General features: G+C 60.1%; 46 protein-coding genes (1 of these 46 cut by a window edge). 22 read left to right on the top strand and 24 right to left on the bottom strand.

What is annotated here, in order from left to right:
* Positions 1-89 precede the first annotated feature (89 nt).
* Positions 90-1,289, bottom strand: coding sequence for a tyrosine--tRNA ligase (tyrS, locus tag ACODSV_RS16100; RefSeq protein WP_024077686.1), 1,200 nt, complete (start codon positions 1,287-1,289; stop codon positions 90-92).
* A gap of 209 nt (positions 1,290-1,498) precedes the next feature.
* Here tyrS and ACODSV_RS16095 point away from each other — a divergent pair, with 209 nt between their 5' ends.
* Together ACODSV_RS16095 and ACODSV_RS16090 are read left to right on the top strand one after the other, a co-directional pair.
* Positions 1,499-2,917, top strand: coding sequence for a peptidoglycan DD-metalloendopeptidase family protein (locus ACODSV_RS16095; protein ID WP_024077687.1), 1,419 nt, complete (start codon positions 1,499-1,501; stop codon positions 2,915-2,917).
* A 3-nt stretch (positions 2,918-2,920) separates the two neighbouring features.
* Positions 2,921-4,012, top strand: a complete 1,092-nt coding sequence (locus ACODSV_RS16090) for an anhydro-N-acetylmuramic acid kinase (protein ID WP_150054584.1) — start codon at positions 2,921-2,923, stop codon at positions 4,010-4,012.
* Positions 4,013-4,090: 78 nt separating this feature from the next.
* Here the strand turns inward: ACODSV_RS16090 and erpA are convergent, their stop codons facing one another.
* Together erpA and argC are read right to left on the bottom strand one after the other, a co-directional pair.
* The gene (erpA, locus tag ACODSV_RS16085) at positions 4,091-4,441 is read right to left on the bottom strand and encodes an iron-sulfur cluster insertion protein ErpA (protein WP_003176443.1); all 351 of its coding nucleotides are present in this window, start codon (positions 4,439-4,441) and stop codon (positions 4,091-4,093) included.
* A gap of 165 nt (positions 4,442-4,606) precedes the next feature.
* Entirely contained in the window at positions 4,607-5,641 is a 1,035-nt protein-coding gene (argC, locus tag ACODSV_RS16080) for an N-acetyl-gamma-glutamyl-phosphate reductase (RefSeq protein ID WP_024077689.1), read from the bottom strand.
* 136 nt (positions 5,642-5,777) lie between these two features.
* Between argC and hemJ the strand changes: the two genes are divergently transcribed.
* The 6 genes from hemJ (at position 5,778) to coq7 (ending at position 10,230) form a co-directional block, all read left to right on the top strand.
* Positions 5,778-6,206, top strand: a complete 429-nt coding sequence (gene hemJ / locus ACODSV_RS16075; protein WP_024077690.1) for a protoporphyrinogen oxidase HemJ — start codon at positions 5,778-5,780, stop codon at positions 6,204-6,206.
* Between the two features lie 25 nt (positions 6,207-6,231).
* Positions 6,232-7,194: an NAD(P)H-dependent flavin oxidoreductase gene (locus ACODSV_RS16070; RefSeq protein ID WP_024077691.1), complete on the top strand. Its 963-nt coding sequence runs from the start codon at positions 6,232-6,234 to the stop codon at positions 7,192-7,194.
* A 71-nt stretch (positions 7,195-7,265) separates the two neighbouring features.
* On the top strand, positions 7,266-8,228 hold the full coding sequence (locus ACODSV_RS16065) for a DUF805 domain-containing protein (protein WP_024077692.1): 963 nt from the start codon (positions 7,266-7,268) through the stop codon (positions 8,226-8,228).
* Between the two features lie 63 nt (positions 8,229-8,291).
* Entirely contained in the window at positions 8,292-9,080 is a 789-nt protein-coding gene (locus tag ACODSV_RS16060; protein WP_024077693.1) for an SDR family NAD(P)-dependent oxidoreductase, read from the top strand.
* Positions 9,081-9,125: 45 nt separating this feature from the next.
* Complete coding sequence (locus tag ACODSV_RS16055) at positions 9,126-9,464, top strand: histidine triad nucleotide-binding protein (RefSeq protein WP_024077694.1); 339 nt, start codon at positions 9,126-9,128, stop codon at positions 9,462-9,464.
* A gap of 118 nt (positions 9,465-9,582) precedes the next feature.
* Positions 9,583-10,230 (top strand): 2-polyprenyl-3-methyl-6-methoxy-1,4-benzoquinone monooxygenase, encoded by a 648-nt coding sequence (gene coq7, locus ACODSV_RS16050; protein ID WP_024077695.1) that lies wholly within the window; start codon positions 9,583-9,585, stop codon positions 10,228-10,230.
* A 52-nt stretch (positions 10,231-10,282) separates the two neighbouring features.
* Here coq7 and ACODSV_RS16045 read toward each other — a convergent pair whose 3' ends face one another.
* On the bottom strand, positions 10,283-10,705 hold the full coding sequence (locus tag ACODSV_RS16045; RefSeq protein ID WP_005792019.1) for an OsmC family protein: 423 nt from the start codon (positions 10,703-10,705) through the stop codon (positions 10,283-10,285).
* 248 nt (positions 10,706-10,953) lie between these two features.
* Between ACODSV_RS16045 and crp the strand changes: the two genes are divergently transcribed.
* The gene (gene crp / locus ACODSV_RS16040) at positions 10,954-11,598 is read left to right on the top strand and encodes a cAMP-activated global transcriptional regulator CRP (protein ID WP_024077696.1); all 645 of its coding nucleotides are present in this window, start codon (positions 10,954-10,956) and stop codon (positions 11,596-11,598) included.
* Here the strand turns inward: crp and ACODSV_RS16035 are convergent.
* The 14 genes from ACODSV_RS16035 to ACODSV_RS15970 all read right to left on the bottom strand — a co-directional run bounded on the left by ACODSV_RS16035 (position 11,595) and on the right by ACODSV_RS15970 (position 26,651).
* The gene (locus tag ACODSV_RS16035) at positions 11,595-12,290 is read right to left on the bottom strand and encodes a lipoate--protein ligase family protein (protein ID WP_069077176.1); all 696 of its coding nucleotides are present in this window, start codon (positions 12,288-12,290) and stop codon (positions 11,595-11,597) included. The two genes, crp and ACODSV_RS16035, sit on opposite strands and share 4 nt — an antisense overlap.
* Positions 12,291-12,432: 142 nt before the next feature.
* Entirely contained in the window at positions 12,433-13,269 is an 837-nt protein-coding gene (gene trpC / locus ACODSV_RS16030) for an indole-3-glycerol phosphate synthase TrpC (RefSeq protein WP_024077698.1), read from the bottom strand.
* Complete coding sequence (gene trpD, locus ACODSV_RS16025) at positions 13,266-14,315, bottom strand: anthranilate phosphoribosyltransferase (RefSeq protein WP_069077175.1); 1,050 nt, start codon at positions 14,313-14,315, stop codon at positions 13,266-13,268. The genes trpC and trpD overlap by 4 nt, the downstream gene beginning before the upstream one ends.
* Positions 14,316-14,324: 9 nt before the next feature.
* Positions 14,325-14,918 carry an aminodeoxychorismate/anthranilate synthase component II gene (locus ACODSV_RS16020; protein WP_150054928.1) on the bottom strand — a complete coding sequence of 198 codons (594 nt, stop codon included), beginning with the start codon at positions 14,916-14,918 and terminating at the stop codon, positions 14,325-14,327.
* Positions 14,919-14,927: 9 nt separating this feature from the next.
* Positions 14,928-16,409 (bottom strand): anthranilate synthase component I, encoded by a 1,482-nt coding sequence (gene trpE / locus ACODSV_RS16015; RefSeq protein WP_024077701.1) that lies wholly within the window; start codon positions 16,407-16,409, stop codon positions 14,928-14,930.
* Positions 16,410-16,479: 70 nt separating this feature from the next.
* Positions 16,480-17,298: a phosphoglycolate phosphatase gene (locus tag ACODSV_RS16010; protein ID WP_150054929.1), complete on the bottom strand. Its 819-nt coding sequence runs from the start codon at positions 17,296-17,298 to the stop codon at positions 16,480-16,482.
* Complete coding sequence (gene rpe, locus ACODSV_RS16005) at positions 17,295-17,969, bottom strand: ribulose-phosphate 3-epimerase (protein ID WP_024077703.1); 675 nt, start codon at positions 17,967-17,969, stop codon at positions 17,295-17,297. The genes ACODSV_RS16010 and rpe overlap by 4 nt, the downstream gene beginning before the upstream one ends.
* 84 nt (positions 17,970-18,053) lie before the next feature.
* Positions 18,054-19,202 carry an iron-containing alcohol dehydrogenase gene (locus ACODSV_RS16000; RefSeq protein ID WP_150054930.1) on the bottom strand — a complete coding sequence of 383 codons (1,149 nt, stop codon included), beginning with the start codon at positions 19,200-19,202 and terminating at the stop codon, positions 18,054-18,056.
* A gap of 137 nt (positions 19,203-19,339) precedes the next feature.
* Positions 19,340-20,164: an ABC transporter permease gene (locus ACODSV_RS15995; RefSeq protein ID WP_024077705.1), complete on the bottom strand. Its 825-nt coding sequence runs from the start codon at positions 20,162-20,164 to the stop codon at positions 19,340-19,342.
* 12 nt (positions 20,165-20,176) lie between these two features.
* Positions 20,177-21,424 carry an ABC transporter permease gene (locus tag ACODSV_RS15990; RefSeq protein WP_024077706.1) on the bottom strand — a complete coding sequence of 416 codons (1,248 nt, stop codon included), beginning with the start codon at positions 21,422-21,424 and terminating at the stop codon, positions 20,177-20,179.
* A gap of 160 nt (positions 21,425-21,584) precedes the next feature.
* The gene (locus ACODSV_RS15985) at positions 21,585-22,625 is read right to left on the bottom strand and encodes an ABC transporter substrate-binding protein (RefSeq protein ID WP_024077707.1); all 1,041 of its coding nucleotides are present in this window, start codon (positions 22,623-22,625) and stop codon (positions 21,585-21,587) included.
* Between the two features lie 44 nt (positions 22,626-22,669).
* On the bottom strand, positions 22,670-23,782 hold the full coding sequence (locus tag ACODSV_RS15980) for an ABC transporter ATP-binding protein (RefSeq protein ID WP_024077708.1): 1,113 nt from the start codon (positions 23,780-23,782) through the stop codon (positions 22,670-22,672).
* A 226-nt stretch (positions 23,783-24,008) separates the two neighbouring features.
* Complete coding sequence (locus tag ACODSV_RS15975) at positions 24,009-24,638, bottom strand: response regulator (RefSeq protein ID WP_024077709.1); 630 nt, start codon at positions 24,636-24,638, stop codon at positions 24,009-24,011.
* A gap of 18 nt (positions 24,639-24,656) precedes the next feature.
* Positions 24,657-26,651 (bottom strand): sensor histidine kinase, encoded by a 1,995-nt coding sequence (locus ACODSV_RS15970; protein WP_150055211.1) that lies wholly within the window; start codon positions 26,649-26,651, stop codon positions 24,657-24,659.
* Between the two features lie 77 nt (positions 26,652-26,728).
* Between ACODSV_RS15970 and ACODSV_RS15965 the strand changes: the two genes are divergently transcribed.
* On the top strand, positions 26,729-27,703 hold the full coding sequence (locus ACODSV_RS15965; RefSeq protein WP_150055212.1) for an alpha/beta hydrolase family protein: 975 nt from the start codon (positions 26,729-26,731) through the stop codon (positions 27,701-27,703).
* Positions 27,704-27,845: 142 nt separating this feature from the next.
* Here ACODSV_RS15965 and ACODSV_RS15960 read toward each other — a convergent pair whose 3' ends face one another.
* Genes ACODSV_RS15960 through ACODSV_RS15950 form a run of 3 tightly spaced genes read right to left on the bottom strand, consistent with a single transcriptional unit; the run spans position 27,846 to position 30,311 of the window.
* On the bottom strand, positions 27,846-28,613 hold the full coding sequence (locus ACODSV_RS15960) for a TerB family tellurite resistance protein (RefSeq protein WP_024077712.1): 768 nt from the start codon (positions 28,611-28,613) through the stop codon (positions 27,846-27,848).
* 1 nt (position 28,614) lies between these two features.
* Positions 28,615-29,289, bottom strand: a complete 675-nt coding sequence (gene murU / locus ACODSV_RS15955) for an N-acetylmuramate alpha-1-phosphate uridylyltransferase MurU (protein ID WP_024077713.1) — start codon at positions 29,287-29,289, stop codon at positions 28,615-28,617.
* The gene (locus ACODSV_RS15950; protein WP_102623873.1) at positions 29,286-30,311 is read right to left on the bottom strand and encodes an aminoglycoside phosphotransferase family protein; all 1,026 of its coding nucleotides are present in this window, start codon (positions 30,309-30,311) and stop codon (positions 29,286-29,288) included. The genes murU and ACODSV_RS15950 overlap by 4 nt, the downstream gene beginning before the upstream one ends.
* Before the next feature lie 130 nt (positions 30,312-30,441).
* On the opposite strand from ACODSV_RS15950, the gene ACODSV_RS15945 reads away from it, so the two are divergent.
* The 11 genes from ACODSV_RS15945 to ACODSV_RS15895 all read left to right on the top strand — a co-directional run bounded on the left by ACODSV_RS15945 (position 30,442) and on the right by ACODSV_RS15895 (position 44,564).
* Positions 30,442-33,252: an LPS-assembly protein LptD gene (locus ACODSV_RS15945; RefSeq protein WP_102623874.1), complete on the top strand. Its 2,811-nt coding sequence runs from the start codon at positions 30,442-30,444 to the stop codon at positions 33,250-33,252.
* The gene (locus ACODSV_RS15940) at positions 33,227-34,567 is read left to right on the top strand and encodes a peptidylprolyl isomerase (protein WP_024077716.1); all 1,341 of its coding nucleotides are present in this window, start codon (positions 33,227-33,229) and stop codon (positions 34,565-34,567) included. Before ACODSV_RS15945 ends, ACODSV_RS15940 begins: the two co-directional genes overlap by 26 nt.
* Positions 34,564-35,553 (top strand): 4-hydroxythreonine-4-phosphate dehydrogenase PdxA, encoded by a 990-nt coding sequence (pdxA, locus tag ACODSV_RS15935; protein ID WP_069077165.1) that lies wholly within the window; start codon positions 34,564-34,566, stop codon positions 35,551-35,553. Before ACODSV_RS15940 ends, pdxA begins: the two co-directional genes overlap by 4 nt.
* On the top strand, positions 35,550-36,362 hold the full coding sequence (gene rsmA, locus ACODSV_RS15930) for a 16S rRNA (adenine(1518)-N(6)/adenine(1519)-N(6))-dimethyltransferase RsmA (RefSeq protein WP_024077718.1): 813 nt from the start codon (positions 35,550-35,552) through the stop codon (positions 36,360-36,362). The genes pdxA and rsmA overlap by 4 nt, the downstream gene beginning before the upstream one ends.
* 160 nt (positions 36,363-36,522) lie before the next feature.
* Positions 36,523-36,903: a Co2+/Mg2+ efflux protein ApaG gene (apaG, locus tag ACODSV_RS15925; RefSeq protein ID WP_024077719.1), complete on the top strand. Its 381-nt coding sequence runs from the start codon at positions 36,523-36,525 to the stop codon at positions 36,901-36,903.
* Positions 36,903-37,754 carry a symmetrical bis(5'-nucleosyl)-tetraphosphatase gene (locus ACODSV_RS15920; protein WP_069077163.1) on the top strand — a complete coding sequence of 284 codons (852 nt, stop codon included), beginning with the start codon at positions 36,903-36,905 and terminating at the stop codon, positions 37,752-37,754. The genes apaG and ACODSV_RS15920 overlap by 1 nt, the downstream gene beginning before the upstream one ends.
* 29 nt (positions 37,755-37,783) lie before the next feature.
* A complete protein-coding gene (glpE, locus tag ACODSV_RS15915) occupies positions 37,784-38,113 on the top strand; it encodes a thiosulfate sulfurtransferase GlpE (protein ID WP_024077721.1) in 330 nt (109 codons plus the stop codon).
* Between the two features lie 285 nt (positions 38,114-38,398).
* Complete coding sequence (locus tag ACODSV_RS15910) at positions 38,399-40,321, top strand: PrkA family serine protein kinase (RefSeq protein WP_024077722.1); 1,923 nt, start codon at positions 38,399-38,401, stop codon at positions 40,319-40,321.
* 113 nt (positions 40,322-40,434) lie between these two features.
* A complete protein-coding gene (locus tag ACODSV_RS15905) occupies positions 40,435-41,706 on the top strand; it encodes a YeaH/YhbH family protein (protein WP_024077723.1) in 1,272 nt (423 codons plus the stop codon).
* A complete protein-coding gene (locus ACODSV_RS15900) occupies positions 41,703-43,268 on the top strand; it encodes a SpoVR family protein (RefSeq protein ID WP_024077724.1) in 1,566 nt (521 codons plus the stop codon). The genes ACODSV_RS15905 and ACODSV_RS15900 overlap by 4 nt, the downstream gene beginning before the upstream one ends.
* 63 nt (positions 43,269-43,331) lie before the next feature.
* A complete protein-coding gene (locus ACODSV_RS15895; RefSeq protein ID WP_150054488.1) occupies positions 43,332-44,564 on the top strand; it encodes a multifunctional CCA addition/repair protein in 1,233 nt (410 codons plus the stop codon).
* Positions 44,565-44,636: 72 nt separating this feature from the next.
* On the opposite strand, the gene folK is transcribed toward ACODSV_RS15895, so the two are convergent.
* Together folK and folB are read right to left on the bottom strand one after the other, a co-directional pair.
* Positions 44,637-45,155 carry a 2-amino-4-hydroxy-6-hydroxymethyldihydropteridine diphosphokinase gene (gene folK / locus ACODSV_RS15890; RefSeq protein WP_069077161.1) on the bottom strand — a complete coding sequence of 173 codons (519 nt, stop codon included), beginning with the start codon at positions 45,153-45,155 and terminating at the stop codon, positions 44,637-44,639.
* A complete protein-coding gene (folB, locus tag ACODSV_RS15885; RefSeq protein WP_015886183.1) occupies positions 45,146-45,499 on the bottom strand; it encodes a dihydroneopterin aldolase in 354 nt (117 codons plus the stop codon). The genes folK and folB overlap by 10 nt, the downstream gene beginning before the upstream one ends.
* Before the next feature lie 72 nt (positions 45,500-45,571).
* On the opposite strand from folB, the gene plsY reads away from it, so the two are divergent.
* On the top strand, positions 45,572-46,141 hold the full coding sequence (plsY, locus tag ACODSV_RS15880; protein WP_024077727.1) for a glycerol-3-phosphate 1-O-acyltransferase PlsY: 570 nt from the start codon (positions 45,572-45,574) through the stop codon (positions 46,139-46,141).
* A 33-nt stretch (positions 46,142-46,174) separates the two neighbouring features.
* Here plsY and tsaD read toward each other — a convergent pair whose 3' ends face one another.
* On the bottom strand, positions 46,175-46,579 hold the end of the coding sequence (tsaD, locus tag ACODSV_RS15875) for a tRNA (adenosine(37)-N6)-threonylcarbamoyltransferase complex transferase subunit TsaD (RefSeq protein WP_024077728.1). Its footprint extends 621 nt past the window's final position; the window shows 405 of its 1,026 coding nt (coding positions 622-1,026); its start codon lies beyond the right edge, outside the window — the gene reads right to left on this strand; it ends in the stop codon at positions 46,175-46,177.

Here is a 46,579-nt window from a genome sequence, read left to right as displayed (position 1 = left end):
GTTTACCAAGGAGTTTTCCGTTTCGACTGCGCCGGAAGTGGGGCGAATTATAGACAGATATAAAACGCCGTCAACACTTAATTTCAGACTTATTCGGATTTAAGCGTAATACGCGCAAATGCCTTCTTCCCAGCCTGGCAAACATGGGTAGCACCCAGCTCATATATAAAGGTGCGATCAACCACCTCACCATCTATACGCACACCACCCGAACCCAGAAGGTCACGCGCAACCGCCGAGTTCTTCACCAGCCCCGCCTTATTAAGGACAGCCGCGATCGGCATCGCCTCTGCAGCTACCAACTCGATCTCCGGCAAATCATCCGGCAGCTCGCCATCTCTCATGCGATTGCCTGCCGCACGGTGAGCACTGGCGGCTGCCTCCTCACCATGGAAACGCGCAACGATCTCTTCGGCCAGCTTGATCTTCACGTCGCGCGGATTAGCCCCCGCCTCGACCTCAGCACGCAGCGCGTTGATTTCATCCATAGAACGAAAGCTCAACAACTCGAAGTAACGCCACATCAGCGCATCCGGGATAGAAACCAGCTTGCCATACATCACGCCTGGCGCCTCCTGGATACCCACATAGTTACCCAGCGACTTGGACATCTTCTTGACGCCATCCAAGCCTTCCAGCAACGGCATAGTCAGAATGCATTGGGCTTCCTGCCCATATGCACGCTGCAACTCGCGCCCCATCAACAGATTGAACTTCTGATCGGTACCACCCAACTCAACGTCGGCACGCAGAGCCACCGAGTCATACCCTTGCACCAACGGGTAGAGGAACTCATGAATCGCGATAGGCTGGTTGGTGGAGTAGCGCTTGTCGAAGTCATCTCGCTCAAGCATGCGCGCCACGGTGTATTGGGACGTAAGACGAATAAAGTCGGCCGGCCCCATCTGATCCATCCAGGTGGAGTTAAAGGCCACCTCGGTCTTGGCAGGATCGAGAATCTTGAACACCTGGGTCTTGTAGGTCTCGGCATTATCGAGAACCTGCTCACGAGTCAGTGGCGGACGCGTTGCGCTCTTGCCACTCGGATCGCCGATCATCCCGGTGAAGTCACCTATAAGGAAGATGACCTGATGCCCCAGTTCCTGGAACTGACGCAGCTTGTTTATAAGCACGGTATGCCCAAGGTGCAGATCCGGCGCCGTCGGATCAAAGCCGGCCTTGATACGCAGGGGCTGGCCGCGCTTGAGCTTTTCGATCAGCTCAGACTCGACCAACAGTTCTTCCGCACCACGTTTTATCAGCGCTAGCTGCTCTTCAACCGACTTCATAACAGACCCGCAAGGCTCAGATTCAAAAGGGAACCAACCATACAAGATCAGGGACTAATTACAAGTTTTGCCCTGCGCACGGACACCGTTCAGCAAGCACAGCGTTCGCGAGCTTGCACCACAGATGATTTGGTTATATTTTATACAGTTATTTCATCTTCATCATGTCATTCATCTTTTCCATTTCATCTTCAAAGTCAAAATTACCTATGACCACTGAACCGTCTAAAGCGCCGCCGCTTTACCCGAAGACCCACCTGCTCGCAGCAAGTGGTATCGCCGCCCTTCTCAGCCTGGCGCTCCTGGTATTCCCTTCCAGTGATGTAGAGGCCAAACGAACATCCCTGAGCCTTGACCTGGAAAGCCCGGTTGAGCAACTGACACAAGATCAAGACGCTTCCGACGCACAGCAAGCCACAACTACCGCTACTGAATCACCGTTCGCCCAGATAGAAAGCAGCCCCGAAGACACCCAGCAAGCAGCTAAACCAGCACCTGCCCCGGCAGCAGATGTCGCCAAGAATCCGCAACACCGCGAAGTCATCGTCGCAAAAGGCGATACGTTGTCGACCCTGTTCGAAAAGGTCGGCCTGCCCGCCGCCACGGTTAATGAAGTACTGGCCAGTGACAAACAGGCCAAGCAATTCACCCAACTCAAGCACGGGCAGAAGCTTGAGTTCGAACTGACCCCAGATGGCCAGTTGAATAACCTGCACAGCAACATCAGCGACCTCGAAAGCATCACCCTGACCAAGGGTGCCAAGGGCTTTGCCTTCAATCGTGTCACCACCAAGCCGGTGATGCGCTCTGCTTATGTACACGGCGTGATCAACAGCTCCTTGTCGCAGTCCGCTGCACGCGCCGGCCTGTCCCATAGCATGACCATGGACATGGCCAGCGTATTTGGATACGACATCGACTTCGCCCAGGACATCCGCCAAGGCGATGAATTCGACGTGATCTACGAGCAGAAGGTCGCCAACGGTAAAGTGGTCGGCACCGGCAATATTCTCTCCGCACGCTTCACCAACCGCGGCAAGACCTATACCGCAGTTCGCTACACCAACAAGCAAGGCAACAGCAGCTACTACACCGCCGATGGCAACAGCATGCGTAAGGCGTTTATCCGTACGCCTGTCGACTTCGCTCGTATTAGCTCGCGATTCTCCATGGGCCGCAAGCATCCAATTCTGAACAAAATCCGCGCCCACAAAGGCGTCGACTATGCCGCCCCTCGTGGTACGCCAATCAAGGCCGCCGGTGACGGCAAGGTGCTGCTGGCCGGTCGTCGCGGAGGCTACGGCAATACCGTGATCATCCAGCACGGCAACACCTACCGTACCCTTTATGGCCACATGCAAGGGTTCGCCAAGGGCGTGCAGACAGGCGGCACCGTGAAGCAAGGCCAGGTGATTGGTTATATCGGCACTACCGGCCTGTCTACCGGACCGCACTTGCATTATGAGTTCCAAGTCAATGGCGTACACGTCGATCCATTGGGCCAAAAGCTACCCATGGCCGACCCCATCGCCAAGGCCGAGCGTGCGCGCTTCATGCAACAGAGCCAGCCGCTGATGGCGCGCATGGATCAGGAGCGCTCCACCCTGCTGGCTTCGGCGAAGCGTTAAGACATGGCGCTCTATATAGGGGTGATGTCTGGCACCAGCCTCGACGGCCTGGATATAGCCTTGATCGAACAAAGCTCGGCGATCAAGCTGATCGCCACTCACTACATCCCCATGCCAGGCAGCCTGCGCGCCGAGCTGCTCAGCCTGTGCGCCAGCGGCCCAGATGAAATCGCTCGCTCGGCAATTGCCCAGCAGCATTGGGTGACAGTGGCTGCCCAAGGCATTCATGCCTTACTGGAGCAGCAAGCTCTCAAGCCTCAAGACATTCGCGCGATCGGTAGCCACGGGCAAACCATCCGCCATGAACCCACCCGAGGCTTTACCGTACAGATCGGTAACCCTGCCCTGCTCACAGAGCTGACAGGCATCACTGTAGTCAGCGACTTCCGCAGCCGCGACGTGGCTGCCGGTGGCCAGGGCGCGCCGTTGGTACCCGCCTTTCATGAAGCGTTGTTTGGCGAACGCAGCGGCAATCACGCCGTCCTGAATATCGGCGGTTTCAGCAACCTTAGCCTGATCGAGACCGGCAAGCCTGTAGCCGGCTTCGACTGCGGCCCGGGCAACGTTCTGCTGGACACCTGGATTCACCAGCAGCGCGGCGAGCACTTTGATCGTGACGGCCGGTGGGCGGCCGGCGGTAAAGTCGAATCGCAGTTACTCAACACCCTGCTCAGCGACCCCTTCTTTGTCACACAGGGCCCAAAAAGCACCGGACGCGAAGTGTTCAATCGCGAGTGGCTGCAACGACATCTGGCGGGTTTGCCAGCATTTGCTCCCCAGGACGTCCAAGCCACGCTGCTGGAGCTGACCGCCCTGACCATCGTCAAATCCCTGCAAACCGCACAACACCAGACCGAAACGCTGCTGGTCTGTGGCGGCGGCGCCCATAACGTTACGTTGATGAGTCGCCTGGCCGCGCTACTGCCGGCGACCCAAGTCAGCAGCACCGCCACCTACGGCGTAGATCCTGATTGGGTAGAAGCCATGGCCTTTGCCTGGCTGGCCCATTGCTGCCTGGAAGGCATTGCTGCCAACCGCCCCAGCGTCACCGGCGCACGCGGTCTTCGGGTACTGGGCGCGATCTACCCCGCCTGACAGCCCTCCAGGATCTGCAGACAGCAAAACGCCGCTTGGCCGATCAAAGCCAAGCGGCGTTTTTGTATCCGCCATCGATCAGATCGAGAACGAAGACCCGCAACCACAGGTGGTGGTGGCGTTAGGGTTCTTTATCACGAAACGCGACCCCTCGAGACCTTCCTGATAATCCACCTCGGCACCTGCCAGGTATTGGAAACTCATAGGGTCTACGACCAGGCTGACGCCCTCGCGCTCGACGATGGTATCGTCATCGGCCACATCTTCATCGAAGGTAAAACCGTACTGAAACCCTGAACAACCGCCGCCCGTAACGAATACGCGCAGCTTCAAGCGATCATTACCCTCTTCATCGACCAGGCTCTTCACCTTGTGCGCAGCACCGTGGGTGAATTGCAAAGCCGTGGGGGTGAAGGATTCAACGCTCATGCTGATAATCTCCCGGCGTAGCGCCGCCATATGCGTAATGGCCGGTATTATCCGCTTCTCCTAGAAAAGCGGTCAACTATTGTTACGGTATATCAATCTGCGTAGCCGCCATTAAAAACACAAAAGGCCCGATGATCGGGCCTTTTGCGCAATAACGGGGAAACCTTACGGCAGCATGCCCGCATGGGACAGGCCCAGCTTCTCATCCAGGCCGAACAGGATGTTCATGTTCTGTACAGCCTGGCCCGACGCACCTTTGACCAGATTATCGATCACGGACAGTACTACCACCAAGTCGCCATCCTGCGGACGATGCACCGCGATACGGCACACATTGGCGCCGCGCACGCTGCGAGTTTCCGGGTGACTGCCAGCCGGCATTACATCGACGAACGGCTCGTTGGCATAACGTTTTTCAAACAATGCCTGCAGATCCACCGAGCGATCGACGACAGTCGCGTACAGCGTGGAGTGAATACCACGGATCATCGGCGTCAAATGCGGAACGAAGGTCAAGCCCACCTCCTTGCCCGCGGCACGACGCAACCCCTGGCGGATCTCCGGCAAGTGGCGATGCCCCTTGACCGCATAGGCCTTCATGCTTTCCGACGTCTCGGAATACAGCGAACCTACCGCCGCACCCCGGCCTGCACCGCTGACACCTGACTTGCAGTCCGCGATCAGGCGCGAAGCATCGGCCAAGCCTGCTTCCAGCAATGGCAGGAAGCCCAGTTGGGTCGCAGTGGGATAGCAACCCGGCACGGCGATCAGGCGCGCCTGCTTGATCTGCTCGCGATTGACTTCCGGCAGGCCGTACACCGCCTCTTCCAACAGTTCTGGCGCACCGTGCGGCTGGCCGTACCACTTGGCCCACTCATCGGCGTCCTGCAGACGGAAATCCGCCGACAGGTCGATGACCTTGGTGCCCGCCGCCAGTAATTCACCAGCCAGGGCATGGGCGACACCGTGAGGTGTAGCAAAGAACACTACGTCACAGGCACCCAGGGTCTTGATGTCCGGCACGCTGAACGCCAGGCCGTCATAGTGGCCTCGCAGGTTGGGATACATATCGGCCACGGCCAGGCCGGCCTCGGATCGGGAAGTGATGACCACCACCTCTGCCTGCGGATGCTGAGCCAACAGACGCAGCAATTCGACACCGGTGTAACCCGTGCCGCCGACGATACCGACCTTGACCATAAACCTGCCCTCAACGAACCCACTGGAAAGCCGTCGATAATAGGGGCCGCATCGTTCTGCGACAACCGCCAAGGTGACGTAAGGACGCATGAGCCACTACTATCTTCAGCTACCGTGAACCTGGGAATAACTAAAAATGCTTTATCTATGGGTCAAAGCCTTCCATATCGTCGCCATCGTGTGCTGGTTTGCCGGGCTGTTCTACCTGCCGCGCCTGTTCGTCTACCACGCGCAAAGCGAGGATACGGTCAGCAAGGAACGCTTCAGTGTCATGGAGCGCAAGCTGTATCGCGGCATCATGGGGCCCGCGATGGTCGCCACCCTTGTGTTCGGCATTTGGCTGATCGCGCTCAACCCCGCCATCTTCCAGATGGGTGCCTGGATCCATGCCAAGCTGACCCTGGTCGTGCTCCTTATCGGCTATCACCATATGTGCGGCGCGCAGGTAAAGCGCTTTGCCCGTGGCGAAAACACCCGCAGCCATGTCTTTTATCGCTGGTTCAATGAAGTCCCGGTTCTGATATTGCTGGCTATCGTAATTTTGGTCGTGGTCAAACCGTTCTAACTTCTAATGACTCGGGGTACCTCCAATGTCGCTGCCCGCTCTGCTTGAACAACGTCTTCGCCTGCCCGTGGTGGCTGCGCCGATGTTCCTGATTTCCAACCCGCAACTGGTCCTGGCGTGCTGTCGCAACGGAGTGGTCGGGAGTTTCCCGGCGCTCAACCAGCGTGAAAGCAGTGGTTTCAAGGCCTGGCTGGAGGAAATCGAAGCGGGCCTGGCTCCGTTGGACAACCCCGCGCCCTACGCCGTGAACCTTATCGTGCACAACAGCAACCCACGGTTGCAGGCTGACTTGGCGATCTGCGTAGAACACAAGGTCCCGATCGTGATCACCAGCCTGGGCGCCGTGAAGGAACTGGTGGATGCCGTGCACAGCTACGGCGGCCTGGTCTTTCACGATGTCACCACACGGCGCCATGCGGAGAAAGCCGCGGAGGCCGGTGTCGATGGTTTGATCGCAGTCGCTGCGGGCGCCGGGGGCCATGCCGGGACCTGGAGCCCGTTCGCCCTGATCGCCGAAATCCGCCAGTTCTTCGATAAAACCCTGTTGCTGGCAGGTTGCCTCAACCACGGGCACGAAATTCTTGCCGCCCAGGTGCTGGGGGCCGACCTGGCCTATTTCGGCACACGCTTTATCGGCACGACCGAAAGCCACGCCCCGGATGCTTATAAAGAGATGCTGCTCACAGCGCGCGCCGCCGACATCGTGCACACTCCTGCGGTCTCGGGCGTCCCCGCCAGCTTTATGCGCCAGAGCCTGGAAAATGCCGGTTTCGACCTCGCTGCCCTGCAAGGCAAAGGCGAAGTCAACTTCGGTTCCAAGCTCAAGCCGTTGAGCGATGAGGCCAAGGCCTGGAAGACCGTGTGGTCCGCCGGCCAGGGCGTCGGAGATATTGATGATTTACCCAGCGTCGATGAACTCGTTGCCCGCCTGGATGCCGAATACCGCAAGGCGCGCGAGCAGGCGGCACAACTGCGCTGGCCACGCTGACCCAATTGTCAGGCCTGCCAATCGAAGCAGGCTTGCCCCACCCTCCCTGATTAAGTGACAAGGATGCCTGCATGAGCGACAACCGTTTCAAGATCGTGTTTGACGGAGCCTTGCTCCCAGGTGTCGAAAGCACCACGGCAAAACTCAACCTCGCCGAGCTGTTCAAAAGCGACGTCGAGGCCATCGAGAAGCTTTTTACCGGCCGCCCGGTTGCGTTGAAACGCGACCTTTCCCGGCCTGACGCAGAAACCTACCTGACTGCACTGCACAACGCTGGCATCGATGCGCGCATCGAAGCCGAGCAGCCTGTAGCCTTCAGCTTGGCTGAAACTCACGAGACGGATTCGGGCGCTACGGACTTCTCCCGACCTGCCGCTTCGCCCTACGCTCCACCACGCGCTGCCGTAGGTGATGACTTGCCGGAGTATTCCAGCCTCAAGGTCTTCACCATCAATGGGCGCATCGGCCGCCTGCGCTATCTGGCCTGGACGCTGGTGCTGACGGTTGCGATGCTCGTAGCAGCAGGCATCCTCAGTACCGTGGGCTTCGCGATCGCGACCGCTTCGCCAACGATCGCCGTTATTCTCGGCTCGCTGCTGGGGTTTGCGCTGTTTGTTGCGCTTGTCGTCGTGAGCGTGCAAATCGGCGTGCAACGCCTGCACGACCTGGGCTGGTCCGGCTGGTTGTACCTGCTGAACCTGGTTCCGCTGGTGAACAGCGTCTTCCCGCTTCTGCTGTTGGTACTGCCCGGTAACGCCGGCGCCAACCAGTACGGCGCGCCACCTCCGCGCAACTCCACGGCGGTGAAAGTGCTGGCCTCCCTATGGCTGGCGTTTATCCCATTGGTGCTCATCGTCGTGGTGACCCTGGGGATGAATGGCTACCTGAACCAGCTCGAAGCCAACGTGGACAGCAGCTACGAAAGCAGTTCCCTCACCTCCGATGACGACGCCGATCAAAGCGTGATCGTCGATGAAGAAGACGTGCAAAGTGCTGACGAAGCGGCCGAACCTGTAGACTCTCCAGAACAGTGAAGAAACGCCCGCCGCCTGTGATGCCTCTGTCACAGGCTCGGCGGCGTTGCGATGGAGAAAGGCATGACCCGTTACGCTCTGATCACCGGCGCCTCCAGCGGCATCGGCCTGGCCTTGGCCGAAGCACTGGCCCGTCGCGGCCGCAGCTTGATTCTGGTGGCCCGCCAGCGTGATCAGTTGGAAAGCATTGCAATCGAATTGACTCAACGCTTTGGCGTCGAGGTGCTGTTTCGTGCCTGCGACCTGGGCGAGCCACTGCGCTTGTCCGGGTTCCTGCTGGAACTTGAAGAAGGCGAACGGCAGATCGACTTGCTGGTTAACTGCGCCGGCATCGGCACCAGCGGACCGTTCCTGGCCCAGGACTGGATGACCGAGCAGGACCTGATCGAAGTCAACATCCTCGCACTGACGCGCATGTGTCACGCCCTTGGCAATGCCATGGCGTTGCAAGGCGGCGGGCAGATACTCAATGTCGCCTCGGTTGCGGCGTTCCAGCCCGGCCCGTGGATGAGCAGCTATTACGCCAGCAAAGCGTATGTGCTGCATTTTTCCGAAGGTTTGCGCGAAGAATTGAAGACCTGTGGCATCAAGGTCTCGGTGTTATGCCCCGGCCCGACACGCACGGCGTTCTTCGGCACCGCGCAAATGGACACTGCCAAGCTCGATCGCAGCCAGCAGCTGATGAGCCCGGAAGAAGTGGCCCTCTACACCGTACGCGCACTGGAAAAGAACAAAGCCATCATCATTCCCGGACGGCGCAACCGCTGGCTGGCCTTCAGCCCGCGCTTCAGCCCACGCTGGCTGACCCGCAAGATTGCCGGCGCGATCAACAAGGCCTATTGCCCACGCTGACCGCCTGAGTACACTCACCCTGCACATTCATATGGAGAAACAGCTGTGGATACTCTGTTCACCAAAATCATCAACAGAGAAATACCCGCGAAGATCATCTACGAAGATGACCAGGTCCTCGCCTTCCACGATATCGCCCCACAGGCGCCGGTACATTTCCTGGTAATCCCGAAGAAACCCATCCGCACCCTGAATGACCTGGGCGAAGACGACAAAGCCCTGGCTGGCCATATTCTGTTTACCGCCCAGCGCCTGGCCTTGGAACTGGGCTGCGAGAAAGGTTTCCGGGTAGTGATGAACTGCAATGAAGAAGGTGGACAGACCGTTTACCACATCCATATGCACGTACTGGGTCAGCGCCAGATGAACTGGCCGCCGGGCTGATACCCCACGATCGAAGGGTCGCAGCCCAGCGCGTGCGACCCCATGCCCTTGACTCAACGCAAACGCTTCGCCCTCTCTTGCGGTAAACTGGCCGCCGAGATTCTTCCCGGAGGTCAGCATGACTACCCAACGTCACTACTCGCCGATTGACCGTCTGTTGCTGCAAGCCGATACGGCCATGCGCACACTGTTGCCCTTCAGCGGCGCACCGTACCGCCCGTCGCCGGCCATCGTGCAACCCGACGCGCAAATGAGCGAGACCGACACCCGCCACGTCGCCGGCCTGATGCGCATCAACCATACCGGTGAAGTCTGTGCCCAGGCGCTGTACCAGGGCCAGGCCCTGACCGCCAAGCTGCCGCAAGTGCGCGCAGCCATGGAGCATGCGGCCGAGGAGGAAATCGACCACCTGGCCTGGTGCGAGCAACGTATTCGCCAACTCGGTAGCCACCCCAGCGTACTGAACCCACTGTTTTATGGCCTGTCGTTCGGAATTGGCGCTGCCGCCGGCCTGATCAGCGATAAAGTCAGCCTCGGTTTTGTCGCAGCGACAGAACATCAAGTTTGCAAGCACCTTGATGAGCACCTGGAACAACTGCCGGCCGAAGACGAAAAATCCCGAGCGATTCTTGAGCAAATGCGCACCGATGAAGAACACCATGCGCAAAGTGCCCTGGATGCCGGTGGCTTCCGCTTCCCCGCGCCGGTGAGGTTTGGCATGAGCCTGCTGGCCAAGGTCATGACCAAAAGCACCTACCGAATCTAGGCCGAAAAAAAAGGGCGCTTTCAAAGCGCCCTTCTTTTTGCCGTTACGGCGATCAGCCCAACTCGATGATTTCGTAATCATGAGTGATGGCCACGCCGGCAGCACCGAGCATGATCGATGCCGAGCAGTACTTCTCGGCCGACAGTTCAATGGCTCGCTTGACCTGAGCCTCCTTCAACGCCCGCCCCTTGACCACAAAATGCATATGGATCTTGGTAAAAACCTTCGGGTCTTCAGTGGCGCGTTCGGCTTCCAGGAAGGCTTCACAGCTTTCAACGGCCTGGCGGGACTTTTTCAGGATGCTGACCACGTCGAAATTACTGCAACCGCCCACGCCAAGCAGGAGCATTTCCATGGGTCGTACGCCCAGGTTACGGCCACCGGCTTCCGGTGGGCCGTCCATGACCACGACATGGCCACTGCCCGACTCACCGAGGAACATGGCTTCGCCCGCCCATTGGATGCGTGCCTTCATCGCCCAGACTCCACTGCTAAAAAAGGGTCGCCAGCTTAGCACAGGGGCTTGCAACCACAGCGTTTCCCATGAAAGCGGATCAACAACCGGCCGCGCTCGGTAAATTCGCTAATCGAGTCAGAAAGCGTCTGTTAAGCTGGCGCTAAATCGATGGCGTATTGCCACCCTTCATACAACGTGTATCAATGCCGATACCGCTGAATACAACAACTCCAAATCACCTCGCGCCGCCTTTTCGGGATACAACCATGGTTGCTCTTACTCCCATACCCAAGATCAAGAATCTCGACAAGCTGTTGATGCACTGCCAGCGCCGACGTCACCCGGCCAAGCACAACATCATCTGCGCAGGCGAGCGTTCCGAAACACTGTTCTTCATCATCAAGGGCTCGGTCACCATCCTGATCGAGGATGAAGACGGCCGCGAAATGATCATCGCCTACCTCAATACCGGGGATTTCTTTGGCGAACTGGGGCTGTTTGAACAAGCGGGCAAAGAGCAGGAACGCAGCGCCTGGGTACGGACCAAGATCGAATGCGAAGTGGCCGAAATCAGTTACGCGAAATTTCGCGAATTGGCCCAGCAGGACCCCGATATTCTCTACGCCTTGAGCGGCCAGATTGCCCAACGCCTGCGCGACACCACACGCAAGGTCGGCGACCTGGCGTTCTTTGACGTCACCGGTCGGGTAGCCCGCTGCCTGCTGGAGCTGTGCAAACAACCTGACGCCATGACCCACCCCGATGGCATGCAAATCAAAGTCACGCGCCAGGAGATCGGGCGCATTGTCGGGTGTTCACGGGAAATGGTCGGTCGCGTGCTCAAGGACCTGGAAGAACGCAACCTGGTGCACGTCAAAGGGAAGACGATGGTGGTGTTCGGCACCCGTTAACCCGGCAGGAAGCTGGCCAGCATCTGGCGATACAAGGTGTCCAACCGGCTGATCGCATCCGGCGCGGGGAAAGCTTCGTGCAGCGCGATATGGCTGTCGGCACGCACCCGCTGTTCAAGACCGCAGGCCTCATTGAAACGATTGACCGCCGCAATCAGTTCATCGCGGTCGTTCTCCAGCAACAAGGCACCGTGCACCAACCCCACCGGGCGACCACCACTTTGCCGCCAGCGCTGGGCAGTACCGACCATCTTGCGCCCATTGAGGTTGACGTTGTAACGACCGTCGCAGAACGCGCCGTCGATTTCTCCGACGGAGGCATCGCCGCCCAACTCGATCAATAAATCGCAGATCGGCTGACATAAACGCAGGTAACCGGTTTCGATGCGTGCCTGATCGCTTTCGCTGCGTGGCGGCGCGTAGACCAGCGCGATATTGACCGTAGCGTTGGACTGCGGCACCGGCTCGCCGCCGGTTTCGCGCAGCAACACTGGCCAACCGGCGTCGGCTGAGACTTGGCTGGCGGCTTCGAACGCCGGCAGCCGACTCAAACGTCGGGGCATCACCAAGGCTTGATCACTGGGCTGCCAGAACAGCAGGCCAAACTCCTGCTCACCCGCGCAAACGGCGGTCAACAAGGCTTGCTCGGCGGCAAGGCCTGCTTCAACAAGCATCGACACTGGCTGGATCAACAGGCACCTACCTATCTGAATAAACACAAACCCAAATGTGGGAGGGGGCTTGCCCCGATGGCGGTGTGTCAGTCAAGGATGCTCCAACTGAACCGTCGCCATCGGGGGCAAGCCCCCTCCCACACGTTGATCGCATTTCAAATCAATCGAGAGTGGAACCGCTGACCGCCACGCCACGCTCCGGGAAGAACAGACGCTGCAGTTCCGCCCCCGGGTTCTCGGCACGCATAAAGGTCTCACCCACCAGGAACGAGTACACACCGCTGATTTCCATCAGCTCCACGTCGGCGCGGTTAACGATGCCACTCTCGGTGATCACCAGGCGGTCGCGTGGAATACGCGGCAGCAGGTCGAGGGTGTTTTCAAGGCTGACTTCAAAAGTGTGCAGGTTACGGTTGTTAACGCCCACCAACGGTGTGTCGAGGGTCTTGAGTGCACGTTCCAACTCATCGCCGTCGTGCACTTCCACCAGCACATCCAGGCCAACGCTTTTGGCCACGGCCGCCAACTCGGCCATCTTCACGTCGTCCAGCGCGGAGACGATCAGCAGCACGCAGTCAGCACCCAGGGCTCGGGCTTCGACAATCTGGTACGGGTCGATCATGAAATCCTTGCGGATCACCGGCAACTTGCACGCAGCACGGGCTTGCTTCAAGAACTCGTCGGAGCCCTGGAAAAAGTCGATATCGGTGAGCACGGACAGACAGGTCGCCCCGCCCTTCTCGTAGCTGACGGCGATGTCGGCCGGTACGAAGTTTTCGCGGATGACGCCTTTGCTCGGCGAGGCTTTCTTGATTTCAGCGATAACCGCCGGTTGCTTCTGCTTGGACTGGGCGATCAAGGCGTTGGCAAAACCACGCGGTGCGTCAGCGACCTTCGCCTGGCTTTCCAGCTCGGCCAGGCTCACGCGTGCGCGGCGCACGGCGACTTCTTCAGCTTTGCGGGCCAGGATTTTTTCCAGAACGGTCGGGACACTCATCCTTCATTCTCCATCTTGAATACTGCGGTGAATGCTCCCAGCTCTTCGAGCTTTTCACGAGCCAGACCGGTGTGCAGCGCATCGTGGGCCAAGGCCACACCCTCCTTAAGACTATAGGCATGGTCCGCCGCGTAAAGTGCCGCGCCAGCATTCAAAACAATCATTTCTGCAGCTTTTTGGCCGTTCTCGGTCTTGCGACGCCCCAAGGCATCGCGAATCAGTTCCAGCGAAGCTGCCGGGCTTTCCACCGCCAAGCCATGCAGGCTCTGGCTTTTCATGCCCAGGTCTTCGGGCTCGACCCAATATTCGGTGACCTGGTCGTTCTTCAGTTCGGCTACAAAGGTCGGAGCCGCCAGGCTGAATTCGTCCAGGCCATCCTTGGAATGCACCACCAGCACATGCTTGCTGCCCAGGCGTTGCAATACTTCAGCCAATGGACGGCACAGCGCCTGGCTGAACACGCCCACCACCTGGTGCTTCACACCGGCCGGATTCGTAAGCGGGCCGAGCATGTTGAACAGGGTACGCAGGCCAAGGTCCTTGCGCGGGCCGGCCGCATGTTTCATCGCCCCATGGTGGGACTGGGCAAACATAAAGCCGATGCCGACGTTATCGATGCAGCGTGCCACTTGTACCGGCGTCAGGTTCAGGTAGATGCCGGCCGCTTCCAGCAAGTCGGCACTGCCGCTTTTGCCCGATACCGCACGGTTACCGTGCTTGGCCACGGTGCAGCCAGCCGCCGCGACCACAAAGGAAGCCGCCGTCGACACGTTGAAAATATTCGCACCGTCGCCGCCGGTACCGACCACATCGACAACACCGTCGAGGGTCTTGAGCGCGACCTTGTCCGCCAGCTCGCGCATCACCGATACCGCGCCGACGATTTCGTCGATGCTCTCGCTCTTCATGCGCATCGCCATCATGAAGGCGCCGATCTGCGCGTCGGTGCATTGACCGGTCATGATTTCGCGCATCACATCGCTCATTTCAGCGGTGCTCAGGTCCAGATGGCCGACGATACGGCTCAGGGCAGTCTTGATATCCATGGAAAGTCCTTAGCGCGTGCCGCCGCTCTGCTTGAGAAAGTTGGCGAACAGCTCGTAGCCCTGCTCGGTCAGGATCGACTCAGGGTGAAACTGCACCCCTTCGATGTTCAGTGTCTTGTGGCGCAGGCCCATGATCTCGTCGACGGAGCCGTCTTCCAGTTGGGTCCAGGCGGTCAGTTCCAGGCATTCCGGCAGGGTTTCGCGCTTGACCACCAGCGAGTGGTAGCGGGTCACGGTCACCGGGTTCTTGAGTGCCTGGAATACGCCCAGGTCTTTATGGAACACCGGGCTGGTCTTGCCATGCATCACCTGCCGCGCACGCACCACGTCACCACCAAAGGCCTGGCCAATGGACTGATGGCCCAGGCATACGCCCAGGATTGGCAGCTTGCCGGCGAAGTACTTGATGGCTTCGAGGGAAATACCCGCCTCGGTCGGCGTGCAGGGGCCCGGCGAAACCACAATGCGCTCCGGATTCAGGGCGGCGATTTCGGCCACGGTCAGTTCGTCATTGCGAACCACTTTGACCTCGGCACCCAGCTCCCCCAGGTACTGCACAACGTTGTAGGTAAAGGAGTCGTAGTTATCAATCATCAGTAACATGGGGAAACCTCAAGAATTGGGGGTCTGTTCAGCCAGCGCTACGGCGCGGAACATCGCACGGCGCTTGTTCAGGGTTTCTTCCCATTCGAGGGCCGGTACCGAGTCGGCGACAATCCCGCCACCGGCCTGCACATGCAGCTCCCCGTCCTTGATCACGGCCGTGCGAATCGCGATGGCGGTGTCCATGTTGCCGTTCCAGGCGAAATACCCCACGGCGCCACCGTAGACGCCACGCTTGACCGGTTCCAGCTCATCGATGATTTCCATCGCACGAATCTTCGGCGCGCCCGACAAGGTACCGGCCGGCAAAATCGCCCGCAGCGCGTCCATCGCGGTCAAGCCGGCTTTCAATTCCCCGGTGACGTTGGAGACGATATGCATCACGTTGGAATAACGCTCGATGACCATTTTCTCGGTGAGCTTCACCGAACCGATTTCCGAGACACGCCCCGTGTCGTTGCGGCCCAGGTCGATCAGCATCAGGTGTTCGGCGATTTCCTTATCGTCGCTGAGCAGGTCTTCCTCGAGCGCCAAATCCGCTTCTTCGGTCGCGCCACGCGGGCGTGTACCGGCGATCGGGCGCACGGTGATCAGGTTGTCTTCAACGCGCACCAGCACTTCTGGCGAACTGCCCACCACGTGGAAGTCACCGAAGTTGAAGAAGTACATGTAAGGCGTCGGGTTGAAGCAGCGCAGCGCTCGGTACAGATCGATCGGCGCGGCCTTGAAGTCGATGGACATGCGTTGCGACGGCACCACCTGCATGCAGTCACCGGCGAGGATATATTCCTTGATGGTATCGACGGCGCGTTCGTAATCATCCTGGGTAAAGCTGGAGCGGAACACCGGGTCGGCCGCCGGTGGACGGCTGAGGTCCAGGCCGCGACGCGGGGTGATCGGCTGGCGCAGTTTTTCCAGCAAGGCTTCGAGGCTGGCCAGGCCTTGCTCGAAAGCGTTGGCCTGGGATGGGTCGGCGAGCACGATCGCATGCATCTTGCCGGCAAGGTTATCGAACACCACCACCGCATCGGAGACCATCAGCAGAATGTCCGGCACACCCAATGGGTCCGGATTCGGGCATTTGCCCAGGCGTTTTTCCACATAACGAACACAGTCGTAGCCGAAATACCCCACCAGGCCGCCATTGAAACGCGGCAGGCCAGGGATGGTCGGCACGTTGTAGCGCGCCTTGAAGGTTTCGACGAAGGCCAGCGGGTCTTCGACATCGTGGCTTTCGATCTCGACGCCATCATGGGTAATGCTCACATGATGGTCATGCACCCGCAGTACGGTGCGGCACGGCAGGCCGATGATCGAGTAACGGCCCCACTTCTCACCGCCCTGTACCGACTCCAGCAGGTAGGAGTTGGGCTCGTCGGCCAGCTTCAGGTAGATCGACAGCGGTGTGTCGAAGTCGGCCAGGGTTTCGCAGGCCAGGGGAATACGGTTATAGCCGGCAGCGGCCAAACGCAGGAATTCTTCGCGGATCATGGTGTGCCTCGTGGCATGAGGGTCTAACAGTCAGGTATGCAAACGTGCCGCAGAGCGCGGCCAGGATCAGTCAGGCGCGCCAACGCCAGCGGGCCAGGGCCTTGATAACTTTCATCCAGAGTTTGCGAGTGACCACCACGATGGAATTTCCAGAAGGGGACGGATCGGTACCGGGCAACGTTATCTCAGCGCCAGCTCCCAAGCAACCGGGGATTAGCAGTCGCAGGTCATCAATCACCAACGACGGCGACTCTTCGGCGATCGGCCGACCATGGTTGTAGCCGTAACTCAAGGCCACGCACTGCACCCCCGCCGCTTTTGCCGCCAGCACATCACTGCGCGAATCGCCGACAAACAACGACTGCGACGCCGGGATATTGGCCATTTTCATCACGAAAAACAGCGCCGCCGGGTCGGGTTTCTTCTGCGGCAAGGTATCGCCACCGATGATCCAGCGGAAATACCGGCCGATTTTCATCTGGTCCAGCAACGGCGCGACGAAGCGCTCCGGCTTGTTGGTGATCAGGGCCATTTCCACGCCCTGCTTGCTCAGCCATTTGAGCGTGTCGCGTACGCCTGGGTATACCACCGTGAGTTCGTGACCGTCCTCATAGGCAGTATTGAACAACTCCAGTGCATGCTCGGCCTCGACATCATCCACACCTTCGGCGTCGATATGATTGGCCAGGGCCCGGCGCACCAGCATCTGCGCACCGTTGCCGACCCATTCACGCACCGAGTCGATCCCCACCGGCTTGCGCCCCAGCTTGAGCAGCATCTCGTCCACCGCCGCCGCCAGGTCGGGCACCGAATCGATCAACGTACCGTCCAGATCGAACATCACCAGCCGTGGCAGTTTGCCGGGGAATAACTGCTCAAAGCCGCTCATGGACGCGCCAGCGCCAGTTCGGCACGCATCTTGGCGATCACTTCCTGATAATCCGGGGCATTGAAGATCGCCGAGCCGGCCACGAAGGTATCGGCACCGGCGGCGGCGATTTCGCGAATATTGTTGACGTTGACCCCACCGTCGATTTCCAGGCGGATGTCACGGCCCGAGGCATCGATCAGCGCACGGGCTTCGCGCAGCTTGTCGAGGGTGCCAGGAATGAACTTCTGCCCGCCGAAGCCTGGGTTGACGCTCATCAGCAAGACCATGTCGACCTTGTCCATCACGTACTTGAGCACATCCAGCGGGGTGGCCGGGTTGAACACCAGGCCCGCCTTGCAGCCGCCCTCGCGGATCAGTTGCAGGGTGCGATCGACATGCAGCGAAGCTTCCGGGTGGAAGGTGATGTAGGTTGCTCCGGCGTCAACGAAGTCACCGATGATACGGTCCACCGGGCTGACCATCAGGTGCGCATCGATCGGCGCGGTGATCCCGTACTTGCGCAACGCGGCGCAGACCATCGGCCCGATGGTCAGGTTGGGCACGTAGTGGTTGTCCATGACATCGAAGTGCACGAAGTCGGCACCGGCGGCCAACACCTTGTCCACTTCTTCACCCAGGCGGGCGAAATCGGCAGAGAGAATCGATGGAGCGATAACGAAGGGCTGCATGACGCACCTTTTTTGAGCTAAATCACGATGGCGCGCATTGTATACCTCATGCTTTGCCCTGCGCACCGTGACCTAACTCAACGGCTAATAGGCCGCTCGATAGATTTTCTCGATATCCGCCGGGCTGAGCTTGCGCGGATTATTGCGCATCAGCCGCTCAATGCCCGCCGCTTCGCAGGCCATGGCCGGGATTGCGTCCTCGGGAACCCCAAAACTGCGCAGGCCCGACGGGATCTCCACTGCGGCACACAGTCGCGTCATCGCATCGACCGCCTGGTCGGCGGCATCGTTGACACTCAGGCCGCTGACGTTCACGCCCATGGCCACGGCGATGTCCTGCATGCGCTCGACACACGCCAGCTTGTTCCAATGCATCACATACGGCAGCAACAGCGCATTACTCACGCCGTGGGCGATGTTGAAGCGCCCGCCCAACGGGTACGCCAGCGCATGCACCGCGCCCACACCGGCATTCCCGAATGCCATCCCGGCCATCAGGCTGGCGGTGGCCATATCGTCGCGGGCCTGCAGGTTGGCCGGGTTCGCGTAGGCCTTGGGCAGCGCCTTGGCGATCAGCTTGATTGCGCCAATGGCCAGCGCATCGGTGATCGGCGAGGCGTTCAGCGACAGGTAGGCCTCAACCGCATGCACCAGCGCATCCACGCCACTGGCGGCGGTGACGCTGCGCGGGCAGGTCAGGGTCATTTGCGGGCTGATCAGCGCGACATCCGGCAACAGGAAGTCGCTGACGATGCCTTTTTTCAATTGCGCGACCTTGTCGGAAAGAATCGCCACATTGGTCACTTCAGAACCGGTACCGGCCGTGGTGGGAATGGCGATCAGCGGCGGCCCCTTGCGCGGCACCTGGTCGACCCCGAACAAGTCCGCCAGGGCGCCGTGGTAACCCGCGTACGCCGCCACGCTCTTGGCGATATCGATCGCACTGCCGCCGCCCAGGCCGATCAAGCCGTCATGGCCGCCCTCGCGGTATACGCGCATGCAATCCTCGACGATGGCGACTTCCGGGTCGGGCAGCACGCGGTCGAAGATTTCGTAGGTGCGATCGCCCAAATGCTCAATCGCCAGGGCCACGGTGCCCGACTTGACCAGCGCGGCGTCGGTGACGATCAGCGGGTTGTCGATATCCAGCCGCGTGAGCTCGGCAGCCAGTTGCTCGATGGCGCCAGCACCGGTCAGTAGTTTGTGGGCGATCTTGAATGAGGAAGTACTCATGTGCGCGGCCTCTTGTCGATTGTGGGCTAGCACAAGAGTAACTGATCGAAACAGGTTGTCTTCCATTCAACTGCTGAATGGTCACAGTCCCATGCGGGAGGGGCTTTCCCCCTCCCACACTGTGATCTGCGTGGGCTTCAGACCTGTGCGGTGCGCAACTTCTCGCTACGCCCGCGCAGCCATTCCAGGGTCAGCAACAGCAACACCGAGAACGCAATCAGCAAGGTCGCCGCGGCGGCAATCGTCGGGCTGAGGTTCTCACGGATACCGCTGAACATCTGCCGAGGCAAGGTCGCCTGCTCCGGGCCGGCCAGGAACAGCGTCACCACCACTTCATCGAACGACGTCGCGAAGGCAAACAGCGCTCCGGAAATCACTCCCGGCGCGATCAGTGGCAAGGTCACCCGACGAAACGCGGTCAACGGCGAAGCCCCCAGGCTGGCAGCCGCCCGCACCAGGTTATGGTTGAACCCCTGCAGCGTCGCCGACACGGTGATGATCACAAAGGGCACGCCCAACACGGCGTGCACCACGATCAACGAAAAGAAGCTGTTACCCAGGCCCAGCGGCGCAAAGAACAGGTAACTCGCTACACCGATGATCACCACCGGCACCACCATCGGCGAAATCACCAGGGCCATCACCAGCGCCTTGCCGGGAAAATGCCCGCGGGTCAGGCCAATCGCCGCCAGGGTGCCGAACACCATGGCCAGCACGGTGGCCGCCGGCGCGACGATGATGCTGTTCTTCAGCGCGCGCATCCATTCCGCCGAGGCGAAAAAGTCCTGGTACCAGTGCAGCGAGAAGCCTTGCAACGGGTACACCAGGAAACTGCCGCTGTTGAACGACAGCGGGATGATCACCAGCACGGGCAGGATCAGGAACAGCAGGATCAGGCCGCAGAGTATCCGCAAGCTGTAGAACCACACCCGTTCCACCGGTGACATATAAGGGCTCAGCATCGCAAGGTCTCCTCAGCTCAGGCGCAGACGACTGGCGCCCACCAGCCGGTTGTAGATCAGGTACAGCAGCACGGTCGCCAGCAGCAGTAAGCCACCCAACGCCGTCGCCATGCCCCAGTTGATACTGGTGTTGGTATAGAAGGCCACGAAGTAGCTGACCATCTGGTCGTTCGGGCTGCCCAGCAGCGCCGGGGTGATGTAGTAACCAATCGCCAGGATGAACACCAGCAGGCAACCCGCCCCCACACCGGCATAGGTTTGCGGGAAGTAGACGCGCCAGAAGCTGGTGAACGGGTGGCAGCCCAGGGAAATGGCCGCACGCATATAAGTCGGTGAAATACCCTTCATCACGCTGTAGATCGGCAAGATCATGAACGGCAGCAGGATATGCACCATGGAGATGTAGACCCCGGTGCGGTTGAACACCAGTTCCATGGGTTTATCGATCAGCCCCATGCCCATCAGTGCGCTGTTGATCAAGCCGCCGGACTGCAGCAACACAATCCACGCCGCCACCCGCACCAGGATCGAGGTCCAGAACGGTAGCAGTACCAGGATCATCAGCAGGTTACTTTTGCGCGCCGGCAGGTTGGCCAGCAAGTACGCCAGTGGATAGGCCAGCAGCAGGCAGACGAAAGTGATCACCAGGCCCATCCAGAAGGTACGGGCGAAAATATCCAGGTAGATCGCCTGGTCGGGGGTGGCCGGGGCCACTTCGCCGAGGTCATCGATGCGATGATCGACGGCCGCCAGCAGGTAGTAGGGGGTCAGGCTGCTGGTATTACGCCGGATCGCCTGCCAGTACGCCGGGTCGCCCCAGCGTTCATCGAGGCTTTCCAACGCTTCTTTATAAGAGGCCGGGGCTTCGGTAAACGGCAGCGCCCGTGCGGTTTTGGTCAGCAGGCTGCGGTAGCCGGCCAATTCCATGTTCAAACGTTTCGACAGATCGCCCAGGGTCTGGTTTTTACGGGCTTCGCCCAGGTCTTCGCTCAGCGCCTGGTACACCGGCTCGCCCGGCAGGCCACGACCGTCCCAGGTCTTCACCGCCACCACGGTGCGCGGCAAACCGCCCACCACTTCAGGGTTACCCACGCTTTTGTAGAGCAGCGCAACGATCGGCACCAGGAACACCAGCAGCAAAAACAGCACCAGCGGTGCAATCAAGGCCTGGGCCTTCCAGCGATTGAGCCGTTCGGCACGCGCCAGGCGCTGCTTGAGGGTGGGGCTGTTGACCTCGTTCGAGGGAACGGCGATGGCCATGGCTGACTCCGAAACTTGAAAATGAATGCAATCTTTCACACGCGGGAAATCCCTTGTGGGAGGGGGGGCTAGCCCCCGATGGCAGAGTTTCAGTCAACACAGGTATCGACTGGGCCGCCGTCATCGGGGGCAAGCCCCCCTCCCACAGGGTTATGCGGTGTTACTTGGCAGCCCAGGAGTTGAAGCGCTGCTCCAGCTGCTCGCCGTTATCCGCCCAGAAGCTCACATCGATCTGCACCTGGTTGGCGATGTTCTCTGGCGTAGTCGGCATGTCTTTCAACACATCCTTGGCCAGCAACGGTACGGCTTGGGTGTTGGCCGGGCCGTAGGCGATGTTTTCCGAGTAGATCTTCTGCTGCTGCGGCTGCACGGAGAAGGCGATGAATTTCTTCGCCGCGTCTGCGCGATCCTTGGCCAGGCCTTTTGGAATGGCCCAGGCATCGAAGTCGTAGATGCCGCCGTTCCAGACCACTTTGAGGTTGCTCTCTTTCTGTACGGCCGCGATACGGCCGTTGTAGGCCGAGCTCATCACCACGTCACCCGAGGCGAGGTACTGCGGCGGTTGTGCGCCGGCTTCCCACCATTGGATCGACGGCTTGAGTTCATCGAGCTTCTTGAACGCACGGTCCTGGCCATCTTTGCCGGCCAGTACTTTGTAGACATCCTTCGGCGCGACGCCGTCAGCCATCAAGGCGAATTCGAGGGTGTACTTGGCCCCCTTACGCAGACCGCGCTTGCCTGGGAATTTCTTGGTGTCCCAGAAATCCGCCCAACTGGTCGGCGCGCTGGTCAGCTTGTCGGCGTTGTAGGCCAGCACCGTGGACCACACGAAGAAGCCCACGCCACAAGGCTGGATCGCGCCCTTCACGTAATCCGCGGTGTTGCCGAACAATTTCGGGTCCAGCGGCTCGAACATGTCCTCGTCGCAACCACGGGACAGTTCCGGCGACTCTACTTCCACCAAGTCCCAGGACACGCTCTTGGTGTCAACCATGGCCTTGACCTTGGCCATTTCACCATTGTATTCACCGGCGACGATCTTGCCGTTGCCCGCGCTTTCCCACGGTGCATAGAAGGCCTTGACCTGTGCAGCCTTGTTCGCGCCACCGAAGGACACGACCGTCAGGTCCGGGCCTGCCATGGCCTGTGTCGCGCCCATCAAGCTCAAAGCCAGGACGGAATATTTCAGGGATCTCAACATTGTTGTTCTCTCCACGTGCAGGGTTGGTGAAGCCATGGGGGCGATTATTTCGCCTCTAGAAGTGGGTCGAGCGCGCGAACGTGCTCGACTTGCCAGCCAATCGGTACCACGTCGCCGACCGCCAGGGCCGGATCCAGCTCGGCGATCGGTTGTTTCACAAAAAAATCGCTCATGCCGCAGACTTCCAGACGCACGCGCACGTGGTCGCCCAGGTAAATGAATTCCGCCACTCGCCCCGAGAAACGGTTGATGCAGCTTTCACTGGAGCCATTGAGGCTGACGCGCTCAGGTCGTACCGACAGCGTTACCGGGCCGCCGACCTGGCCGACATTCACCGCCAGCGCCTCGACTTTCTCGCCCCGCGCCAGCTCCACCACGCAGCGGTCGCCGCTGTGGCTATGCAAGCGACCATTGAGGCGGTTGTTTTCGCCGATAAAGTTGGCGACGAAGGTGTTCTTCGGTTCTTCATACAAGGTGCGCGGCGCGGCGATCTGCTGGATCTCGCCCTGGTGGAACACCGCCACCCGGTCCGACATGGTCAAGGCTTCGCCCTGGTCGTGGGTCACGTACACCACCGTCACGCCGAGGCGCTGGTGCAGGTGCTTGATCTCCATCTGCATGTGTTCGCGCAATTGCTTGTCGAGGGCGCCGAGGGGTTCGTCCATCAGCACCAGTTGCGGTTCGAACACCAGCGCCCGGGCCAACGCCACGCGCTGTTGCTGGCCGCCGGAGAGTTGCGCCGGATAGCGCTGGGCGAAGGCGTCGAGCTGGACCATGCTCAGCACGCGTTTGACCCGCTCGCTGATATCGGTCTTGCTCAAACCACGTACCGACAGGGGGAACGCCAGGTTCTCGGCCACCGTCATGTGCGGGAACAACGCGTAGTTCTGGAACACCATGCCGATATCGCGCTTGTGCGGCGGCACGTTGTTGATCGAGCGCCCGGCCAGCTGGATTTCACCGGCGGTCGGCGTTTCGAAACCCGCCAGCATCATCAGGCTGGTGGTCTTGCCTGAACCGGATGGCCCGAGCAAGGTGAGGAACTCGCCCTTGCGAATCTCCAGGTTGAGGTCTTTGACGATCAGGTTCTCGCCGTCGTAGCTCTTCTGCACGCCACGAAAGCTGACCAGCACATCATTTGAATCCACCTCGCTCATACCCGCACCTTTGTATTTTGGACTGCTGTGGCACAAGCGTAGTCCAGGGGCGAGGCCCCGGAAATCGGGGGCCAGGAGAGAATCACATCAGCAGGATGGACGGTTGGGGGTAGGGAACGCCCTACACCCATGGCGTGTACTGGACAGTGCCGCGCCAGGTGGAGCGCCGCAAGCGGCGAGAATGGGGGCCGTGCCGGTTTGCGGGGTGTCGCAAATAGATATGTCGCTACAAGAGCTTGTGCTCCATGGCGTACTTCACCAGTTCGGCCAGGGAGGTGATATTGAGCTTTTGCATCAAGCGCGCCTTGTGGGTGCTGATGGTCTTGCTGCTCAGCGCCAACTGCTGGGCAATATCATTGACGTTGGCGCCCTGGGCCAGGCGTTCGAATACCGAGAACTCGCGCTCCGAGAGCAATGAGTGCAAGGGCCGCGAATCGGTCAGGCCGACCTCGAATACCATGCGGTCCGCCAGGTCCGGGTCAATATAGCGACCACCGGCCGCGACCTTGCGAATCGCCATCAACAGCAGTGCCGGGTCGCTGTCCTTGGTGGCATAACCGGCCGCCCCCACCTTCAAGGCACGGGCGGCCATTTGCGCTTCATCGTGCATCGATAGCACCAGGATCGCCGGCGGGTTGTTCAGTGCACGAATGCGCGCGATGGCCTCCAGCCCATTGACCCCGGGCATGGAGATGTCCAGCAGCACCACTTCGCAAGGCACATGACGCAAGGTCTCCAGCAATTGCTCGCCATTGCTTGCCTCGCCCACCACCAGCAGGTCTTTGGCCAGGCCGATCAATTGCTTGATGCCTTCACGCACGATGGTGTGGTCTTCGGCTACCAGTACACGGATCACAGGGGTTTCCTCTTATCGTTATGCATCCAACGGCACCGTGACACTCAGGGTCGTGCCCTCTCCCAACTCGCTGTCCAGGGTCAATTGCCCGCCCATGATCAACACCCGTTCGCGCATGCCAACCAGGCCAAACGACACCGGCCGCCCCTGGGCCTGGACGAAGCCGACACCATCGTCGCTGATAGTCAGCCGCAGGTGTTTGCCTTCCACCGTCAAGGTCAGCTCCACAGTATGCGCCTGGGCATGGCGCATCACATTGGTCAGCGCCTCCTGGAGAATGCGAAACAGGCCAATAGCCTTGGCATCGCTCAGCAGCGGCAGGTTTTCCGGAACCTGCACCAGGCACGGGATCTGCGTGCGCGCTTCGAAGCGCCGCGCCTGCCACTCGATGGCAGAGGCAATCCCCGCATCGAGAATCGGCGGGCGCAGCGCCGTGGCCACATCGCGAACCAGTTGGAACAACTGGGCGATCAGGCGCTTCATGCTGTTGAGCCGCTCATTCAACCCTGGGTCGAGTTGCGCGTAGGCCAGCTCGCACATCGAGGTTTCCAACTTCAGCACCGTGAGCATTTGTCCGAGCTCGTCATGCACTTCGCGGGCGATACGGGCCTTTTCTTCTTCGCGCACGGTTTCCAGGTGGGCCGACAGTTCACGCAATTGCGCTTCACTTTGCAGCAGCGCGGCCACATAGCGGCGTCGTTCGGTGACGTCATTGAGGTAGACCACCAGGTATTCGCCCTCGGCAAAACGCAGGAAGCTCAAGGACACATCGGCGGGCAAGACACTGCCATCGGCACGCAAGCAATCGGTGGCGAAGTTCTGCGGCCCCTCTTCGCTGGCGCGTGCGCGTTTCCACAGGTTCAGCCAGCGGTCCATGTCCAGGCTCGGGTCAAAATCAACCAAGGGTCGCTCGATCAAGGCGCCGGGACCATAGCCCAGCATGGTTTCGGCTGCCCGGTTGGCGTAGCGCACATGGCTGTCCCAGTTGACCCAGAGGATGCCGACGGTGCTTTGATCGATGGAGAATTGCGTCAGCCGCAGCGCTTCGGCACCCGCGGCGCGCGCCGCACTTTCCTCGCGGGCGGTCAGCAGGCTGTGTTCGAGCACGCGCTGATGACGCCGCTGCCAAAACACCACCGCCAGGCAGGCGAGCAGCAACAGGCCCAGCAGCAGGCTGAGGTTCTGCCACAAGCCCGGCGACTCTGACAGCCGTGGGTACTTGGGTTGCAGCCAACGGGTGTGTAATTGGTCGAGATCGCGGGCGGGGATGGCGCGCAGGGCGCTTTGCATGATGCCCGCCAGTTCCGGCCATTCGCGGCGGGTCGCCACCCGCAGCAACTGCGGCAGGCCGATGTCCCCCACCACGGCCAGCCCGGCGAATTCCGCTTCACCGGACAATCGGCTCAACTGGGCTTCGTCCACCACGGCATAACGCGCCTGCTGGCTCACCAGCAACTGCAAGGCCTGGCGCTCCATGGGCACGCCTTGCAGGTTGAGGCTGGGATAAGTGCTGCGCAGGTAATCGGCCACCGCGCTGGGCATGCGCACCGCAACGCGCGAGCGGTCGTCGAGCTTTTCCAGGTCGACCGCGCCGCCGCCCTCTCGGATACCGACAATGTGCTGGGGCACGCGCATGTACGGGTCAGTGAACAACCACAGGCGCAAACCGGCCGGGGTCTGTTGCAAGCCGGGGGCGATATCGACCTCCCCGTCACGCACGGCGTCTTCCAGTTGTTCCTGCGTCGGGAAGTTACGCCACAACAGTTCAATATTCAGCGCCTTGGCCAGCCATTGCATCAACTCGACATTGGCCCCGGACAAACGCTGCAGGCGCCGATCGTATTGCGCATACGGTGCCTGTAATACCAGGCCCACCCGCAACTCCGGGTGGCCGGCCAACCATTGACGTTGCTGCGCATCGAGCTGCGCTTGCGGTACGACAGGGGCAGGTGCAGCTCCCGCCATCAAGGCAAAGCACAAACAGCCGATAACCAGCAGACAGCGAAAACCCATGATCCACGTCTCACATCACTGACAAATACTGACCAACCCATTAGGCTGCCGGAATCACTTCTGGCCGGGAAATAACGATGCCCCATCTCCACCGTTCGGCACTGCCAGCATTGTGCCTGTCGCTGCTATTTACCAGCGCCTTTTCTGTCCAGGCCGCCGATGCGCCTGCGCCACCAGCCGAAAAACCGGCTGAACGCCAACCCTTGCCTGAGCGTAGCCAGGAAGAAGCCAGCGCCCTGGAGCGGCAAATACCACGCGCCGAACAGCAACAGCTACAGGCCGGCAGCGACTCATTCCTGGCCTTGTGGAAACCGGCCAACAGCGCCGAACCCGAAGGTGTGGTGATTATCGTACCGGGCGCCGGGGAAAGTGCTGACGGGCCGCAAGCAATCGCACCATTGCGACGTAAATTGCCCGACGCCAACTGGGGCACCCTCAGCCTGTCGCTGCCGGACGTCAACATGGATACCCTGCCGCCCCGAGTGATCGAAGCGCCCAAGGCGACCGTCGACACCAGCAGCAAAGAAGGCAGCACGGCCGCCAAACCCATCGAACAGGCCGCCAGTGCCGAAGCCGAAGGAACCGATCCGGCAGTAGTGCCAGGCGCGGATGAACAGGAGAAGACTGACACCAAGCGCATCTTCGACCGCATCGACGCTGCGGTCGCCTTCGCCCAGACCCAAGGCGCGCGCAGCGTTGCACTGCTCGGGCATGGCACCGGCGCCTGGTGGGCAGCGCGCTACCTGAGCGAAAAACAACCGGCTCAAGTGCAAAAGCTGGTCATGGTCGCCGGCAAGACCCCGGCAGCTCGCCAGCCGGACCTGCAACAACTGGCCCCAGGCTTGAAAGTGCCGACGGCGGATGTCTTTTATCAAGACAGCGCCCAAGAACGCAAAAACGCGCAGGAGCGTAGCCAGGCGGCCAAGCGTTCGAAGAATGACAGCTATAAGCAGGTGTCGCTCAAGACGCTGCCTGGCAACAGCGCCGCCGAGCAGGAACAGTTGTATCGCCGGATTCGCGGCTGGTTGAGCCCGCAGGCCAGCACTGACTGAGGATCAGCACAACAGCAATGTGGGAGGGGGCTTGCCCCCGATTGCGGTGGGTCAGCCATCGATGCATCTACTGACACGCCCTCATCGGGGTGCAAGCCCCCTCCCACATCGGATTGTGGTTATCCCCCGCAAATACCGGCAGCTAACGAAAATCCCGGCGCTCGCGAATCAACGCATACGCGTTATGCAATTCACGGGTGCGCTCGGTGGCCTCACGCACTTGCGCGGGGCTGGCACCGCTGCCGGCGATCTTGTCCGGGTGGTGACGACTGAGCAGACGACGGTAGGCACGCTTGATCACCGATGGCTCGGTAGTGGAAGTCACCCCCAGAATCCGCAACGCCTCCTGATAGGCGCCACTGCGGCTAGCCAGCGGTTTACGTTCCGGCGCGTAGTCAGACGCCAGCGCCTGGAGCTGTTGCGGCGTCCACCCCAGCCACTTGCCCCACTGCTCGATCAGGTCGCGCTCGGCATCATCCGCCTTGCCGTCCGCCCAGGCCATGCGCCAGCAAGCCCGTAACACACCCTCCGCCGCATGGGGCTGCGCCTTGAGGAGGCGCAAGTAGGTGCGCACCCGATCAGAACCCGACTTGCCACGATTGAAGGCCATGATCGCTCGGCGTTGGGCCGGCTCGCTCATGTCCAGTGAACGCATTTCCTGCCGTGCCTGCTGGATATGCCCATCCACCACCCGACCATTGCTCTTGGCCAGGCGCCCCAACAGCACAAACAGCAGTTCGTCATTGCGCAACGCCGGGCGACCGCCCAGGCGCTCGCGCAATTGTGCCCAGCTTTGCAGTTGCAGGCGGCGGTCCAGCGCCTGCCCCAGTAATGCGCCCAACAAGGCCCCCGGAATACTGGCAATGGCAAAGCCAGCCCCGGCGCCGATCAGCGTCCCTGGCCACAACATCCTATTGCCCCGCTTTCAGCAGGGTTTCGACCTGCGCCAGACGCTCCAGCGTACCGACATCAATCCAGCGTCCCGTCATCTTTTCCCCCGTTACCAGACCTTTCGCCATGGCCTCCCGCAACAGCGGCGCCAGCTTGAAGGCACCCGCACTGCAACCCGCGAACAACTGGGGGTCGAGCACTGAAATGCCACTGAAGGTCAGGTTATCGGCACCGGGCGCCGCATCATGAAGCACGCCCTGATGCAGATAGAAATCCCCACCCGATGGGTGATGCGCCGGGTTGTCGACCATCACCAAATGGGCCAGGCCCCGCAGCGGTTGCCGCAGGCGGGTAAAGTCGTAGTCGGTCCAGATATCGCCATTGACCACCAGAAAGGGTTCATCGCCCAGCAACGGCAATGCCTGGAAGATCCCGCCTCCCGTTTCCAGCGGTTCGCCTTCAGCGGAATAACGAATGCGCACGCCAAACTGCGCGCCGTCGCCCAGGTAACGTTCGATCTGCTCGCCGAGCCACGCGTGGTTGATCACGATATCGGTGAAGCCGGCCTTGGCCAGCGCTTCCAGGTGATATTCGATCAAGCGCTTGTCGCCCGCCTGCACCAACGGCTTGGGCGTGTGCAACGTGAGCGGACGCATCCGTTCGCCTTTGCCCGCCGCCAGGATCATTGCTTTCATACCCGCGCCTCGGCGGGTTGACGCAGGCTGGCGAGCAGGTCACCCAGTTCGCTCAGCTCCGCTCGGTCCGCCAGCACCGCTTCTATATAGGCGAAGAAGCGTGGCACATCGGCCAGGTAGCGTGGCTTGCCATCACGATGGCAGATACGCGCAAAAATGCCGATGACCTTGAGATGGCGCTGCACACCCATCAGGTCGCTGGCGCGCAGGAAGTCGTCGAAATCCGCCTGTACCGGGATGCCCAGTTTTCCAGCACGTTCCCAGTAGCCGCGTTGCCATTCACGCACGCGGGCCTGGGGCCAACTGAGGAACGCGTCCTTGAACAGGCAGGTGATGTCGTAGGTCACCGGGCCGTAGACCGCGTCCTGGAAGTCCAGTACGCCGGGGTTGGGCTGGCTGATCATCAGGTTGCGCGGCATGTAGTCGCGGTGCACCAGCACCTTGGGCTGGGCCAGGGCGCTGTCGATCAGATGTTCGCTGACACGTTGCCAGAGGGCCTGTTGCCGGGTATCGAACTCGATACCCAAGTGCCGGCGCACGTACCACTCAGGAAACAATTCCAGCTCGCGACGCAGCAGGGCGACGTCATAGCTGGGCAGCGGCGTGTCCATCGGCAATTGCTGGAAAGCCAGCAAGGCGTCGATAGCGTCGGCGAACAATTGATCGGCATTTTGCTCGTCAATCACGTCCAGGTAGGTGTTTCTGCCCAGGTCATTGAGCAAAAGAAAGCCTCGCGGCAAATCTTCTGCGTAAATTTTCGGAACATTAATTCCCGATTTCGCGAGTAAATGAGCGATATCGACGAAAGGTTTGCAGTTTTCCTGGGGGGGTGGCGCGTCCATTACCACGAACGTCCGGCCACCGCCTTCCCAGCGGAAGTAGCGCCTGAAACTTGCGTCGCTGCTGGCCGCGGTCAATGTGGCCGGGGGTACCGGGCCCCAGTCTTGGGCATTGAAAAGGATCGGCAACTGCTCATCCAGCCAGACTTCCAGCTGTTGTAAACGTAGATCTTGCTCGGGCATTACAAGGGTCTCCGACGGCGCTAGCCGTCAAGCGGGGCATGCTTTATTATCACGCATCTTTTTCAGACCATCGAGAGGCGTGCGGCCCAAACCGCGGGCAGATGGCACGCAGGAAGCCCGGACTAATAAGATGGCATTGAAATCCCCCGCGTTTCGTAGAAAATTTCCGTTGCTGGTAACCGGCAGTCTGCTGGCCATGCAACCTTTCGCCACCTCATTCGTGGTCGCCGCGGAACAGTATGACTGCTCAGTCTCTGCTTCGGGTGCCTGGGATTGCGCGCCGAAAACCGCCGCCACCCCATTACCACCGCGCCCGGTGCATGACGGTGCAGCCGTCAGCTCGGCCAACAGCACGGCGCAAGCCGATGCGGGTGGCAACGCCGAGGCCGAACCGAAAACCGCTCTGGTTACCGAATCCAAGGGCCGTGGCCTGCGCTCGCGCAGCGCCGACTACAGCCACCTGGACTGGGTACCTCGCGAGAAGCTGACCGCAGCCCAGTTGGCCGAAACCGGGCCTTATTGCGCCGGCGCGTACATCGAGCCGACTCGCCCCGGCATGAACGACAAGACGAACAAGAGCGATGCGCCGACCTTCATCGGCGCCAAGGCCTCTCGTTACGAGCAGGAGTCGCAGGTCGCGACCCTGGCCGGTGACGTCGTCATGCGCCAGGGCAGCATGCAGCTCGAGTCCCAGGAAGCCAGCCTGTATCAGGCCGAGAACCGTGGCGAACTGAACGGTAACGTCCGTTTGCGCGACAATGGCGCGCTGATCGTCGGTGACCACGCGCAAGTGCAGTTGGACACCGGTGCCGCACAAATCGATAACGCCGAGTACGTACTGCACAAGTCGCGCATCCGCGGTAACGCGCTGTACGCCAAGCGTGCCGAAAACGCGATCATCCGTCTCAAGGACGGTACGTACACCACATGCGAACCAGACAGCAATGCCTGGCAGCTCAAGGGCAACAACATCACGTTGAACCCGGCCACCGGTTTCGGTACGGCGACCAACGCGACGTTGCGGATCAAGAACATCCCGATCCTCTACACCCCTTATATCTACTTCCCAATCGACAACCGTCGTCAATCCGGCTTCCTGCCGCCGAGCTTCAGCACGGGCAGTGAAACCGGCTTCACCCTGGTTACGCCGTACTACTTCAACCTGGCACCGAACTACGACGCCACGTTGTACCCGCAATACATGACCAAGCGCGGCATGTTGATGGAAGGCGAATTCCGCTACCTCACCAAATCCAGCGAAGGCCAGTTCGGCGGCGCGTACCTGAACGACGACAACGACGAGCGCAAAAAGCAGACCGACTACGAAAAAACCCGCTATATGCTCAACTGGCAGCATAAGGGCGGGCTGGATTCGCGTGTACTGACCCAGGTCGACTACACCCAAATCAGCGACCCTTACTACTTCCAGGACCTGAAGGCTTACCAGGAAGGTGTAGAGAGCCGCGATTACGTCAACCAGCAGGGCTCCGTGACCTATCGCGGCGACTCCTACCAGGCACGCCTGAACCTCCAGGCCTACCAACTGGCGACGATCTCCCAGATCACCCCGTATGACCGGCTGCCGCAGATCACCTTCAATGGCCAGCTGCCATACCATCCGGGTGGCCTGAACTTCAGCTACGAAACCGAAGCCGTGCGCTTTGAGCGGAACCTGGAGAACGGCACCTTTACCGACGAGAACGGCCTGGTATCGCCGCGCCTGGACACCTACGTCAGGGGGCTGACCCGTGCAAACGGTACGCGCCTGAACGTTGCTCCCGCCGTCGAATACCCGATGAACTGGACCTACGGCTTTGTGACGCCGAAGCTCAAGTACGTCTACACCAAATACGACCTGGACCTGGACAGCATCGGCAAGAACCAGATCATTGCCGATCAAAATGCAGCAACGGCGGCCAACCCATACGCAGGGGGTAACTTCAAGAGCTCCCAGGATCGCGCAATCCCCGTCGCCAGCGTCGACAGCGGCCTGTACTTCGACCGCAACACCAACTGGTTCGGCAAGGATTATCGCCAGACCCTGGAGCCGCGTGCGTTCTACCTGTACGTACCGAACAAGGACCAGAGCGACATCCCGGTCTTTGATACCAGCGAGTACTCGTTCAGCTACGCCTCGCTGTTCCGCGACAACCGCTTCAGCGGCTCTGACCGGATCGGTGACGAGAACAAGCTGTCCCTGGGCCTGACCAGCCGCTGGATCGAAGATAACGGCTTCGAACGCCAGCGCGTATCCGTAGGCCAGGCGGTGTACTTCAAGGATCGCGAAGTCCAGTTACCAGGTATCCTGGCGGCCGACCGCGCCGATGCTCAATCGGATGTCTCGCCAATCGCCCTGGACTACGAGTTCCGCTTCAACCGCGACTGGCGCGCCACTGCCGACTACAACTGGGACACCGAGGAACACAGTCCTCGTTCCGGCAGCGCGATGCTTCACTACCAGCCGGAAGACAACCCGAACAAGATCATCAACGTTGGTTATCGCTATCGTAACGATCAGGTCGTCTACAACCAGCTGACCGGCAAATGGCAGTTCGGTGGTGACTACGGCACTCCGGGCCAAGAGAACTTCGTGAAGGATTACTACAAAATCCAACAACACGACTTCTCGATGATGTGGCCGATCGTTCCGCAGTGGAACCTGATCACCCGCTGGCAGTATGACTATGCCCGCAACCGTACCCTGGAAGCCTTCGGTGGTTTCGAGTACGACAACTGCTGCTGGAAACTTCGCGTCATCAACCGTTACTGGGTTTCCAACGACGAATACAGCCAGATCGCCCCGCTTAACGAAAAGGGTGACCACGGGCTCTTCCTCCAGATCGTCCTCAAAGGACTCGGCGGCCTGACCGGCGCCAAGGTAGAGAGCTTCCTCGACAAAGGCATTGAAGGTTATCGTGAACGTGAAGACCAAGCTTTCTGATTGTCTGCGCCCGCTAGTGCTGGGCGCGCTGTTCCTCGGTACCGCATCGGCCCACGCTGCGGTTCAACAGCTGGATAAAGTAGTGGCCATCGTCGATAACGACGTGATCATGCAGAGCCAACTGGACCAACGGGTCAAGGAAGTTCAGCAGACCATCGCCAAGCGTGGCGGTGGTGTGCCACCTACCAGCGTCCTGGACCAACAGGTGCTGGAACGCCTGATCGTTGAAAACCTGCAATTGCAGATCGGCGATCGTTCCGGCATCCGTATCTCGGATGAAGAGCTGAACCAGGCCGTTGGCACCATCGCTCAACGCAACAACATGAGCATTGACCAGTTCCGTGCCGCCCTGGCCCATGACGGCCTGTCCTACGAGGACGCCCGTGACCAGATCCGCCGCGAGATGATCATCAGCCGCGTGCGTCAGCGCCGTGTGGCCGAGCGGGTCCAGGTCTCCGAGCAGGAGGTGAAAAACTTCCTGGCTTCGGACCTGGGCAAGATGCAGCTTTCCGAAGAACTGCACCTGGCCAATATCCTGATCCCGACCCCGGACAGCGCCAACGCCGAGCAGCTCAATGCAGCAGCGGCAAAAACCCAGGCGATCTACGATCGCCTGAAAGCCGGTGCTGACTTCGCTCAAATGGCTATTGCCCAGTCCGGCAGCGACAACGCCCTCGAAGGCGGTGACATGGGCTGGCGTAAAGCCGCTCAACTGCCACCACCATTCGACCGGGAACTGAGCGCCATGGAAGTGGGTGGCATTACCCAGCCAGCCCGTACCCCTGGTGGTTTCATCATCCTCAAGTTGCTGGAACGTCGTGGCGGCGAGACCTCGCTGAAAGACGAAGTCCATGTTCGTCATATCCTGGTCAAACCGAGCGAAATCCGCACCGAAGCGCAAACCAAGGAACTGGCCCAGAAGATCTATGACCGCATAGAAAGCGGTGAAGACTTCGCCACCCTGGCCAAAAGCTTCTCGGAAGACCCGGGTTCGGCCCTCAACGGCGGCGACCTGAACTGGATCGACCCGAAGGCACTGGTGCCTGAGTTCCAGGACGTCATGGCCAAGACCCCGCAAGGCGTTCTGTCCAAGCCATTCAAGACTCAATACGGCTGGCATGTACTGGAAGTCCTTGGCCGCCGCGCCACCGACAACACCAGCCAGGCCCGCGAGCAACAAGCGTTGACCGTACTGCGTAACCGCAAGTACGACGAAGAGCTGCAAACCTGGTTGCGTCAGATCCGTGACGAAGCCTACGTAGAAAACAAGCTGCCAGGCGCCGAGCAAACAGGCACCAACCAGGCAACCCAGTGAAACCCCAGCGTTTCGCGGTGACACCCGGCGAGCCGGCCGGCATTGGTCCAGACCTGTGCCTGCTGCTCGCCTCACAAGCCCAACCACACCCCCTGATTGCCATTACCAGCCGTGACCTGCTCCTTGAGCGAGCCACGCAGCTGGGTGTGGCTGTCAATCTGCTGGACGTTGCGCCGAATCATTGGCCAGACCTGCCAGCGCCGGCGGGCAGCCTTTATGTGTGGGATACCCCACTGCACGCCAAGGTGGTTGCCGGGCAACTGGACAAGGCCAACGCGGCCTTTGTGCTGGAAACCCTGACCCGCGCCGGGCAAGGCTGCATCGACGGCGACTTCGCCGGCATGATCACCGCACCGGTGCACAAGGGCGTGATCAATGAATCGGGTATCGCCTTTTCCGGGCATACCGAATTTCTTGCCGAACTGACCCACACCGCCCAAGTCGTGATGATGCTGGCCACACGCGGCCTGCGCGTCGCCCTGGTAACCACGCACCTGCCACTGCGCGATGTTGCCGATGCCATCACTGTCGAGCGCCTGGAGCGCGTGACGCGCATCCTGCACGCCGACCTGCAACAGAAATTCGGCATTGCCCAACCGCGCATCCTTGTCTGCGGGCTCAACCCCCATGCGGGCGAAGGCGGCCACCTGGGCCATGAAGAAATCGACATCATCGAACCCACCCTGGAGCGTCTGCGCCAAGAAGGCATGGACCTGCGCGGCCCACTGCCTGCAGACACTCTATTTACCCCCAAATATCTGGAGCACTGCGACGCAGTGCTGGCGATGTACCACGACCAGGGGCTGCCGGTGCTCAAATACAAAGGCTTCGGCGCCGCCGTCAACGTGACACTGGGCCTGCCGATCATCCGTACCTCCGTCGACCATGGCACCGCCCTGGACCTGGCGGGCAGCGGCAAGATCGACACCGGCAGCCTGCATGTGGCCCTGGAAACCGCCTATCAGATGGCCGAGACCCGTATATGACCGAGCATTACCAACACCGGGCGCGCAAGCGCTTCGGGCAAAACTTCCTGCACGACGCTGGCGTGATCGACCGTATCCTGCGCTCCATCCATGCCAAGCCTGAAGACCGTCTGTTGGAAATCGGCCCGGGCCAGGGCGCCCTGACCCAAGGCCTGTTGGCCAGCGGAGGCCAACTGGACGTGGTCGAACTGGACAAGGACCTGATCCCGATCCTCAACCAGCAGTTTGCCGACAAACCCAACTTCAACCTGCATCAGGGCGATGCGCTGAAGTTCGACTTCAACACCCTGAACGCGGCGCCCAACAGCCTGCGGGTAGTGGGTAACCTGCCGTACAACATCTCCACACCGCTGATTTTTCACCTGCTCAACAACGCCGGGATCATCCGCGACATGCACTTCATGCTGCAAAAGGAAGTGGTGGAACGCCTGGCTGCCGGCCCTGGCGGTGGTGATTGGGGTCGCCTGTCGATCATGGTGCAGTACCACTGCCGCGTCGAACACCTGTTCAACGTCGGCCCTGGCGCATTCAACCCGCCACCGAAGGTCGACTCGGCCATCGTGCGCCTGGTGCCTCACGCCGTACTGCCGCACCCGGCAAAGGATCACAAATTGCTGGAGCGCGTGGTGCGTGAAGCGTTCAACCAGCGTCGCAAGACCTTGCGCAACACGCTGAAGGCCCTGCTGAGCAACGCTGAAATCGAAGCCGCCGGCGTCGACGGCAGCCTGCGCCCCGAGCAACTGGACCTGGCTGCCTTCGTGCGCCTCGCAGACCAACTGGCCATCCAGCCTGCCCCCGCGGTGGAATAAACACCAGGAGCCAGTTTGCCAGCGATGGCGTGCTCGTCATTGCTATCGCCGGCAAGCCGGCTCCTGCCGGGCCAGACAGCATGTCTGGCCTAGTGCCCACCTCATGGCCTAGACTGATCCGCATCTGCTGTCCTCCGCTTTTGCTTTTAAGGCCTCTTGCATGTCCGATCCTCGCTACCAGATCGACGTCAGCGTCGTCACCCGCTTCCTGGCGGACCAATCGCAACCTGAACAGAACCGCTTCGCCTTTGCCTACACCATCACGGTGAAAAACAATGGGCTGGTGCCGGCCAAGCTGCTGTCTCGCCATTGGGTGATCACTGACGGTGACGGCCAAGTCGAAGAAGTGCGCGGCGCCGGCGTCGTCGGCCAGCAGCCATTGATCGATATCGGCGCCAGTCATACCTACAGCAGCGGCACGGTGATGACCTCCAAGGTGGGCACCATGCAAGGCTCGTATCAGATGAAGGCCACTGATGGCCAACTGTTCGACGCAATCATCAAGCCTTTTCGCCTGGCGGTGCCCGGAGCCTTGCACTGATGGCGACGTACGCGGTCGGCGACCTGCAAGGCTGCCTGGAGCCCCTCCAATGCCTGCTCGAACGCGTGGCCTTCGACCCAGCAAAAGATCGCCTGTGGCTCGTTGGCGACCTGGTCAACCGTGGCCCGCAGTCCCTCGACACCCTACGCTACCTCTATCGCCTGCGTGACTCGCTGGTGTGCGTATTGGGCAATCACGACCTGCACCTGCTGGCGGTCGGCAATAATATCGAGCGCCTGAAAAAGGGCGATACGCTGCGCGAGATCCTCGAAGCGCCGGACCGGGGCGAACTGCTGGATTGGCTTCGCCAGCAGAAAATCATGCATTACGACGAAAGCCGTGACATGGCCCTGGTCCACGCGGGTATCCCGCCCCAGTGGACACTGAAAAAGGCCCTCAAGTGCGCCGCCGAAGTCGAAAGCGCCCTGGCCGATGACAGCCTGTACACCGCCTACCTCGACGGCATGTACGGCAACGAACCGGTCAAATGGGACAACGATCTCACCGGCGTGGCCCGCCTGCGAGTGATCACCAACTACTTCACGCGCATGCGCTTCTGCACCGCCGAAGGCAAGTTGGACCTCAAGAGCAAGGAAGGCGCCGACACCGCGCTGCCCGGCTACAAACCCTGGTTCGCCCATAAGGACCGCAAGACCCGCGACACGAAGATCATCTTTGGTCACTGGGCCGCCCTCGAAGGCAAGTGCGACGAACCTGGTGTATTCGCCCTCGACACCGGCTGTGTGTGGGGTGGCGCCATGACCATTATGAACATCGACACCGGCGAGCGCCTGAGCTGCCAGTGCCCCTCCCCTCTTCCCGCTACACTGCCGGCTGCCGCCAAGCGCTAGACGCAGCAGCCATGCCCAAGGAGCCCGCCATGAGCGAATTCAAACGTATCTCTCCCGAACAAGCCCAGGTCCTGCGCGAACAAGGCGCGGTGGTGGTGGATATTCGTGATCCGCAGACTTACGCCCTGAACCACATCAAAGACGCCCGTCATCTGGACAACCACAACATTGCCGATTTCATCCGCGCCGCCGACCTCGACGCGCCGGTGATCGTGGCCTGCTACCACGGCAACTCCAGCCAGAGCGCGGCCGCCTACCTGATCAGCCAGGGTTTCTCCGACGTCTATAGCCTGGACGGCGGCTTTGAGCTGTGGCGTACGACGTATCCTGCAGAAATTTCTTCATCCGATTCGCAATAATTTTTTTCACACCCCGCTACCCCCCGTGATGCTTGGGCTAGCGCCGTTTCTGACGAACGGCGCAGCCAAACTAATTGTGCATCGCACCTTGACCTCCCGGATTCCGAACTATCCTTAAGCGCAGGCCATCCGAATCAGGGGAGAGCCGGTACACCGGCGTGCGGGTCATCGGTAGCGTTTCAGGGTGTTCTGGGGGGAAAACAGCCATTGGCGTCCGTCAATGTCTGCCAGCATCGACTGATTGATCCGGCGTCGGCTCCACGTATCGAGCGAGGTGACGACGTCATGAGTATTTTTAGCCACTTCCAACAACGCTTCGCATCCACACAGCAGGAAGAACTCACGCTTCAAGAGTATCTCGAGCTGTGCAAACAGGATCGCAGCACCTACGCGTCTGCCGCCGAACGCCTGCTGCTGGCGATTGGCGAGCCGGAGCTGGTAGACACCTCCAACAATTCGCGCCTGTCGCGAATATTCTCCAACAAGGTGATCCGTCGCTACCCGGCCTTTGAGGACTTCCATGGAATGGAAGAATGCATTGACCAGATCGTCTCCTACTTCCGCCATGCCGCCCAAGGCCTGGAGGAGAAGAAACAGATCCTCTACCTGCTCGGCCCGGTTGGCGGCGGTAAATCGTCCCTGGCTGAAAAGCTCAAACAACTGATCGAGAAAGTGCCCTTCTATGCGATCAAGGGCTCGCCGGTCTTCGAATCGCCCCTGGGCCTGTTCAACGCCACGGAAGATGGTGCGATCCTCGAAGAGGATTTCGGCATTCCCCGGCGCTACCTCAACACCATCATGTCGCCCTGGGCCACCAAGCGGCTGGCCGAGTTTGGCGGTGATATCAGCCAGTTCCGCGTAGTGAAACTCTACCCGTCGATCCTCAACCAGATCGGCGTGGCCAAGACTGAACCGGGCGATGAGAACAACCAGGACATTTCGGCACTGGTGGGTAAGGTCGATATCCGCAAACTGGAGGAATTCCCGCAGAACGATGCCGACGCCTACAGCTACTCCGGCGCCCTGTGCCGGGCCAACCAGGGCCTGATGGAATTCGTGGAGATGTTCAAGGCGCCGATCAAGGTGCTGCACCCACTGCTCACCGCGACCCAGGAAGGCAACTACAACAGTACTGAAGGCCTGGGTGCGATTCCGTTTACCGGGATCCTGCTGGCCCACTCCAACGAATCGGAATGGCACACCTTCCGCAACAACAAGAACAACGAAGCCTTCATCGACCGGATCTACATCGTCAAGGTGCCGTACTGCCTGCGCGTCAGTGACGAAATCAAGATCTACGACAAGTTGCTGTTCAACAGCTCCCTGGCCAAGGCGCATTGCGCACCTGACACCTTGAAGATGCTTGCCCAGTTCACCGTGCTGTCGCGCCTCAAGGAGCCGGAAAACTCGAATATCTACTCGAAGATGCGGGTGTACGACGGCGAAAACCTCAAGGACACCGACCCCAAGGCCAAGTCGATCCAGGAATATCGCGACACGGCGGGCGTGGATGAGGGCATGAACGGCCTGTCGACGCGCTTTGCGTTCAAGATCCTGTCCAAAGTCTTCAACTTCGACCCCCATGAAATCGCCGCCAACCCGGTGCACCTGCTCTATGTGCTGGAGCAGCAGATCGAACAGGAGCAATTCCAGGCAGAAACCCGCGAACGTTACCTGCGCTTCCTCAAGGAATACCTCGCACCACGCTACATCGAGTTTATCGGCAAGGAAATCCAGACCGCTTACCTGGAGTCCTACAGCGAGTACGGCCAGAACATCTTCGACCGCTACGTGTTGTACGCAGACTTCTGGATCCAGGACCAGGAATACCGCGACCCGGAAACCGGCGAAATCCTCAACCGTGTCGCCCTCAACGAGGAACTGGAAAAAATCGAGAAACCGGCGGGCATCAGCAATCCGAAGGATTTCCGCAACGAAATCGTCAACTTCGTATTGCGCGCACGAGCGAACAACAACGGCAAGAACCCCACCTGGCTCAGCTACGAGAAGTTGCGGGTGGTCATCGAGAAGAAAATGTTCTCCAACACCGAGGATCTGCTGCCGGTCATCAGCTTCAACGCCAAGGCCAGCAAGGAGGACCAGCAAAAACACAACGACTTCGTCACACGCATGGTCGAGCGTGGCTACACCGACAAACAAGTACGGCTACTCTCCGAGTGGTATTTGCGAGTTCGCAAATCGCAGTAAGGCAGCGACAAGCGTGCGCTGCCAGGCATTTGGCCTGGCAGCTGACCGCTTGTCTCTAAGCTTCCAGCTCGCGGCTTGAAGCTTGTAACGTGAAGCTGCCCGGAGGGCTCCCCATGAGCTATGTGATCGACCGACGCCTCAATGGCAAGAACAAAAGCACGGTAAACCGCCAACGTTTCCTGCGGCGTTACCGTGACCACATCAAAAAGGCCGTTGAAGAGGCCGTCAGCCGCCGCTCCATCACCGACATGGAGCACGGCGAGCAAATCAGCATTCCCGGACGGGACATCGACGAACCGGTGCTGCACCATGGCCGGGGCGGCAAACAAACCGTGGTGCACCCCGGCAACAAGGAATTCACCACTGGCGAACATATCCAACGACCCCAGGGCGGCGGCGGGGGCAAAGGCCCAGGCAAGGCGGGTAACTCCGGCGAGGGCATGGACGAGTTCGTGTTCCAGATCACCCAGGAAGAATTCCTCGAATTCATGTTCGAGGACCTGGAGCTACCCAACCTGGTCAAGCGCAACCTGACCGGTACCGACACCTATAAAACGGTACGCGCGGGGATCAGCAACGAAGGCAATCCGTCCCGTATCAACATCATCCGCACCCTTCGCTCAGCCCATGCACGGCGTATCGCCCTATCGGGAAGCAGCCGCGCCAAGCTGAGAGAGGCCAAGGAAGAGTTGGCACGCTTGAAGCGCGAAGAACCGGATAACTTCGGCGATATCCAGGAAATTGAAGTTGAAATCGAGAAACTCAGCGCGCGGATCCACCGGGTGCCGTTCCTCGACACCTTCGATTTGAAATACAACCTGCTGGTCAAGCAGCCCAACCCCAGCTCCAAGGCCGTGATGTTCTGCCTGATGGACGTGTCCGGCTCGATGACCCAGGCTACCAAGGACATTGCCAAGCGCTTTTTCATCCTGCTGTACCTGTTCCTCAAGCGGAACTACGACAAGATCGACGTAGTGTTTATCCGCCATCACACCAGCGCCCGAGAAGTGGACGAAGAGGAGTTCTTCTACTCGCGGGAAACCGGCGGCACCATCGTTTCCAGCGCCTTGAAACTGATGCAGGAGATCATGGCCGAGCGCTACCCCGCCAACGAGTGGAACATCTATGCCGCGCAAGCCTCGGACGGTGACAACTGGAACGATGACTCGCCCATCTGCCGCGACATCCTGATCAACCAGATCATGCCGTTCGTGCAGTACTACACTTATGTTGAGATCACCCCCCGTGAGCATCAGGCGCTGTGGTTCGAATACGAGCGCATCGGCGAAGCCTTTGCCGACACATTCGCCCAGCAGCAACTGGTCTCGGCCGGCGATATCTACCCGGTCTTCCGTGAACTCTTCCAGCGCAGGTTAGTGACATGACCGCCAAAAAAGAGCAAAAACGCCAACCTATCTCCACGGGGTCTGAGTGGACCTTTGAACTGATCCAGGCCTATGACCGGGAAATCAGCCGTATCGCGGCCGGTTATGCCCTGGACACCTACCCCAACCAGATCGAAGTGATCACCGCTGAACAGATGATGGACGCCTATGCCTCGGTGGGCATGCCGCTGGGTTATCACCACTGGTCCTATGGCAAGCACTTCCTCAGCACTGAAAAGTCCTATAGCCGCGGGCAGATGGGCCTGGCCTACGAAATCGTCATCAACTCCGACCCGTGCATCGCCTACCTGATGGAAGAAAACACCATCTGCATGCAGGCACTGGTGGTGGCTCACGCCTGCTATGGGCATAACAGCTTTTTCAAGGGTAACTACCTGTTCCGCACCTGGACCGATGCCAGCTCGATCATCGATTACCTGGTGTTCGCCAAGCAGTACATCATGCAATGCGAGGAACGCCATGGCATCGACGCGGTGGAAGACCTGCTCGACTCCTGCCATGCCCTGATGAACTATGGGGTCGACCGCTACAAACGACCCTATCCGATTTCGGCCGAGGAAGAGCGCCTGCGCCAGAAGGAGCGCGAGGAGCACCTGCAGAAGCAGATCAATGACCTGTGGCGCACTATTCCCAAACGCGCGGGCAAGAACAGTGACAAGGATAATGCACGCTTCCCCGTCGAACCCCAGGAAAACATCCTGTACTTCCTGGAAAAACACGCACCGCTACTGGAGCCTTGGCAACGGGAAATCGTGCGCATCGTGCGCAAGATCGCCCAGTACTTTTATCCACAACGCCAGACCCAGGTGATGAACGAAGGCTGGGCGACATTCTGGCACTACACGTTGATGAACGACCTGTACGACGAAGGCCTGGTCACCGACGGCTTCATGATGGAGTTCCTCACTTCCCATACCAGCGTGGTATTCCAACCCGGCTTCGACAGCCCGTATTACAGCGGCATCAACCCCTATGCCCTGGGCTTTGCCATGTACCGCGACATCCGGCGCATGTGCGAGCACCCCACCGAGGAAGACCGTCGCTGGTTCCCGGAAATCGCCGGCAGCGATTGGCTGTCGACCATCAAGTTCGCCATGAGCAGCTTCAAGGATGAAAGTTTCATCCTGCAGTACCTGTCACCCAAGGTCATTCGCGACCTCAAGCTGTTCAGCATTCTGGATGACGACCTCAAGGATGACCTGGTGGTGCCGGCCATTCACGACGAACCAGGCTACCGCATCATCCGGGAAACCCTGGCGGCGCAGTACAACCTGGGCAACCGCGAGCCGAACATCCAGATCTACAGCATCGACGTACGCGGCGATCGCTCGCTGACCCTGCGTCATCAGCAGCACGACCGCAAACCCTTGGGGGAATCCACCGAGGAGGTGCTCAAGCATCTGCACCGGCTATGGGGGTTCGATATCCACCTGGAAACCTTGCAGGGTGATCAGGTGATGAAAACCCACCATGTCCCCCCACGCAGCGATCACAACGACAACGACTACGGCCGCCTGGACCTCGCCGTCGTCCATCTCTGAAACAGCAAAGCCTCCATTGGCCAGGCACAGGCGGTATCCTGTGGCGCTAATGGAGGCTTTTTCATGAAAATCTACAAAGTCGGTGGCGCCGTGCGCGACCGCCTGCTGGGCATCAAGGTCACCGATATCGATCGCGTCGTCGTCGGCGCGACCACCGACGAGATGCTTGCCAAAGGCTACAAACCGGTGGGCGCGGACTTCCCGGTATTCCTGGACCCAAAAAACGGCGACGAATACGCCCTCGCCCGCACGGAACGCAAAAGTGGTCGTGGGTATGGCGGGTTTGTGTTTCACGCCAGCCCTGAAGTCACCCTGGAAGAAGACCTGATCCGTCGCGACCTGACCATCAACGCGATGGCCGAAGACGACGACGGCAACCTGACCGATCCATATCACGGCCAACGCGATCTTGAAGCGCGCATTTTGCGTCACGTTTCCCCGGCGTTCGCCGAAGATCCTTTGCGTGTACTTCGCGTTGCGCGGTTTGCCGCCCGCTACGCCCACCTGGGTTTCACGGTCGCTCCCGAGACCCTGGAGCTGATGCGCCAGCTCAGCGAATCCGGTGAACTGGAGGCCCTGACCCCGGAGCGCAGCTGGAAAGAAATCTCCAGGGCACTGATGGAAGATCAGCCCCAAGTGTTTATCCAGGTGCTGCGTGACTGCGATGCGCTGAAAACCTTGATGCCGGAAGTCGACGCACTGTTCGGCGTACCACAGCCCGAAGCCCATCACCCCGAAATCGACACCGGCGTGCACACCTTGAGCGTGTTGGAGCAGGCCGCCCTGCATCAGCAGCCGCTGACCGTGCGCTGGGCCTGCTTGCTGCACGACCTGGGCAAGGGCCTGACGCCTGTGGATAAGTTACCGCAGCATATCGCTCATGAGCATCGAGGCCTGGAGCTGATCAAGGCCGTCAATGAGCGCTTCAAAGTACCGAGGGATTGCCAGGAATTGGCGTTGCTGGTGGGCCAATATCACACCCATGGCCACCGCGCGCTGGAGCTGAAAGCGTCAACGCTGCTGGAGTTACTGCAGAGTTTTGACGTCTACCGCAGGCCACAGCGTTTTGAAGAGTTTGTAGTCGCCTGCGAAATGGATGCCCGGGGCCGCAAGGGGCTGGAGCAAAGAAGTTATCCACAAGCGAATTACTTGCGCGGTGCGGCGAAGGCAGCGCGCGAAGTTGCCGTTGCGCCACTGCTTGAGAAAGGTTTCAAAGGCCCGGAGTTGGGCGAGGCACTCAAGCGCGAACGGCTCAAGACACTCAAAGCCTACAAGGAACAACACAACCCCTTGTAGGAGCCGAGCTTGCTCGCGAAGAACGCCAACGATAACGCAGCGCTCTCGGTTTTTTCGCGAGCACGCTCGCGCCTACAAGAGCGCGTCCGGGGTGAGTTGCTGGCCCTGCCATTCAAACCCGACAGGCGCCAGCACCTGGTCGATCTGAGCATCACGCCAGAGTGCAGCCATCGTCTTGCCCGCTTCAGGATGCACACGATCGGGCGCCATCAACGACAGCGGCCACAGCACGAAGGCGTTTTTCAGGATTTCTGCCCGTGGCAGGATCAAGCCATCAAAGTTGCCCACCAAGTCGCCGTACAGCAGCACGTCGATATCCAGCGGTAGCCCTTTGCGGTCTGGCGCATAACGACCGTTGTCGGCCTCGATGAATTTAAGCCGGCGATCCAGCTCCATCAACGGCAGGTCGGTATAGGCCGACACCACGAGATTGAAGAACGGTCCGCTCTTGATGCCCACGGGTTGGCTTTCGAACACAGCCGAACAGCGCACATCCGTCAAGAAGCTCGCCAGCGCGTCAAGACCCGCGCGCAGGTGGGCTTCGCGCTCAATATTGCTGCCAAGGCCGAGATAAACCTGAGTTAGCGACATCCGCGCTCGATCTCCACGCCCACGCCCTTTGCGGCCGGTACGGCACCCGGTTTGGTCAACTTGAGGTGCAGCCAGGGAATCTGGAATTCACTCATCAGCACTTCGGCCAGCCGCTCGGCGAACGTCTCCACCAACTGGTACTGAGACTGTTCGGCAAAGGCCTGGATGCGGGCAGATACGCTGGCGTAATCCAAAGCCAGGGTCAGGTCGTCACCGGCAGCGGCTGGGCGATTGTCCCACGCGAAGCTCAGGTCCAGGCGCAAGCATTGACGGATCCCGCGCTCCCAGTCGTAGGCCCCAATCACGGTGTCGACTTCCAGGCCTTCGATAAACACTCTGTCCAAGCTCTTCTCCGCAGCACGACAAGGGCGCAATGCCCCGTTAGAATCAGGGCGTCCTCGCCCGGAATAGTTAGCATGTTTTGGTCACTGGCGATTTTCGCCTACCTGCTTGGCTCGCTGTCCTTCGCCATTTTGCTCAGCCGCCTGACGGGAAATCCCGACCCGCGAATGAGTGGTTCAGGCAATGCCGGCGCTACCAACATGTTGCGCCTGGCCGGCAAGAAACTCGCCGTACTCACCCTGCTGGGCGACGTCTGCAAAGGCCTGTTACCCGTACTGATCGCCAGCCTGGCCGGCCTTACCCTGCAACAGCAGGCCTGGATCGGCGTGTGCGCCGTCCTCGGCCACCTGTTCCCGTTGTACTTCCGCTTTCGCGGTGGCAAAGGTGTCGCCACGGCGGCCGGCATGCTGCTGGGGATTTACCCACCGGCGGCGCTGCTGGCCGTGCTCGCCTGGCTGCTGACGTTCTACTTGACCCGCACCAGCTCGTTGGCCGCACTGATCGCCACCCCGCTCACCCTGCCCTTGCTGGCCTGGCAGGAACCGGCTGCATTGCTGCCGATGAGTGTGTTGACACTGTTGATTGTCTGGCGTCACCGCGGCAATTTACGCGACCTGTTTGCCGGGCGCGAACGGCATTTTTAAAATCGCCCGATAAGCCCGGCTCACATCGCGCCATTACAACGGCGACAACTGCTCCATCGGCCAGCGCGCCTGCACGCTGATCGCCAGGCTTTCATGCTGCCCGGCCTGCAGGCGCTGGCAACCGGCATAGGCGATCATCGCGCCATTGTCGGTGCAGAACTCAGGGCGCGCGTAGAACACATCACCCTTCATGTCTCCAAGCATTTTTTCCAGCGAGGTGCGCAAGGCCTTGTTGGCGCTGACGCCCCCTGCAATCACCAGGCGCTTCATGCCGGCCTGTTTCAGGGCGCGCTTGCACTTGATGGTCAAAGTCTCCACCACGGCCTGCTGGAATGCCAGCGCGATGTCGCAACGGGCTTGCTCACTGTCGTCCCCGGCGCTGACGCTTTGCTGCCAGGTATTGAGCGCGGAGGTTTTCAAGCCGCTGAAGCTGAACAT

The sequence above is a fragment of the Pseudomonas sp. FG86 genome, assembly GCF_057808775.1.
The sequence above is the reverse complement of the archived record's forward strand: the minus strand, read 5'-3'. Positions and strand labels throughout refer to the sequence as shown.

Coding starts and splice junctions, on each gene's coding strand:
- ACODSV_RS15945 (WP_102623874.1), top strand. CDS start 30,442: ATGGCATTGAAATCCCCCGCGTTTCGTAGAAAATTTCCGTTGCTGGTA.
- ACODSV_RS15960 (WP_024077712.1), bottom strand. CDS start 28,613: ATGTTGTGGCCAGGGACGCTGATCGGCGCCGGGGCTGGCTTTGCCATT.
- plsY (WP_024077727.1), top strand. CDS start 45,572: ATGTTTTGGTCACTGGCGATTTTCGCCTACCTGCTTGGCTCGCTGTCC.
- ACODSV_RS16060 (WP_024077693.1), top strand. CDS start 8,292: ATGACCCGTTACGCTCTGATCACCGGCGCCTCCAGCGGCATCGGCCTG.
- ACODSV_RS15910 (WP_024077722.1), top strand. CDS start 38,399: ATGAGTATTTTTAGCCACTTCCAACAACGCTTCGCATCCACACAGCAG.
- folK (WP_069077161.1), bottom strand. CDS start 45,155: ATGTCGCTAACTCAGGTTTATCTCGGCCTTGGCAGCAATATTGAGCGC.
- ACODSV_RS15985 (WP_024077707.1), bottom strand. CDS start 22,625: ATGTTGAGATCCCTGAAATATTCCGTCCTGGCTTTGAGCTTGATGGGC.
- ACODSV_RS16020 (WP_150054928.1), bottom strand. CDS start 14,918: ATGTTACTGATGATTGATAACTACGACTCCTTTACCTACAACGTTGTG.
- ACODSV_RS15895 (WP_150054488.1), top strand. CDS start 43,332: ATGAAAATCTACAAAGTCGGTGGCGCCGTGCGCGACCGCCTGCTGGGC.
- ACODSV_RS15905 (WP_024077723.1), top strand. CDS start 40,435: ATGAGCTATGTGATCGACCGACGCCTCAATGGCAAGAACAAAAGCACG.
- ACODSV_RS15980 (WP_024077708.1), bottom strand. CDS start 23,782: ATGAGCGAGGTGGATTCAAATGATGTGCTGGTCAGCTTTCGTGGCGTG.
- ACODSV_RS16065 (WP_024077692.1), top strand. CDS start 7,266: ATGAGCGACAACCGTTTCAAGATCGTGTTTGACGGAGCCTTGCTCCCA.
- crp (WP_024077696.1), top strand. CDS start 10,954: ATGGTTGCTCTTACTCCCATACCCAAGATCAAGAATCTCGACAAGCTG.
- ACODSV_RS16090 (WP_150054584.1), top strand. CDS start 2,921: ATGGCGCTCTATATAGGGGTGATGTCTGGCACCAGCCTCGACGGCCTG.
- murU (WP_024077713.1), bottom strand. CDS start 29,289: ATGAAAGCAATGATCCTGGCGGCGGGCAAAGGCGAACGGATGCGTCCG.
- argC (WP_024077689.1), bottom strand. CDS start 5,641: ATGGTCAAGGTCGGTATCGTCGGCGGCACGGGTTACACCGGTGTCGAA.
- coq7 (WP_024077695.1), top strand. CDS start 9,583: ATGACTACCCAACGTCACTACTCGCCGATTGACCGTCTGTTGCTGCAA.
- glpE (WP_024077721.1), top strand. CDS start 37,784: ATGAGCGAATTCAAACGTATCTCTCCCGAACAAGCCCAGGTCCTGCGC.
- ACODSV_RS15965 (WP_150055212.1), top strand. CDS start 26,729: ATGCCCCATCTCCACCGTTCGGCACTGCCAGCATTGTGCCTGTCGCTG.
- apaG (WP_024077719.1), top strand. CDS start 36,523: ATGTCCGATCCTCGCTACCAGATCGACGTCAGCGTCGTCACCCGCTTC.
- trpD (WP_069077175.1), bottom strand. CDS start 14,315: ATGGATATCAAGACTGCCCTGAGCCGTATCGTCGGCCATCTGGACCTG.
- ACODSV_RS16045 (WP_005792019.1), bottom strand. CDS start 10,705: ATGAAGGCACGCATCCAATGGGCGGGCGAAGCCATGTTCCTCGGTGAG.
- rsmA (WP_024077718.1), top strand. CDS start 35,550: ATGACCGAGCATTACCAACACCGGGCGCGCAAGCGCTTCGGGCAAAAC.
- ACODSV_RS15990 (WP_024077706.1), bottom strand. CDS start 21,424: ATGGCCATCGCCGTTCCCTCGAACGAGGTCAACAGCCCCACCCTCAAG.
- ACODSV_RS16010 (WP_150054929.1), bottom strand. CDS start 17,298: ATGAGCGGCTTTGAGCAGTTATTCCCCGGCAAACTGCCACGGCTGGTG.
- ACODSV_RS16000 (WP_150054930.1), bottom strand. CDS start 19,202: ATGAGTACTTCCTCATTCAAGATCGCCCACAAACTACTGACCGGTGCT.
- ACODSV_RS15950 (WP_102623873.1), bottom strand. CDS start 30,311: ATGCCCGAGCAAGATCTACGTTTACAACAGCTGGAAGTCTGGCTGGAT.
- ACODSV_RS16095 (WP_024077687.1), top strand. CDS start 1,499: ATGACCACTGAACCGTCTAAAGCGCCGCCGCTTTACCCGAAGACCCAC.
- rpe (WP_024077703.1), bottom strand. CDS start 17,969: ATGCAGCCCTTCGTTATCGCTCCATCGATTCTCTCTGCCGATTTCGCC.
- tyrS (WP_024077686.1), bottom strand. CDS start 1,289: ATGAAGTCGGTTGAAGAGCAGCTAGCGCTGATAAAACGTGGTGCGGAA.
- trpE (WP_024077701.1), bottom strand. CDS start 16,409: ATGATCCGCGAAGAATTCCTGCGTTTGGCCGCTGCCGGCTATAACCGT.
- ACODSV_RS15920 (WP_069077163.1), top strand. CDS start 36,903: ATGGCGACGTACGCGGTCGGCGACCTGCAAGGCTGCCTGGAGCCCCTC.
- ACODSV_RS15995 (WP_024077705.1), bottom strand. CDS start 20,164: ATGCTGAGCCCTTATATGTCACCGGTGGAACGGGTGTGGTTCTACAGC.
- ACODSV_RS15900 (WP_024077724.1), top strand. CDS start 41,703: ATGACCGCCAAAAAAGAGCAAAAACGCCAACCTATCTCCACGGGGTCT.
- ACODSV_RS15970 (WP_150055211.1), bottom strand. CDS start 26,651: ATGGGTTTTCGCTGTCTGCTGGTTATCGGCTGTTTGTGCTTTGCCTTG.
- ACODSV_RS16070 (WP_024077691.1), top strand. CDS start 6,232: ATGTCGCTGCCCGCTCTGCTTGAACAACGTCTTCGCCTGCCCGTGGTG.
- erpA (WP_003176443.1), bottom strand. CDS start 4,441: ATGAGCGTTGAATCCTTCACCCCCACGGCTTTGCAATTCACCCACGGT.
- hemJ (WP_024077690.1), top strand. CDS start 5,778: ATGCTTTATCTATGGGTCAAAGCCTTCCATATCGTCGCCATCGTGTGC.
- trpC (WP_024077698.1), bottom strand. CDS start 13,269: ATGAGTGTCCCGACCGTTCTGGAAAAAATCCTGGCCCGCAAAGCTGAA.